This window comes from Williamsia phyllosphaerae, from assembly GCF_014635305.1.
GTDB classification, from domain to species: domain Bacteria; phylum Actinomycetota; class Actinomycetes; order Mycobacteriales; family Mycobacteriaceae; genus Williamsia_A; species Williamsia_A phyllosphaerae.
The window spans coordinates 2160939-2218609 of the sequence record NZ_BMCS01000001.1 but is presented as its reverse complement, the minus strand read 5'-3'; the positions used below and the strand labels follow the sequence as shown (position 1 = coordinate 2218609).

Annotated in this window: 23 protein-coding genes (2 of these 23 cut by a window edge); 9 read left to right on the top strand and 14 right to left on the bottom strand. The window is 70.3% G+C overall.

The window, feature by feature from the left end; genetic code table 11:
- The 13 genes from IEV93_RS10350 to rpsJ form a co-directional block, all read right to left on the bottom strand.
- Nucleotides 1–13141 carry the start of a non-ribosomal peptide synthase/polyketide synthase gene (locus IEV93_RS10350; protein WP_188489380.1) on the bottom strand. 28190 nt of this gene lie to the left of the window's left edge, so only the first 13141 of its 41331 coding nucleotides appear in the window; it begins with the start codon at nucleotides 13139–13141; its stop codon lies off the left edge, out of view.
- The gene (locus tag IEV93_RS10345) at nucleotides 13090–21213 is read right to left on the bottom strand and encodes a non-ribosomal peptide synthetase (protein WP_188489378.1); all 8124 of its coding nucleotides are present in this window, start codon (nucleotides 21211–21213) and stop codon (nucleotides 13090–13092) included. The genes IEV93_RS10350 and IEV93_RS10345 overlap by 52 nt, the downstream gene beginning before the upstream one ends.
- A gap of 368 nt (nucleotides 21214–21581) precedes the next feature.
- Complete coding sequence (gene rpsQ / locus IEV93_RS10340; RefSeq protein WP_188489376.1) at nucleotides 21582–21878, bottom strand: 30S ribosomal protein S17; 297 nt, start codon at nucleotides 21876–21878, stop codon at nucleotides 21582–21584.
- Nucleotides 21875–22123, bottom strand: coding sequence for a 50S ribosomal protein L29 (gene rpmC / locus IEV93_RS10335; protein ID WP_301301292.1), 249 nt, complete (start codon nucleotides 22121–22123; stop codon nucleotides 21875–21877). The genes rpsQ and rpmC overlap by 4 nt, the downstream gene beginning before the upstream one ends.
- Complete coding sequence (gene rplP / locus IEV93_RS10330; RefSeq protein ID WP_188489374.1) at nucleotides 22123–22539, bottom strand: 50S ribosomal protein L16; 417 nt, start codon at nucleotides 22537–22539, stop codon at nucleotides 22123–22125. Before rplP ends, rpmC begins: the two co-directional genes overlap by 1 nt.
- A gap of 3 nt (nucleotides 22540–22542) precedes the next feature.
- Nucleotides 22543–23385: a 30S ribosomal protein S3 gene (gene rpsC / locus IEV93_RS10325; RefSeq protein ID WP_188489372.1), complete on the bottom strand. Its 843-nt coding sequence runs from the start codon at nucleotides 23383–23385 to the stop codon at nucleotides 22543–22545.
- Entirely contained in the window at nucleotides 23385–23822 is a 438-nt protein-coding gene (gene rplV, locus IEV93_RS10320; protein ID WP_188489369.1) for a 50S ribosomal protein L22, read from the bottom strand. Before rplV ends, rpsC begins: the two co-directional genes overlap by 1 nt.
- Nucleotides 23819–24100, bottom strand: a complete 282-nt coding sequence (rpsS, locus tag IEV93_RS10315) for a 30S ribosomal protein S19 (protein ID WP_003940820.1) — start codon at nucleotides 24098–24100, stop codon at nucleotides 23819–23821. The genes rplV and rpsS overlap by 4 nt, the downstream gene beginning before the upstream one ends.
- Before the next feature lie 17 nt (nucleotides 24101–24117).
- Complete coding sequence (rplB, locus tag IEV93_RS10310) at nucleotides 24118–24954, bottom strand: 50S ribosomal protein L2 (RefSeq protein WP_188489367.1); 837 nt, start codon at nucleotides 24952–24954, stop codon at nucleotides 24118–24120.
- A gap of 40 nt (nucleotides 24955–24994) precedes the next feature.
- On the bottom strand, nucleotides 24995–25303 hold the full coding sequence (rplW, locus tag IEV93_RS10305; RefSeq protein WP_188489365.1) for a 50S ribosomal protein L23: 309 nt from the start codon (nucleotides 25301–25303) through the stop codon (nucleotides 24995–24997).
- A 2-nt stretch (nucleotides 25304–25305) separates the two neighbouring features.
- The gene (gene rplD, locus IEV93_RS10300) at nucleotides 25306–25986 is read right to left on the bottom strand and encodes a 50S ribosomal protein L4 (protein WP_188489363.1); all 681 of its coding nucleotides are present in this window, start codon (nucleotides 25984–25986) and stop codon (nucleotides 25306–25308) included.
- Nucleotides 25983–26639: a 50S ribosomal protein L3 gene (rplC, locus tag IEV93_RS10295; protein ID WP_188489361.1), complete on the bottom strand. Its 657-nt coding sequence runs from the start codon at nucleotides 26637–26639 to the stop codon at nucleotides 25983–25985. The genes rplD and rplC overlap by 4 nt, the downstream gene beginning before the upstream one ends.
- Before the next feature lie 25 nt (nucleotides 26640–26664).
- On the bottom strand, nucleotides 26665–26970 hold the full coding sequence (rpsJ, locus tag IEV93_RS10290) for a 30S ribosomal protein S10 (RefSeq protein WP_003938093.1): 306 nt from the start codon (nucleotides 26968–26970) through the stop codon (nucleotides 26665–26667).
- A 611-nt stretch (nucleotides 26971–27581) separates the two neighbouring features.
- Here rpsJ and IEV93_RS10285 point away from each other — a divergent pair.
- The 9 genes from IEV93_RS10285 to IEV93_RS10245 all read left to right on the top strand — a co-directional run bounded on the left by IEV93_RS10285 (nucleotide 27582) and on the right by IEV93_RS10245 (nucleotide 36871).
- The gene (locus IEV93_RS10285; RefSeq protein WP_229705152.1) at nucleotides 27582–28283 is read left to right on the top strand and encodes a response regulator transcription factor; all 702 of its coding nucleotides are present in this window, start codon (nucleotides 27582–27584) and stop codon (nucleotides 28281–28283) included.
- 50 nt (nucleotides 28284–28333) lie between these two features.
- Complete coding sequence (locus IEV93_RS10280) at nucleotides 28334–29344, top strand: HAMP domain-containing sensor histidine kinase (protein WP_188490502.1); 1011 nt, start codon at nucleotides 28334–28336, stop codon at nucleotides 29342–29344.
- Nucleotides 29345–29415: 71 nt separating this feature from the next.
- Nucleotides 29416–30990, top strand: a complete 1575-nt coding sequence (locus tag IEV93_RS10275) for a DUF4153 domain-containing protein (protein WP_188489357.1) — start codon at nucleotides 29416–29418, stop codon at nucleotides 30988–30990.
- 26 nt (nucleotides 30991–31016) lie between these two features.
- On the top strand, nucleotides 31017–31529 hold the full coding sequence (locus IEV93_RS10270; protein ID WP_188489355.1) for a hotdog fold domain-containing protein: 513 nt from the start codon (nucleotides 31017–31019) through the stop codon (nucleotides 31527–31529).
- A gap of 156 nt (nucleotides 31530–31685) precedes the next feature.
- Complete coding sequence (locus IEV93_RS10265) at nucleotides 31686–32564, top strand: alpha/beta fold hydrolase (RefSeq protein ID WP_229705016.1); 879 nt, start codon at nucleotides 31686–31688, stop codon at nucleotides 32562–32564.
- Between the two features lie 78 nt (nucleotides 32565–32642).
- The gene (locus IEV93_RS10260) at nucleotides 32643–33353 is read left to right on the top strand and encodes a GntR family transcriptional regulator (protein WP_188489353.1); all 711 of its coding nucleotides are present in this window, start codon (nucleotides 32643–32645) and stop codon (nucleotides 33351–33353) included.
- Between the two features lie 99 nt (nucleotides 33354–33452).
- A complete protein-coding gene (locus tag IEV93_RS10255) occupies nucleotides 33453–35009 on the top strand; it encodes an NCS1 family nucleobase:cation symporter-1 (RefSeq protein ID WP_188489351.1) in 1557 nt (518 codons plus the stop codon).
- A 17-nt stretch (nucleotides 35010–35026) separates the two neighbouring features.
- Complete coding sequence (locus IEV93_RS10250; RefSeq protein ID WP_188489349.1) at nucleotides 35027–35767, top strand: aspartate/glutamate racemase family protein; 741 nt, start codon at nucleotides 35027–35029, stop codon at nucleotides 35765–35767.
- Nucleotides 35768–35923: 156 nt separating this feature from the next.
- Nucleotides 35924–36871: an esterase/lipase family protein gene (locus IEV93_RS10245; protein WP_229705015.1), complete on the top strand. Its 948-nt coding sequence runs from the start codon at nucleotides 35924–35926 to the stop codon at nucleotides 36869–36871.
- 88 nt (nucleotides 36872–36959) lie between these two features.
- On the opposite strand, the gene IEV93_RS10240 is transcribed toward IEV93_RS10245, so the two are convergent.
- A protein-coding gene (locus IEV93_RS10240) for a non-ribosomal peptide synthase/polyketide synthase (protein WP_229705014.1) crosses the window boundary here: on the bottom strand, nucleotides 36960–57671 show its 3' portion. The gene runs 13116 nt beyond the window's last position; the window shows 20712 of its 33828 coding nt (coding positions 13117–33828); its start codon lies off the right edge, out of view; it ends in the stop codon at nucleotides 36960–36962.

Sequence of the window (57671 nt, the reverse complement as noted above, 5' to 3'; positions counted from 1 at the left end):
CGAGGACCTCGGCCATGACCGCACTGATCCGCTCCTCGACGACGCCGACGGGCTCGACGAACTCGGTCCCCGCGACCGCGCCGTCGAAGACCGGCTCGGGCAGGGCCCGTCGATCGACCTTGCCCGCCGAGTTGATCGGCATCTCGTCGAGGACCGACCACACGCTCGGGCGCATGAAAGCGGGCAGCGACCGCGCCACCGCGTCCGACACCGCCTGCAGGTCGACGTCACCGGTGACGTGGGCGACGAGCTGCGCCCCGCCGTCGGGCGCGGTCGCGACCGTGACCGCGGCCAGCACCACGCCCGGGGCACCCGCCACGACGGCCTCGATCTCGCCGAGTTCGATCCGTTGCCCGCGCAGCTTGACCTGGAAGTCGACGCGGCCGAGGTAGTCGATGTCCCCGGCGGAGGTCCACCGGACGAGGTCGCCGGTGCGGTAGAGCCGTACGCCCGGATCGCCCAGTGGATCGGCGACGAACCGGTCGGCGGTGAGATCCGGCCGGGATGCGTAGCCGCGGGCGACCTGGACGCCACCGAGGTACAGCTCGCCGATGACCCCCGGGGGAACCGGCTGCAGGCGCGCGTCGAGGATCCGGGTGACGGTCCCCGCGATCGGGCGGCCGATGGGCACCGTGGCGGCCCCGGCGGTCACCTCGTGCCAGGTGACGTCGACGGCGGCCTCGGTGGGGCCGTAGAGGTTGTGCAGCCGCGCGCCGGGCAGACCGCGCGTAGTGGTGGCGGCCAGCGCCGGGGTCAGGGCCTCACCGGATGTGAAGACCTGTCGGACCGACCCGCAGGCGACGGCGAGGTCGGTGCCGAGCACCTCGGTGAAGGCCGACAGCATGGACGGCACGAAGTGCAGGGTGCTGACCCGCTGCGCCGCGATCAGGTCGGCGAGGTACGCCGGGTCCCGATGGCCGCCCGGGCGCGCGATCGCCATCGACGCGCCGGTCATCAACGGCCAGAACAGCTCCCACACCGACACGTCGAACGTGACCGGGGTCTTGTGCAGGACCACATCGGAGGCGTCGAGGGCGAACTCCGCCTGCATCCAGCGCAGACGGTTGACGATCGCGGCGTGCGACACGGTGACGCCCTTGGGGCGTCCGGTCGAGCCGGAGGTGAACAACGTGTAGGCCGCGTCGTCGGCGTGCAGCAGCCGACGGGGGCGAGCAGGTGCGGTGGTCCCGTTCGGGGTGATCGCGAGGCCACCGTCGGCTGCGGGATCGGCGTGGATCACGGCGCGCACCCGCGCGGTGGTCAGCATGTGGTCGGTGCGCTCGGCCGGGGCGTCGACGTCGAGCGGTACGTACTGCCCGCCGGCGGTGACGACGGCGTGGACGGCCACCACCATCTCGATCGATCGCGGGATCGACACGGCGACCGCGACATCCGGCCCGACACCGGCCTCGACGAGGCGTTCGGCCAGGGCGTGCACGCGCGCACCGAACTCCCGGTACGTCAGCGACCCGTCGTCGGAGGTGAGCGCGGTGGCGTCGGGTGTCCGCGTGATCTGTGCGGCGATCAGGTCGGGCAGCAGCGTCTGCGCGCCGGTGTCCGATGGCAGCGCGGGCCCGACCGACCATGCCGCGATCCGGTCGGCGACGACGTCGGAGACCAGCTCGACCTCGCCGACGGCTGCGGTCGGGCGGTCGACGACGGCGCGCAGGATCGCGATCACCGCGTCCCCGAACACATCGATCTGCGCGTCGTCGAACGCCGACGGCAGGTACTTCAGCGTCAGCTGCAACCGGTCGCCGACCGGGGCGGCGATCAGGTTCAGCGGATAGTGCGTCGCGTCGGTGGCCGACACGTCGCGGATGGTCGGTCCGTCGGCGTCGCGGGCGGCAGCGGTGAGGGCGGCCGAGTCGATCGGGTACGACTCGTAGACCGTCAGGGTGTCGAACAGCACCGACGCCTCGACCGCGGAGGTGATGTCCCCCAGACCGACGTACTGGTGGTCGAGCACGGCGGTCTTGCGGCGGTGCAGGTCGTCGACGAGTGAGGCGAGCGTCTGATCAGGATCGACGGTGGCGGCGACCGGCAGCGTGTTGATGAACAGACCGATCATCTGTGCGACACCGTCGATCTCGGGCGGACGGCCCGACACGGTCTCGCCGAAGACCACGGTGCGCTGCCCGGTGATCCGGGCCAGCAGGATCGCCCAGGCCGCCTGCACCACGGTGCTGGTGGTCACCTCCAGCGCGCGGACCGTCGTCGTCAGTGCGGCCGTGAGGTCGGCGTCGAGCATCAACACGCGATCACGCGGCGGCGACTGCGTGGTCGCGACATGGCCGGGGGCGACCAGCGTAGGTCCGTCGATCCCGTCGAGTGCAGCACGCCAGACCGACAGCGCCGCACCCTGATCGCGGCCCTCCAACCATTCCAGGTAGGTCCCGAAGTCCGGCTCCTCGGCCGGGCGGGCCTCACCGGGCATGCCGTACGCCGACGCCAGCAGTTCGGTCAGGACGATCGGCGCCGACCACCCGTCGAGGATGAGGTGGTGCGCCGAGATGATCAGCGACACCAGGGTTTCGCCGTCGGGGCCGCGATGGCGGACGTGGACGAACCGGATCAGGCCCGCCCGACCGAGGTCGAAGCCCGCGGTGCGTTCACGTCGGGCGATGTCGGTGACCTGTGCCGTAGCCGCGGTCGGCTCGTCGGCGATCAGGTCGATGCTCTGCCAGTCGGGGTCGACGTGCGGCGCGACCGCCACCGCGGCACGTCCGAACTCGGTGCGGACGAACGCCGATCGCAGCACCCGGTGTCGGGCGAGCAGGGCGTGCGCGGCGGCACGCATCGACGACGCCGACGGATCGCCGGTGAACGTGATGGTCGACTGCGTGACGTAGACGTCGATCTCGTCGCGCCCGGCACCGAGGCGGGATCCGGCGGCGAGTTCGGCCTGGAAGAACAGACCCTGCTGCAACGGGGTCAGCGGCCACAGATGGGCGCCGGGACGCTCGCGCAGGATCGTGTCGATCTCGGCCTGCACCAGACCGGTGGATGCGAGGTCGGTCTCACTCGGACCGGGGTCGGCCGCCGCGGTCCTACGCACGATCTCGGCGAGGTTCTCCCCCCACCGGCGTGCGATCTCGCCGACCTCATCGGCGGTGAGAGCACCCGCGGCATAGGCGAACTCGGCCCGTAGTTCGCGTCCCCCGCGACCGTCGACCGAGCCACCGTCGACCGCACCGACGGTGACGGTCAGCACCGAGAGGGCCTGCAGTCGACCATGGATCGATGCCGGTAGCGAGGGGGCGTCGGGTGCGGGGGCGAAGGCGGCGGGCACGGCGTCGTCGGCCCGCGAGGCGTCGCCCAGCACGCCGAGGTAGTTGAAACTCACCGGCGGCAGCGGACGGTCCCGCAGTGGGGAGTCGGGGCGCAGGTATCGCAGCGGCCCGAAGGCGACACCGCGGTCGGGCATCCGGGCCACCGCATCCTTCACCGTCTTGACCACGGTGACGATCGGCGTCCCCGCGGGGGTCGCGACGGTCACCGGCACGAAGGCGGTGAACCACCCGACCGTCTCCGACAGATCCGCACCGGCGGCGATGTGCTCCTCGCGTCCGTGGTTCTCCACCAGGATCGACACCTGATCATCCGCGTCGTCGGTCAGCGCCGCGGCCAGTGCGGCCAGCAGGGTGGTGTCCACCCGGGTCCCGAAGGCCGTCGGCACCGAGGCCAGGATTGCGTCGGCGATCTCTGCCGGGACCACGGTGCGGACCGTGCGCACCGCCGACATGCGGTCGCGGGCGGGGTCGAGCGAGAACCGGGGCGCGTGGTCGGCCCCGGACATGGGCAGGGGCGCGGGCAGGTGCGCATCCCACAGCGCGAGTTGCTCCTCACGGGTGGACAACTCGCTCAGCACACCGGCCCAGCGACGGAACGACGTACCGGTCGACGTGACCGTGATCGGCCGGCCGGTGGTGTGCTGCCACCACGCCGAGGCGATCCCGGTGACGATGGTCTGCCACGACACCGCGTCGACACCGATGTGGTGGGCCGCGACCACGAGCCGACCGCCACCGGCCGGGTCGCGTACCCCGACGGCGGCGACCAGGCGGCCCGACGCAGGATCCAGACTCGCCAGTGCGCTCGCGTGTGCCGCGCGCACCCGGGCGTCGAGGTCGTCCGTGGGGTCCGCATCACCGGTCGGATCGTCGCCGTCCGGGTCGTCGACGCGGACGAGGACGTCGTCGGGGTCGCCCGCGCCCGCGGTCAGCGACCACGCGCCGTCGACGGATCGCAGGGACGCGGTCAGCATCGGGTGCGCGGCCACGACCGCGGTGATCACCGCACGTACGGCGCTCGTGTCGGCGTCGTCCGGCAGTGCGAGGACGGTCGACTGGGAGAAGTCGGCGACGGCCTCGGCGACATCGTCGGCGCCCTCGGCGAGGTCGAGCATCCACGCCACGGCCGGGGTCATGGTCACCGGTCCGACTGCACCGCCGTCGTATTCGTCGAGCGGGGTGTGGCCGTGTGTGCCTGCCACCCGGGCCAGAGCCCGCACCGTGCGCGCGGTGAAGATGTCGCGCGGGGTCACCGCGTACCCGGCCGCGCGGAGCAGCGACGTGAGACGGATCGACATGATCGAGTCGCCACCGAGCGCGAAGAACGAGGCGGTCACCGAGACGCGGTCGGCGCCGAGCACCCCGGCGAACACCTGGGCGATGACCCGTTCGTCGTCGGTGGCCGGCTCCACGATCGACTCGTCGGCACCGACACCGCGACCGAAGTCGGGGGCGGGCAGGGCGCGCCGGTCGAGTTTGCCCGCCGCACTGAGCGGTACGTCCTCGAGCACGGTCCACACCGTCGGCCGCATGTACTCCGGCAGCGCGGAATCCACCGCGGCACGGGCACGGGTGACGAGGTCGTCGGCACCGGTCCCCGCGAGGTCGCCGCCCGAGCGGCCTGCGAGGTAGGCGACGAGATGATCGGTCCCGCCCGGTCCGGGCACCACCGCGGCCGCTGCGTGCACGACACCGTCCGCCCCGGCGAGCACCGCCTCGATCTCGCCGAGTTCGATGCGCTGGCCGCGCAGCTTGACCTGGAAATCGGAGCGGCCGAGGTACTCGAGTTCCCCGGAGGCGTTGCGCCGCACCAGGTCGCCGGTGCGATAGAGGCGTTGACCGCCGGCCGCACCGCCGGGGAACGGGTTGGCCACGAATCGCTCGGCGGAGAGATCGGGCCGGGCCGCGTAGCCGCGCGCGAGCTGCGGGCCACCGAGGTACAGCTCACCGACCACACCGGCGGGCACGATCTGCAGGCGCTGGTCGAGGACGAGGGTCTGCGTGTTCCACACCGGCCGGCCGATCGGCACGGTCTCCCCCACCGACCCGAGCGGTTGGTGGGCGACCTCGACGGCGGCCTCGGTGGGACCGAACAGGTCGTGCAGTGCGGCCCACGGCAGGACCCGTCGTGCCGCACGTGCCACCGACACCGACAGCGCCTCACCCGAACAGAACAGGTACCGCAGGGAGGTGAGACGGGCGAGACGGGCGGGGGTGACGACGTCGAGGAACACCGACAGCATCGACGGGACGAAGTGGACCGAGGTGACACGCTCCCGATCGAGCAGGTCGACGAGATAGTCGGGGTCGGTGTGGCCGTCCGGGCGGGCGATGACGAGTCGCGCGCCTGCCATCAGCGGCGCGAACAGCTCCGGCACCGAGACGTCGAACGTGTACGGGGTCTTGAGGACGACGGCGTCGGAGTCGTCGATCGGGAAGGTCGCCAGCCCCCAACGCAGGCGGTTGGCCACCGCGCGGTGCGACACCGTCACGCCCTTGGGCCGCCCCGTCGAGCCGGAGGTGAACAGCGTGTAGGCCGGGTGGTCGGGACGCAACGGTGCGGTCCGGTCGGCGTCGGTGAGCGCGAGCCCACGATCCGATCCGGTGTCGAATCCGGCGGCGGCGTCGACGACGATGCGGCGCAACCCGGTCGTCCGGACGGCCTGCGGCAGCGCCCCCGGACCGGTCAGCACGACCTGCGCGGCCGCCGTGTGCAGCATGTGCTCGGCCCGGTCGGCCGGTGCCTCCGGGTCGACGGGGACGTACTGGCCGCCGGCGGCGAGCACGGCGTGCACCGCGATCAGCATCTCGATCGACCGCGGGATGCACACCGCCACCGCGACCTCGGGCCCGATCCCGACGTCGACGAGGTCGCGGGCGAGGTGTGCGACTCGCATCCAGAACTCGCCGTGGGTGACAGTCCTGTCGTCGGTCACGAGCGCGACGTGGTCGGGGTGGGCCGAGCCGAATTCCCGCGAAGCATCCGGGAGGGTGGTCGCGGGCAGATCGACGACGGGGCCGGTCGCGGCCGCGGTCTGCTCGGTGATCGTCTCGGGCGGCAGGATCGCGATGTCCCCGATCGCGCGGACGGGTTCTCCCATGCCGTTCTGGGTGCGGCCGAACGCGGTGAGGATGCGGATGAACGCGTCGACGAACGCCTGCACGGTCGAGCGGTCGAACAGATCTGCCGCGTAGATCATCACGCCGGTCATGTCCGCGTCGACGGTGAGGCCGTCGGTGACGCCGACGGTCAGGTCGAACTTGGCCGCGTCGTCGCCGGGGGCCTCGAGTTCGATCTCGATCTCGCCGATGCGGGCCGCGAGCGGCGCCGCGGCGTCGTAGACGAACAACACCTGCGCGAGCGGCTCGAAGGATTCCGAGCGCACCGGGTCGACGGCGTCGACGACCCGCTCGAACGGTGCCTCGGCGTGGGCGAACGCGTCGAGGTCGACGCGGCGGGCCTGCGTGATCAGCTCGTCGATCCCCGCGGACGGGTCCACCTCGGTCCGCAGCACCAGGGTGTTGACGAACATCCCGATGAGCGAATCGAGCTCGGCCGCACCACGTCCGGCGACCGGGGTGGCCACGGCGATGTCGCCGGTCGACGACACCCGCGCCAGCAGGGCGGCGAGCGCGGCGTGGGTGACCATGAACAGTGACGCGTCGTGTGCCTGCGCGAGTCGGCGCAGCGCGGCGCGGGTGGCCGCGGGCACCGTGAACTCGACGGATCCGCTGCGCATGGTGGGGACGGCCGGACGTGGGTGGTCGAACGGCAGGCGCAGCATGTCCGGCAGGTGCGCGAGATGGGAGGTCCAGTGGGCCAGGGCGCGCGACATCTCCGAATCGGGGTCGCCGGCGTCACCCAACAGATCTCGTTGCCACAGTGCGTAATCGGCGTATTGCACACGCGGCGGGACCCATTCCGGCGCCGCACCCTCGACCCGCGCCGCGTAGGCGACGGCCAGGTCACGGGCCAACACGGGCGCGGACTCGCCGTCGAACGCGATGTGGTGCGCGACGATGACCAGCAGGTGGTCGTCGTCGCCGATCCGGGCCAGTCGGGCCCGGATGGGCAGGTCGAGGCTGACGTCGAAGCCCTGGTTGCGGTGATCGCGGGCCTCGTCGGCGCCGACGGTGGCCCAGTCGAGCGCCGCGCGCGCGGTCATCGGGTCCAGGATGCGCTGCGCGGGTTCGGAATCTGAGGTCGGTTCGGCGGTCTGGGTCGCGGCGGTCTGGGCCGGATAGATCGTGCGCAGGACCTCGTGGCGTTCGACGACATCGGCGAGCGCGCGGGCCATCGCGTCGGCGTCGAGCGGTCCGCGCAGGCGCACCGTCACCGGGATGTTGTACCCGGCCGAGGAGGTGTCGAACTGGTTGATGAACCACATGCGTCGCTGCGCGAACGACAGCGGGATCGTCTCGGGGCGAGGGCGGCGGCGGAGTTCGGCACGTTCGATGCCCTGCTCCCGCGTGTCCAGGCGCGCCGCCAGGGCGCGGACCGACGGTGCGTCGAACAGGTCGCGGACCCGCACTGTGACACCGAGCGCCGAGCCGACGCGCGCGGTCACCCGGGTGGCCGACAGCGAGTTGCCGCCCAGGTCGAAGTAGTCCTCGACGACCGACACACTGTCGACGCCGAGGACGTCGGCGAACACGTCGGCGACGACGCGTTCCGAGTCGGTGGCGGGTGGGACGTGGTCGCCGTGTCCGGTCGGTGTGGGTTCGCCGACGATGGCGCGCAAGGCGTCACGGTCGAGCGTGCCCGCCGACGTCAGCGGCACCGTGTCGAGCACGGTGATCGACGCGGGGATCATCCGCGCGGGGAGACGATTCGCCAGTCCGGCGCGCAGCGTGCGGGCGTCGAGGGTGTGCCCGGCCCGCGGATATACGTAGGACGCCACCGTGGTCGTACCGGAGGCCGGGTCGTCGACCCCGAGGGTGGCGGCGAACTCGACTCCGGGCTCCTCGCCCAGGGCGATGTCGATCTCGGCGGGTTCGACCCGAAACCCGCGGATCGTGAGCTGGAGGTCGGTGCGGCCGGTGAACTCGAGTTCCCACCCGGCGTCGGTCGACCGGTCTCCGGCACGGCGCCACCGGACGAGGTCACCGGTCCGGTACATCCGCTCGCCCGGTGCACCCGACGGGTCGGCGACGAAACGGCCCGCGGTCTGCCCTGGCGCGGCGAGATAGCCACTCGCCAGCGAGGATCCGGAGAGGTAGAGCTCGCCGGTGACGCCGGCGGGTACCGGACGCAGACGGTCGTCGAGGACGGCGACCCGTACCCCGGTGATCGGCGCACCGATGCCGACGGGCCCGTCCGCGGTCATCGGTGGTGTCGACGTGCTCCAGATCGTGGCCTCGGACGGGCCGTACATGGCGAACATCCGCCGGCCACGGCTCCACCGGCGCACCGACTCCGGCGCGCAGATCTCGCCCGCCACACACAGGACCCGCAGGTCGGACAGGTCGTCGGAGGGAACGGTGGCCAGGGCGGCAGGGGTCACGAACGCGTGGGTGACGTGCTGCTCGGCGAGCAGGCCAGCGAGCTCGGCACCGCCGCGGATCGACGGCGGCGCGATCACCTGCGTCGAGGCCGACGCGGTGGCGAGCAGCACCTCGAAGACCCACGCGTCGACACCCGGGGACGCGGACTGCAGCACCCGCGAGGCGGGGGTCACGTCGAAGCGGTCGGCGATCTCGGCGACCACGTCGGCGAGTCCGCGGTGGGTGACGGCGACGCCCGTGGGCCGACCGGCCGACCCGGACGTGACGACGACGTACGCGATGTCGTCCAGACGCGGCTCGTCCCCACCGGTCTGGTGGTCGGCGTCGGGCGTCGGGAGCGCATCGAGGTCGAACCAGTCGATCGACGACGGCAGACCGTCGCGCGCTCCCGCGGTGGTCAGTCCGACGCGCAGACCGGCGTCGGAGATCATCGAGGCGATGCGGTCGGACGGTGCGGCGGTGTCGACGGGGACCACCGCGGCACCCGCCACCGCGATGCCCCAGAACCCGACCAACGCCTCGACGGATCGACCGACGGCCAGGCCCACCGGCGTACCGGCGGCCACCCCGGCCGAACGCAGCACGGCGGCAACCGCATCGGCTCGGGTCGCGAGTTCGGAGAAGGTGAGCTCGACGCCGGCGGCACTGATCGCGATCCCGTCGGGATGCGCGGCGACCGCGTCGGCGAGGATCGCAGGCAGCGTGCGCGGGGTGACCGAGGCCGGGCCCGCCACGGTCGTGAGCGCCAGGGACTCCTCGGGCGAGAGGACGTCGATGTCACCGACCGGACGGCTCGGATCGGCTCCGACCGCCGCGATCACCGCGGTCAGCCGCCGGGCGAGTTCGGCGATCGTCGACTCGTCGAACAGCGCGGTGGCGTAGGTGAACACCGCGGACAGGGCGCCGCCGTGCCCGGTGTCGTGCGGCTGGGCACCCTCGGAGACGGTGAGCTGGAGATCGAACTTGGTCGTGGTGACGTCGGTGTCGACGCCGGCGACGGTCAGGCCGGGCAGCTCGAAACGGACCTGCCCGGTGTCCTGGAACGCCAGCGCCACCTGGAACAGGGGGGCGTGCGCCGTGGAGCGTTCGGGGTCGAGGTGGTCGACCAGCCGCTCGAAGGTGACCTCGGTCGCGTCCAGCGCGGCGATGTCGGTGGTGCGCACCCGGTTCAGGAGCTCGACGAAGCCCGCGCCACGGTCGACGGGCGTCCGCAGGACGAGCGTGTTGACGAACATCCCGATCAGGTCGTCGAGTTCGGCCGAGCCGCGTCCGTGGATGGCGGTGCCGATCACCACGTCGTCGGTTCTTCCCGACCGCGCGAGCAGCACCGCGAACACCGCGTGGACGGCCATGAACATCGTTGCGCCGCAGTCGTCGGCGACGCGCCGGAGACCGGCCACGGTCGTCGCGTCGACGACGAACGCGTACTCGGCCCCCGCACTCGAGGCCACCGCGGGTCGGGGTCGGTCGAGCGGCAGGTCGATCAGATCGGGGATGCCGTCGAGTTGCTCGGTCCAGAAGCGCAGCTGTTGCGCCGCCAGGGAGGTGGGGTCGGAGTCGTCGCCGAGCACCGCGCGCTGCCAGAGCGTGTAGTCGACGTACTGCACCGGCAGCGGCGCGAAATCGGGTTCCGTCCCGTTCCAGCGCGCCCGGTAGGCGGTCATCAGGTCCCGCGCGAGCGGGCCGAAGGAGCCGCCGTCGCTGATGACGTGGTGGGCCACGACGACGAACACGAACTCCAGATCGGCGACGCGGACGAGCCGTGCCCGCAACGGCGGCGCGACCGCTAGGTCGAACTCGGCGTCCACGATCGCCCGGATCGCCTCGGTCCGTGACGCGGTGTCGTTGTGGCGCAGATCGATCGGCGGGTCGATGGCGACATCGGGGTGGTGGTCGCCCACCGGCAGCACCACCTGTTCGGGCACACCGTCGGTCGTCGCGAACCGGGTGCGCAACACGCCGTGGCGATCGATGACGTCACGCAACGCGCGGTCGAGTGCGGCGACGTCGAGGTCACCGCGGAACCGCAGCACCAGCGGGATGTTGTACCCCACGCTGTGCGGGTCGAGTTCGGCCAGGAACCAGATGCGGCGCTGCGCATCCGACAGCGGCACCGGACCCTCGTGGGAGATGGGGACCAGCGGCGGTCGTCCGACGGTCGATCGCGCCGAGAGTCGTTGTGCGAGCGCCCGGACACTGGGGGCCTCGAAGATGTCGCGGACGGTGACGGCGACGTCGAGGGCGTCGGCGCTGCGTGCGGCGATCCGCGCAGCCACCAGCGAATTGCCCCCGAGGTCGAACAGGGAGGTGGTGACACCCACCCGGTCGGTCTCGAGGACCTCGGCGAACAGGTGCGCCAACGCGCTCTCGGCCTCGGTCGCGGCCGGCTCCGCGTCGTCGTGGGTGACCGCCTGCGGCACGGGCAGAGCACCGCGGTCGAGTTTTCCATTGACGTTCAACGGGAGTCGGTCGAGCACCATGACGACGTCGGGGACCATGTAGTCCGGGACGCGGGTGGCCACCTCCGCACGCACGGCCGCGACGTCGAGGTCGCCACCGGTCGTCGGCGCGGCCACGACGTAGCCCACGAGCTGTTCGGGGAGGTCGCCACGCTGCCGGATCGCCGCGGCGGCGGAGCCGACGCCGTCGGCGGCCAGCAGTGCCGCCTCGACCTCACCCAACTCGATCCGGTAGCCACGCAGTTTCACCTGATCGTCGCTGCGACCGAGGAATTCGTACGAGTCGCCGCGCACCAGGACGACGTCGCCGGTGCGGTACATCCGCTCGCCGGTGTCGGTGAACGGGTTGGCGACGAACCGACCCGCGGTGAGGTCGGTGCGCGCGAGGTACCCACGGACGACCTGCGGGCCCGCGACGTAGATCTCGCCGGGCACGCCGTCGGGGACCGGGCGCAGACGCGCGTCGAGGACGTGGACCTCACTGCCCGGGGTCGCGATGCCGATGTCGGACGCGGTTGCCGCCGAAGCGAACTCGGCGGTCATCTCGCGACGCGTCATGTAGACGGTGGTCTCGGTGGGGCCGTACATGTTGTTCAGCTGCGGTCCGGGCTCGCCGTCGATGCGCAGGCGGTCGGAGTGCCACCGACGGACCTGCTCGACGTCGAGGACCTCACCGGCGAAGATCATCCGGCGTACCGAGCGCGGCATCCGGCCGACCGGCCGGTCGCGCAGCGCCGCGCCGAGCTGATAGAACGCCGACGGTGTCAGGTTGACGATCGTGACGTGCTCGCGCTCGAGCGCGGCCACGAAATCGTCCGGCGAGCGCGTCGTCACGTGGTCGAGGACCACCAGTCGCCCACCGGTCGTCAGCGCGGTCCAGATCTCACCGACGGAGACGTCGAAGGCGAAGGACGCGAACATCGACCACACGTCGTCGGCGGACGCGTCGTAGATGTCGTCGAGCCCCTCGAGCAGGGTGACGACCGCGTCGTGGGTGACGACGACGCCCTTCGGGTTGCCGGTGGAACCCGAGGTGTACATGACGTAGGCCGGATGTCGTCCGTCGATCCGAAGCGGCAGCGCGGTGTCCGAGGCGCCGGGAGCGGTCGGGCCGTCGAGATCGCCGACCGTCGTCAGCGGCACCCCCAGCCGCTCCCACGACGCCGTCGTCTCGGTGTCGGTCACGATGAGCAGTGGCTCGGCGTCGGTGACGATGCCGTGCAGACGGGCCAGCGGATGCGAGCGGTCCAACGGGAGGTACGCCGCGCCCGTCTTCAGCACCGCGACGAGGGTGACGATCAACTCCGCCGTCCGGGGCAGCGCGACGCCGACGAGGATCTCCGGACCGGCTCCGGCCGCGACGAGTCCGGCCGCCACCCGGTCCGACCGTTCGTCGAGCTCGCGGTAGGTCAGCGCCGTGCCGTCGAGGTCGGTGACCGCGGTCCGTGCGGGATGGCGGTGGACCGCCGACCGGAACCGACCCGACACCGACTCCCAGTCGTTCGTCCCGGCGATCTCGTTCGCGCTCGACCGGATCAGCGCGACGGTGGCGGTGGTCGCGGCGGCGACCTCCGCGGGCGCGAGACCGGTACGGGGGAGCAGCCCGGTGACCGCCACCCCGACCCCGGCCTCGGCGTCGATGCCGCGAGGGGCCAACATCGCCACCGTCGCGTCGATCTTGGCCCGTAGGTCGGCGAAGGTGACGGGCTTGCGCGCGCCGTGGAACGCCACCTGTGTCGGGGCGAGAGACGCCGCGAGCGCGACGAGCCACTGGGTGGACGGACGGGCGCGGTGCCTCGGTGGCGCCTGGGGCGGTTCGGAACCGATCGCGGTCACGCCCGGTCGGCCGTTTCCGGCGCCGTCGCGGCGCCGGCGATCCGACACGCATTGACCTGCAGTTGCCCCAGCGCGGCGTCGAGGACCTCGACACCGCCGTCGGCGATCTCGGGAACCACTGCGGTCAGGGCCATGGTGAGAGCACCATACGCGTCGCCGTCGGGCAGCGTCATCATCAGTGCCGTTGCCATCGAATCGATCTCGGCGAAGCTGACCTCGACACCGCCGTACTCCACGGCGGTCGCGTCGGGGTCGATCTCGGTGGCCTGCGCCACCAGGTGCGCGAGATCGGCCGGATCGCTGCCCGCACCCGCCGCCGACTCCTCGATGGCGCCGAGGAGGACCGCGGGATCGGCCGGGCGGTCGAGCGCGATGTCGATGTCACCGACGATGTGGGTCGGATCCGCGGCCACCGCCCGCAGCACCTGGCCGTAGCGGGCGACGATGCGTTCCACCGTCGTCGCGTCGTACAGGTCGGTCGCGAAGATGACCCGACCGGCCATGGCCCCGGCGCGGTCGGCACCACTCGGGTCGACCGGGAACAGCATGAACTCGAGGTCGACCTTGGCCGCCACCGAGGAGAGCGGTTCCGGGGTGATCCGCAGACCGTCGAGTTCGACGGTCGGGAAGACGATGTTCTGGAACGCGAACATCACCTGGAACACCGGGTTGTGCGAGCCGGAGGGCGAGGCGACCACCCGCGAAACGATCTCGTCGAACGCGACGTCGGCGTGCGCGGTGTCGGCGAGGTCCTCCCCGCGCACCCGGTGCAGCAGCTCGTCGAACCCCTCCCCCGACCGCACCCGGGTACGCAACGCCAGGGTGTTGACGAACATCCCGACCATGTCGTCGAGGGTCTCGTCGTCGCGACCGGCGTACGGCGTCCCGATGACGACGTCGTCGTGCCCCGACAACCGCGACATCAACACCGCGAACGCGGCGTGGACGACCATGAACAGGGTGCTGTTGTGTTCGCGAGCAATGGATTCGAGTGCGTCGACCACCTGCGCCGGGATCTCGAAGTCCAGCACGTCGCCCCGCGAACTCGGCGACGTCGGCCGCGGCCGGTCGGTGGGCAGGGCGATGCGGTCGGGCGCCCCGGCCAGGCGACGCGTCCAGTAGGCCAACTGCCGGTCGGCGTGCGTCACCCCGTCGTCTCCGACCGCGGCGAGCCGCTCGCGCTGCCACACGACCCAGTCCGCGTAGTGCAGCGGGAGGCGCTGGGGCGGCGGCGTACGGCCGTCGAGGTGGGCGGTGTAGCCGTCGACGAGGTCGCGGGCCAGCGGCATCAACGAGGCCCCGTCTGCGCTGATGTGGTGTACCACGAACACCAGCAGGTGGTCGTCGGGGCCGACGCGTACCACCGCGGCCCGGACCGGGATACCCGTGGTGAGGTCGAAGCCGCGGTCGGTGACGGCCGCGATCGCGGCTGGGATCTCCTCGGGGGCGGCGACCGAACGCCGGGCGGTGAGGTCGACGAGCGGGACCACGAAATCGTCGGCCACCGCGGCGGCCGGGCGGATCACCTGAACCGGTTCGCCCCCCAGCAGCGGGTACGTCGTCCGCAGCGTCTCGCGGCGCATCACCAGCTCGGTGATCGCGGCGCGCAGCGCGGGCACGTCGAGGCCGCCGCTCAGTCGCAGCGCCAGGGAGACGTTGTAGGACGACGAGTCCGGATCGGCACGGTTGACCAGCCACATGCTGCGCTGCACACCGGACACCGGGACGACCTCGGACCGCGGACGCACCGTCAGCGGCGGTGCGACGGGTCCGCGGACGTCGGCGGTGGTGACCGCACCCACCAGCGTGGCGACGGTCGGGTTCTCCAGCAACGTCCGCACCGAGATCCGCCGGTCCAGGAGGGTCTCGAGCCGCGCGACCACCTTGGTGGCCGACAACGAGTTGCCGCCCGCGGCGAAGAAGTTCTCGTAGACGCCGACCGAGTCGACCCCGAGCACCTGCGCGAAGACGCCCGCGACGACGGACTCGAGCTGGCTGCGCGGGGCCACCGAGTCCGGTGACGCCGTCAGGGTCACCGGCGGTAACGCCGACCGGTCGATCTTGCCGACGGTGGTCAACGGGAACTCGTCGAGGACGGCGACGGTGCGGGGGACGAGGTACGCGGGCAGCGCGCGCGCAGCCGCGTCGACGACGTGGTGCGGCACCAGGACCCGACCCGGTGCGGGCGTCACGTAGGCGACGAGCACCTCTTCCCCGCCCGGGGTGGTGGTGGCGACGGTGAGCGCGGCCTCGACGCCGTCGATCGACGTCAGGACGTCGTCGATCTCACCCGGCTCGACGCGCACACCACGGATCTTGATCTGGAAGTCGGTGCGCCCGTGATAGACGAGATCGCCTGCGACGGTGCGGGTCACGCGGTCACCCGACCGGTACATCCGGGTGGCACCGGAGTCGAACGGGTTGGCCACGAAGCGCGTCGCGGTGAGGCCGGGTCGGTCGTGGTAGCCGCGACCGAGGGCCGGCCCGGCCAGGTACAGCTCACCGGCGACCCCCGCGGGGACCGGGCGCAGCCAGTCGTCGAGGACCAGCGTGGTCATGCCGTCGATGGCGCGACCGATCGTGACCAGTTCACCGACCCGCATCGCCGACGAGGTGGTCGCGGTGATCGTGGCCTCGGTGGGGCCGTAGAAGTTGTGTAGGTGGCGACCGGCGCCGGCCCATCGGGTGACGACCTCCGGCGGACACTGCTCGCCCGCGCTCGCCAGGATCCGCAGGGTCGGGACCTCCGACGGCTCGATGGTCGCCAACGCCGAAGGCGTCATGACCGCGTGCGTCACGCCCCGCTCGGCGATGAGCGCGGCGAGTTCGGGTCCGGCGAACACGTCCGGCGGGCTGATCACGAGTTCCGCGCCCGCGCAGAGTCCCATGATCATCTCGAACAGCGACACGTCGAAGCTCGGCGACGCCACGTGCAGCACGCGGCACGTGCGGTCGCAGCCGAGCACCGTTGCCTGGGTGGCGACGAGGTCGGCGAGGCCGGCGTGGGTCACCGCGGCGGCCTTGGGTCGTCCGGTCGAGCCCGACGTGAACAGCAGGTACGCGAGATCGGCGATGTGTACGGGCCGACGCAGCTCGGACGGGTGGATGCGCGACCCGCTGTGCCCGGCGAGACCGAGTTCGAACGACACCTCGTCGATGGCCAGCCAGGTGATGGCCCGCCCGTCCGACGGCGGCGTGCCGAGCTCGGAGATGGTGAGTCCGAGCACCGCGGTGCTGTCGGCGATCAGGGCGGCACGACGGGAATCGGGCTGACGGGGATCGATGGTGACGAAGGCCGCGCCGGTCTTGGCGACCGCGACGACGGCCATGACCGAGTGGTGCGACCGTCCGATCGAGATCGCGACGATCGAACCGGGACCGACGCCTCTCGAGATGAGTTCGCGGGCCAACTCGTTGGTCCGCGCCTCGAAGACCGCCCAGGTGATCGACACCGCGCCCGACACGGCCGGGGCGTGCGGATCGGCCGCGGCGGCGCCCGCCGCCAGCAGCTCGGACAGCGTGCGCCGGGGGTTCGACGACACCGACGACGTGGCGGTGATCGCGTGCCGGTCGTCGAGGAGTCCGATGCGACCCACCGGCGCCGACGGTGCGGCGACCATTGCGCCCAGCACGCGGCGCAGGTGATCGCCGAGCGTCCGGATAGTCGGCTCGTCGAACAGCGAGGTGGCGTAGTTGATCTCGACCGCGTAGCCGCGCGACGACGTCCGGTCGGCCGGCTCGGTGACCGTGATGGTCAGGTCGTACTTCGCGGCCGGGACCCGCGCCTCGAGCCCGGCGTCGACGTCGGAGCGGTCCGCGAGGCCGGCCCACGGATCCGACTGCATCGTCAGCGCCACCTGGAACAGCGGGGCGTACCCGGATGAACGCTGTGGCGCCAAAGCGTCCACGACCCGCTCGAACGGGACCTCCGCGTGGGCCATCGCGCCGGCGATTCCCCGGTGCGAGGAGGTCACGAGGTCGGCGACGGACTGCGCGGGACGGATCCGGGACCGCAGCACGACGGTGTTGACGAACATGCCGACCATGTCGGCGGTCGCCGGGTCGTCCCGACCGGCGATCGCGCTGCCGATGCTGACGTCGTCGGTGCCCGCGAGTCGGCTGAGCACCACGGCCAGCCCGGTGTGCAGGACCGCGAACGGGGTGACCGCGAGATCGGTGGCCAGGCGCCGGATCCCGGTGGACAGATCGGCGTCGAGCATGGTGTCGACGTACGCGCCGCGGCCGTCGGCGACCTGCGGGCGGGGTCGGTCGGTGGGCAGGGTGAGCAGACCGGGGGCACCGTGGAGCTCCCGCCGCCAGAACTCGAGGCCGTCGGTCAGCACCGGGGTGGGGTCGGCCAGGCCACCGAGACGGGCCTGTTGGCGCAGCGCCACCTCGGCGAAGTCGATGGGCAGAGGCGTGAACTCGGGCGGGAGTCCGGCCCGACGGCGATCGTAGGCGTGGCGCAGGTCGCCGATCAGCGGACGCAGCGACTGCCCGTCGGCGGCGATGTGGTGGACCACCAGGACCGCGACCGACTCGGCCGACGTCGCGCCGTGACCGGACGTGGCCAGCAGGTGTGCGCGGAACCCGATCTCGTGCTCGAGGTCGAACCCGGTCCCGACCAGGTCGGCGACGGCACGCCCGACGTCGACGGTCGACGCGGGGCGCTCACCGATGCCCCGCGCACCGAGACTCTGGGCATCGAGAACGTGAGCGTCGACACCGGGGGCGACCGTGGCCATGTCGAGGACCTGCTGCACCGGCTCGCCGTCGACCGACGGGAACACGGTGCGCAGGATCGCGTGCCGCTCGAGGACGTCGCGCACCGCCGCGGCGAACGCCGCGACGTCGACGTCGGCACCCAGGCGAACCGCTCCGGACATGTTGTAGGTCGGGGCCGACGGGTCCATCCGGTTGATGAACCACAACCGGGTCTGCGCGTGCGACAGCGGGATCGACGCGGGACGCGGGAGCGATGGTGACGCGGCGGCGCCGTCGGCGACCGGCTGGGTGCGGGCGGCGAGCTCACCGATCGAGGGACTGTCGAAGACGTCGGCCAGGTCGATCGCGAGCCGGTGTTCGGTGCGCGCCACCGACACCAGCCGGGCCGCGATCAGCGAATCGCCGCCGAGTGCGAAGAGGTTGTCGCGCATACCGACCCGCTCGACCCGCAGCAGGCCGCGAACGAGCTCGGCGAGCGCGATCTCGACCGCCGACTCCGCCTCCCGATGGGGGGTGTCGGAGCGCAGGACGGGCGCGGGCAGCGCGCGGCGGTCCAGCTTTCCCGATGAGGTGACGGGGAGTTCGTCGAGCACGACGATCGCCGCGGGCACCATGTGCGAGGGCAGACGACGACGGCAGCGGTCGGCGATCGCGTCGACGTCCAGCACGTCGGCGGCACCGCGGACGTAGGCCACCAGGGTGACCGCGGGCCCGAGGTCGGAGCGGGCGAGCACGGCGGCGGCCTCGACGCCGGGGATCATCGTGAGCACCGACTCGATCTCGCCGAGTTCGACGCGACGTCCGCGGATCTTGACCTGGAGGTCGGTGCGACCGAGGTATTCGATCTCCCCGACCGCGTTCCAGCGCACCAGGTCACCGGTCCGGTACATCCGCGTGCCCGTGCCGTCGAACGGGTTCGCGACGAATCGGTCGGCCGTGATCCCGGGGGCGCCCACGTAGCCGGTGGCGAGCTGTCGGCCGGCGAGGTAGAGCTCCCCGGCGACCCCGGCGGGCACCGGTCGGAGCGATGCGTCGAGCACATAGACCTCGGTCTCGGCGACGGGGCGCCCGATCGGCACGGGGTCGGCACCCGCCGCGACGCGGTGAGCGGTGACGTCGACCGCCGCCTCGGTCGGGCCGTAGAGGTTGACCAGGTGCGCCGTCGACGACGTCAGCAGCCGCTGCGCGGTGGCCGCACCGAGGGCTTCTCCGGAGGTGAACACCACGCGCACCGACGGCGGCAGGGACACCGCCCGACCGTCGGCCGACACGACGTCGAGGTAGACGTCGAGCATGGACGGCACGAAGTGCGCGACGGTCACGCCGCGCTCGGCCATCAGGTCGTGCAGGTGGTCGGGGTCGCGGTGTCCGCCCGGACGGGCGATGACCATGCGCGCCCCGGTGCGCAACGGCCAGAACAGTTCCCAGACCGACACGTCGAAGGTGGTGGGCGTCTTGTGCAGGACGGCGTCGGAACCGTCGATCCGGTGGTCGTCCTGCATCCAGTCGAGCCGGTTGAGCACCGCACGGTGTCCGACCTCGACGCCCTTGGGTGTGCCGGTGGAACCGGAGGTGAAGATGACGTAGGCCGCACCGCCGGGTGCGATCGCGAGTTCTGCGACATCGGCCGTGTCGGGGGCCGGGCGGGTGGGATCGAAGTCGATCGACGTCAGGTACGCCGCATCCACCACCAGCCGCGCATCGACGGTGGTCTCGATCCTCTCGCGGCGTTCCCGTGGGTCGGTCGGGTCGACCGGGACGTAGACCGCACCGAGGGTCAGCACGGCGTAGACCGCGGCGACCTGGGCGACACCCCGGTCGAGGGCGACGACGACGCGATCACCGGCCACGACGCCGTCACGGCGCAACCGCTGCGCGAGGTCGGTGCGCAGGTCGGCGAACGCGCGGTAGGTCAGCGTCACCCCCGTCGCCTCGATCGCGACGGCCTCGGGCGTGGCGGCGGCCTGCGCCTCGAATCCCGCGAGCAGATGTTCACCGGGGGTGTCGGCACGGCGGGGTCCGCGGCCTCGGGCGATCAGGGCGTCGTGCTCGTCGTCGAGCAGCACCGAGAGGGCGGCGACCGGCGTCTCCGGTGACGACATCAGGCGGTCGGCGAAGAGCAGGAAGCGCTCGAGGTGGGTGTCGAGTTCGGCCTGGTCGTACAGGTTGGGGTTGCCGTGGAGGTCGACGACCAGGCACTCGCCCGGACTCGCCTGGTAGAGGTTGATCCGCAGGTCGTCCAGGGTTCCCGAGGACAGGATGTGGTAGTCGGCCCGGGCCCCGTCGATCTCGATACGGCGGTCGAAGAAGACCAGGTTGACGATCGGACCGAACGACGCCGCGGTGGCGTCGGCCATCCCCGCGGCGAGTCGGATGTCCTCGTAGCGGAACCGCTGGTGCCGGAGGGCACCGGTCAGTTCGAGTTGCACCTGGGAGATCAGCTCGCGCCCCGTCGCGCCGACGACACCGTCGATCCGGACCGGCAGCATGTTGGCGACCATGCCGCTCCCGCGCTTCACCCGGGCGCTGGCCCGGCCGGTGACGGGCAGGCTGAGCACGACGTCGTCGACGTTCGTCATCCGCGACAGGTACGCCGCGAACGCGGCGATCAGCAGAGCCGCCGCCGAGGTGTTCCCCGCCGCGGCCGTCGAGTCGACCAGGTCCTGTCGATCGCGATCGACCCGCCTGCTGGCCATGACGTTCGCGGGTGACAGGGCTGCGGTGGTGGCCCTGCGCGACAGGGTCGGCCCCTCGGGCAGATCGGCGACGCGGGCGACCCAGTGCTCGCGGTCGGTCTGTCGGCGGGTGCTCTGCGCGTACTTGTCGTCGTCGGCCGAGATCTCGGCCAGGGAGGCCCGGGCGGGCGGGACGTGTTCGGCGCCGGCCAGCATCGCGTTGTAGCGGTGTACGCCCTCGTGCAGGCTGGTCAGCGCCGAGAAACCGTCGAAGGCGATGTGGTGGCCCCGCAGGTACCAGAAGCAACGGTCGTCGGCGACGCGGATGAGCGCCGAGATCGCCACACGATCGGTGTCGAGGTTCATCGGCCGCCGGTGATCGGCGTCCATCCACGCACGCGCGGCCGCGACCGGGTCCGGCTCGGAACGCAGATCGAGGGGCTCGACACGGAAATCGACGCTCGGGTCCACCCATTGCATCGGGACGTCGTCGACGACCACGATGCGGGTGAAGGCGGACTCCAGGGACCGAGCCGCCTCGACGACGGCGGCACAGAACAGATCACGGTCGAGGGGTCGGTCCTCGTCACGGATGTCCAGGTAGTGCGCGACGGTGACCGAGTAGTCGGCGTGCAGTCGCTCGGCGAACCACATGCCCCTCTGGGCAGCGGTCAGCGGGATGGGATCGGTCGTCGGACCGGCGACGCGCTCGCCGTCCATCGATCGTCCCCCATTGCTTGGCGCAACCATGATCCGCTCACCGATTCTCCCGACCCATAGATCTCGGCCCGCTTGTATCTCGTTGCACACCCCCCCGAGCGGGCAACCGGACCGACCGGGCCATCATAGCGACCCCAGCTGTGAATACCTCCAAGATTCGGACGTTCGGACGACCCGGATCGAAGGCGTCCCTGGCGAACGAACATGGTCGTTCACCTGGCGAATCATGTTCCGTCCCACGCGTAACACACGATGGTGAAACGTCCACCCGGGTTCACACCACATTGGTAGGAAACACAAAAACCCGCCACCGCGAACGGGTGACGGGTCGTTGTGATCTGCGTGATCAGTTCACGCAGCGGTGTCGGCTACTTGGCCTTCTCGAGGACCTCGACCAGACGCCAGCGCTTGGTGGCGCTCAGCGGGCGGGTCTCCATCAGGCGAACGCGGTCGCCGATGCCGGCGGTCTCGTTCTCGTCATGCGCCTTCACCTTCGAGGTGGTGCGGATGATCTTGCCGTAGAGGGGATGCTTCACGCGGTCCTCGAGCTCGACCACGATCGTCTTCTGCATCTTGTCGCTCACGACATAGCCCACGCGGACCTTGCGCTGTGCGCGCTCCGTGGTGGCGGGTTGTGTCACTGTCACGTCCTTCTCGTCGCTCATGCGTCGTCACCGACCTTCGCATCAGCATCGGGGCCGGCCGAGAGTCCGAGTTCACGTTCACGCAGCACGGTGTAGACGCGTGCGATCTCGCGGCGGACCAACCGCAGCCGGCGGTTGTTGTCGAGCTGTCCGGTGGCCATCTGGAAGCGCAGGTTGAACAGCTCTTCCTTCGACTCGCGGAGACGCTCGAGGAGATCTTCGTCGTTGAGCTCACGGAGCTCGGCGGCAACAATTCCCAGTGCCATCAGAACGTCTCCTCTCGCGTCACGATGCGGGTCTTGATGGGCAGCTTGTGCTGCGCGCGGCGCAGGGCCTCGCGAGCGGTGTGCTCATCGGGGTAGCTCATCTCGAACAGCACGCGACCCGGCTTGACCGGGGCGACCCACCACTCGGGCGAACCCTTACCGGAACCCATGCGGGTCTCGGCGGGCTTCTTCGTCAACGGGCGGTCGGGGAAGATGTTGATCCACACCTTGCCGCCACGCTTGATGTGCCGGTTGATGGCGATACGAGCGGACTCGATCTGCCGGTTGGTGATGTAGGCACTCTCCAGAGCCTGGATGCCGAAATCACCGAACGTCACCTTGGTGCCGCCCTTGGCCTGCCCCTTGAGACTGGGGTGGTGCTGCTTGCGGTGCTTGACCCGGCGAGGGATCAGCATGGGTCAGCCCTCCTGATTCGCGGTGGGGGTCGCACCTGCGTCGACCGTGGCCGGAGCCTCGGTGACCGGTGCGGCGGAAGCGGTCTCAGCCGCGGCGCGGCCCGCATCGGTGCTGGTCGCGGTGGTTCCCGAGGAACCGCTACGACGCGGACGCTGCGGACGCTCACGACGCGGGCGATCGCCGGCCGGAGCCGCGACGGCGGTGAGCTCACGCTTGCCGCCGACGATGTCGCCCTTGTAGATCCAGACCTTCACGCCGATGCGACCGAAGGTGGTCTTCGCCTCGTAGAGGCCGTAGTCGATGTCGGCGCGCAGCGTGTGCAGCGGCACCCGACCCTCGCGGTAGAACTCGCTACGGCTCATCTCGGCGCCGCCCAGACGACCCGAGCACTGCACCCGGATCCCCTTGACGTTCGGCTGACGCATGGCCGACTGGATGGCCTTGCGCATGGCGCGACGGAACGCGACACGGTTCGACAGCTGCTCGGCGACACCCTGTGCCACGAGCTGAGCCTCGGACTCGGCGTTCTTGACCTCGAGGATGTTGAGCTGCACCTGCTTGCCGGTCAGCTTCTCCAACTCGCCACGGATGCGATCGGCCTCGGCGCCGCGGCGACCGATGACGATGCCCGGACGGGCGGTGTGGATGTCGACGCGAACCCGGTCACGGGTGCGCTCGATCTCCACCTTGGCGATGCCGGCACGCTCGAGGCCGGTGGCCAGGAGCTTGCGGATGGCGACATCCTCTTTCACGTAGTCCGCGTACTGCTTGTCGGCGTACCACCGCGACTTCCAGTCGGTGGTGATACCCAGACGGAAGCCGTGCGGGTTGATCTTCTGGCCCACTACTGAGCTCCCTTACTGGTCGACTTCTGTGCGACCGACTTCTTGGGCGTGCGCGACCGCTTGGGTGCGCCTGCGCCGGTGGCGGTGATGCTCTCCACCACGACCGTGATGTGGCTGGTGCGCTTGCGGATCCGGAACGCGCGGCCCTGGGCCCGCGGACGGAAACGCTTCATCGTCGGACCCTCGTCGGCGAAAGCCTGCGAGACGACCAGCGTGCGCCGGTCGAGTCCGAGGTTGTTCTCCGCGTTGGCCGCCGCGCTGGCGACGACCTTGGCAACCGGCTCGCTCGCGGCCTGAGGCGCGAACAGCAGGATGTCGAGGGCCTCGTCCACGCTCTTACCGCGGACCAGGTCGATCACACGACGGGCCTTCATGGGCGTGACGCGAACGAACTTCGCGGTGGCCTTGGCCGTCGGGTTCAGAGTTTCTGCGCTCATCGCCGCTTCGCCTTCCGGTCGTCCTTGATGTGTCCCTTGAAGGTGCGCGTCGGCGCGAACTCACCGAGCTTGTGTCCGACCATCGAGTCCGAGACGAACACCGGCACGTGCTTGCGTCCGTCGTGGACGGCGAACGTGTGCCCGATGAAGTCGGGGATGATGGTCGAGCGACGCGACCAGGTCTTGATGACCTGCTTGGTGCCCTTCTCGTTCTGGACGTCCACCTTCGCAAGGAGGTGGTCGTCGACGAACGGGCCTTTCTTCAGACTGCGTGGCATCTGCTACTCCCTCCTGCTTATCGCTTGTTCTTGCCGGTGCGCCGGCGGCGGACGATCAGCTGATCGCTGGACTTGTTCTTGCGGGTGCGGCCTTCCGGCTGTCCCCACGGGCTGACCGGGTGGCGACCACCGGAGGTCTTGCCCTCGCCACCACCGTGCGGGTGGTCGACCGGGTTCATCACGACACCACGGACGGTCGGGCGCTTGCCCTTCCAGCGCATGCGGCCGGCCTTGCCCCAGTTGATGTTGCTCTGCTCGGCGTTACCGACCTCGCCGACGGTGGCGCGGCAGCGCACGTCGACGCGACGGATCTCACCGGAGGGCATACGCAGGGTGGCGTAGGCGCCTTCCTTGCCCAGCAACTGGATCGAGGCGCCGGCACTACGTGCCATCTTCGCCCCGCCGCCCGGACGCAGCTCCACGGCGTGGATCTGGGTACCGGTCGGGATGTTGCGCATCGGCAGGTTGTTGCCCGGCTTGATGTCGGCGGTCGCGCCCGACTCCACCACGTCGCCCTGGTTCAGGCCCTTCGGCGCGATGATGTAGCGCTTCTCGCCGTCGATGTAGTGCAGCAGCGCGATACGCGCGGTGCGGTTGGGGTCGTACTCGATGTGAGCGACCTTGGCGTTGATGCCGTCCTTGTCGTTGCGACGGAAGTCGATCAACCGGTAGGCGCGCTTGTGGCCGCCACCCTTGTGACGAGTGGTGATGCGGCCGTGTGCGTTGCGACCACCCCGACCGTGCAGCGGGCGGACGAGCGACTTCTCCGGGTGGTCACGGGTGACCTCGGCGAAGTCGGCGCCACTGGCGCCACGGCGGCCCGGTGTCGTCGGCTTGTACTTACGAATAGCCATGAGTCTTCTTGTCCTCTACTTCTTCTCGATCCGCCCGGCGTCAGCCGACCGGACCTCCGAAGATCTCGATGGGCTTGCTGTCAGGGCTGAGGGTGACGATGGCGCGCTTGGTGTCCTTGCGCTTTCCGTACCCGGCGCGGGTGCGCTTGCGCTTGCCCTTGCGGTTGGCCGTGTTCACGCTCTCGACCGTGACATCGAAGATCTTCTCGATCGCGATCTTGATCTGCGTCTTGTTCGACTCCGGGTGCACGAAGAACGTGTACACGTTGTCCTCGATGAGTCCGTAGGACTTCTCCGAGATCACCGGTGCGAGGATGATGTCGCGCGGATCTGCCTGGATGACAGTCATTCTCAGGCCTCCTTCTCGTCGGTCTTCAGCGCCCGGGAGACGAACGCGTTGAGGGCCTCGACGCTGAACACGACCTCGTCGGAATCGAGCACGTCGTAGGTGTTGAGCTGATCGGGAGTGATCGGCAGGACGTACTCCAGGTTCGCGACGCTCTTCCACGCGGCGACGTCTTCGCGACCGACGACGACGAGGAACTTGCGACGGTCGGAGAGGGCCTCCAGGAAGGCGCGAGCCGCCTTGGTGGACGGGGACTGCCCGGCCACCAGTTCGGTGATCACGTGGATGCGCTCGTTGCGGGCGCGGTCCGAGAGGGCTCCGCGCAGCGCGGCGGCCTTCATCTTCTTGGGGGTCCGCTGGCTGTAGTCACGCGGCTTCGGGCCGTGCACCACGCCACCACCGGTGAACTGCGGAGCACGGGTCGAACCCTGACGGGCGCGACCGGTTCCCTTCTGGCGGTACGGCTTCGCGCCGCCACCGCTGACCTCGGCGCGGGTCTTGGCCGAGTGGGTACCCTGCCGAGCCGCGGCCTGCTGTGCGATGACGACCTGGTGCATCAGCGCGATGTTGGCGGGCGCGTCGAAGAGCTCGGCGGGCAGCTCGACGGTTCCGTCGGTCTTCCCGTCCGCGGTCTTGACGTCCAGCGTCAACTTCGTGGCTTCGGTCTTCGTGGTGTCGACGCTCATGCGCTCACACCGCCTTTCACTGCATCGCGGACGATCACGATGCCGCCCCTGCGACCCGGGATCGCTCCCTTGATCAGCAGCAGGCCGGCCTCGGCGTCCACCTTGTGCACGGTCAGGTTCTGGGTGGTGACGCGGTCGTTACCCATACGTCCGGCCATCCGCATGCCCTTGAACACGCGACCCGGGGTGGCGCAGCCACCGATGGATCCCGGCGCACGGTGCACGCGGTGCACGCCGTGGCTGGCGCCCAGGCCCTTGAACCCGTGGCGCTTCATGACGCCCGCGAATCCCTTGCCCTTGGAGGTGCCGGTCACGTCGACGAACGAGCCGTCGGCGAAGATCTCGGCGGTCAGCTCCTGGCCCACGGAGTACTCGGAGATGTCGTTCATGCGGATCTCGGCCAGGTGACGACGCGGCGTGACGCCGGTCTTCGTGTACTGACCGGTGACCGGCTTGGTCACCTTGCGCGGATCGATCGCACCGTAGGCGAGCTGAACGGCGGTGTACCCGTCGGTCTCCTGCGTACGGATCTGGGTGATCACATTCGGTCCGGCCTTGACGACGGTCACCGGGACAACCCGGTTGTTCTCGTCGAAGACCTGGGTCATCCCGAGCTTCGTGCCCAGGATTCCCTTCACGTTCTTCTGAGTCATATCTGCTTTCCGTCCCTATCCGCGTCTACTGGATGTTGACGTCGACGCTGGCCGGCAGGTCGATGCGCATGAGCGCGTCCACCGTCTTCGGCGTGGGGTCGAGGATGTCGATCAATCGCTTGTGCGTCCGCATCTCGAAGTGCTCACGAGAATCCTTGTACTTGTGCGGTGAACGAATCACGCAGTACACGTTCTTCTCGGTGGGCAGCGGCACCGGGCCGACCACACGTGCCCCGGTACGGGTCACGGTCTCCACGATCTTGCGCGCCGAAGCGTCGATCGCCTCATGGTCATAGGCCTTGAGCCTGATGCGGATCTTTTGTCCCGCCACGCTGTGTCCTCTTCCGTCGGTAACTAGTCGGCAGACGCGCCGCTGGTGAGCGGCTCACAGATGACCACTGCTCCTCATGAGACGGTGATCGACGCTGTTCATCTGTCGTTGTGCGTTCGCCCGCATGACGCGGGCCGGTCGTGCAGACCCGGCTGTCGGATTCCTCCGACACCCGAGGTCGGGCGTGTCGGGCGGCCGGGACATATCTCTGCAGACACATCCGGGCTCCGCCGAACATCGGTAGATCTTGGTTGCGATCCCTGATCAGGGGGATCGCGGTGGTGCTGGTCGTACTGGTCGATCGCTGTGACGGTTGCCGGGCCAGTTCGTCTCCGCTTGACCCGCCGTGGCGATCGCACCTGATCGAGGCCGCGAAAACACCGCGTTCCCGATCAAGGCAACCCGAACAGTATGCAACAGATGGGGCGCAGGGCCAAATTGCGCCGAGACGGGTCCGCGACCGGCCCCCACCTGGGCGGCGAGCACCTTCACAGACTCTTCACACCATCTCGGCAGCGCACCGACAATCGGCCACTAGCGTCGCTGCCATGACCGCACATCCGTCCGCGTCGCCCGGGACCTCCTCGTCAGCGTCGTCAGCACTGCCCGCGGTGTTGGTCGTCGATGACGAGCCGCTCATCCGCGAGTCCATCGCCGAACGGTTTCGGGCAGAGGGCTTCGACGTCACCACCGCCGACACCGGGCCCGCCGCCGTCGCCATCCACCGCAAGGGCGGCTGCGACGTGGTCATCCTCGATCTGATGCTGCCCGGGATGGACGGGCTCGAGGTGTGCCGACGCATGCAGGCGCACTCCCCCACCCCGGTCCTGATGCTGACCGCGCGATCCGCCGAGACCGACCTCGTCATCGGGCTCGGGGTCGGCGCCGACGACTACCTGTCCAAGCCGTTCTCCATGCGCGAGCTCGTCGCCAGGACCCGCGCCCTGCTGCGACGGGCCGAGCGCTACGGACCGGCCGACAGCGCGCCGACCGACACCGGGCCGGCCGAGTCGGCGTCGGAGGTGCAGATGCTCGGCGACCTGCACATCGACCACTCCGGACGACGGGTCGTGGTCGAGGGCGAGTCGGTGCACCTGACCCGCACCGAGTTCGACCTGCTGGTGTCGCTGGCGCGCCACCCGGGTGCGGTGCTCAGCCGCGGGCAGCTGCTCGAGACGGTCTGGCAGTGGCCGGGCGCCGGCGAGACCCGCACGGTCGACTCACACGTCCGGTCCCTGCGACGCAAGGTCGGCCACGGCCGCATCCGCACGGTGCACGGCGTCGGGTACGCGCTGGCGAGTGAACCGTCGTGAGTGTCCGTGAGCGGGTGTCGCAGGCGCCGGTGCGTCGGCCGGGACGACGGCTGCACTTCCCGCGTCCGCTCGATGCGGTGGCGTCGTTCAAGTTCAAGACCGCCGTGGTGGTGGGCGGTGCGCTGCTCACCTCCAGCGTGTCGTTCTGGATCACCGCGCAGCTGGCGTTCCGATACGCCCTGCTGGTCGCGCTGGTGGTCGCCCTCGTCGTCACGTGGGTTCTCGCGCACGGGATGACCTCACCGCTGCGGGAGATGACCGGCGCCGTCCGTCGGATGTCCGACGGCGACTACACCACCCGGGTGCGCGCGACGTCGAAGGACGAGATCGGCACGCTGGCGACGGCGTTCAACCAGATGGCCGAGGACCTGTCGCACGAGGATCGGTACCGACGCGAGGTCGTCGGCAACGTCGCCCACGAGCTGCGGACGCCGGTCGCCGCGCTGCACGCGGTGTTGGAGAACCTCGTCGACGGGGTCCGCACCCCCGATCAGGACACCCTGGAGTCGGCGTTGACGCAGACCGACCGGCTCGGTCGGTTGATCACCGACCTCCTCGACCTGTCCCGGGTGGAGGGTGGCGCAGTGCGACTCGACCACGACCCGATCGAGGTGCAGCGCTTCGCCGCCGACGCGGTGGCGCAGTGCCGGCTGCGGCTGCGCCGGCAGAACGGTCGGGCCACCGACGTCGGTTTCTCGATCGGCATCCCGGCCGCGCTGGTGGTCGAGGCCGACGAGGACCGCCTCCATCAGGTGCTGGCCAATCTCCTCGACAACGCGGCCCGGCACTCGCCACCGGGCGGCGTGGTCCATGTCCACGCCCACGCCGACGGCGATTCGGTCGTGCTCGAGGTGGCCGACCAGGGCCCCGGTGTCGAACCCGCTGAGCGACAACGCATCTTCGAACGCTTCACCCGCGGTGGTTCCCGTGACGGCGGGACCGGACTGGGCCTGGCCATCGCACAGTGGGTCGTCCACCTGCACCGCGGCGAGATCGCCGTGGTCGACGACCCACAGGGGTGTCGGATCCGGGTCCGGTTGCCCGCGTACGCCGCCCACTGACCCGACCCACCCTCCGCGCCGATCGGCGCATCACTCCGCATCACACCCGCACCACGAGAGGCGATACCCCCATGCCCGAAACACCCTCGATGCCCGGCATCCCCATCCCGGGGATGGTCTTCGGGAACGACCCCCGGCCGTCGGCGCCACCGCTGCCCCCGCTGCCGCCCCGGCGACCGCGCTACGACGTGGCGGCCGAACTCCCCCGCGCCGCACCACGTCGGGTGCTCGCCGCGGTCGCGGTCGCCGGTGTCGCCGCGGCGCTCCTGCTCCCCGGCGACCTGTCGGGCATCGGCATCGCGCTGACCGGCATCACGGTCCTCGGCGCGGTGTTCGTGGGTTCGCCCGAGCGGCCCGGCCGGGGGCAACTGCTCACCGCCGCGGGCATCGTGGCGCTGCTGGCCGTGCCCGGTTGGCGCAGCGCGGAATGGTTGACCGTCTGGTACGTCCTGCTCGCCGTCGCGGCCACCACGGTGCTCGTCGTCGGCGGACGGACCCTGCGCGACATGGGGTTCGCCGTGGTGGCGCCACTGATGGTGTCGCTGCACACGTCGGTCTGGCTGACACGCGCCGCCGGCGAGGCCTACGCCGGCTCGAAGGTCCAGAACCCACGGGCGGTGCTGGGGGTGGGCGCGGTGACCGTCGCACTCGTCGGGGTGTTCGGCGCGCTGTTCGCCGGTGCCGACGCCGTGTTCGCGGGGTTGCTGTCCGCGCTCACCCCGGACGTCGACGACCCCACCGTCACCGCGAACGTCGCGGTGGGCGTCGTGGTCGGCCTGTTCACGGCGTTGGGCTGCTACCTGCGGTACGCCCGACCGCGCCTGATCGACCGGGACCCGGACCGTGCGCCCACACGCGACACGTGGGCCTGGGCAGTGCCGACCGGCACGGTGCTCGTGGTGTTCGTCGCCTTCCTCGGGACGCAGGCCGGCGCCATGATCGGCGGGCAGGACTACGTGCGTGAGACCGCGAACCTGACCTCCGCCGAGTACGCCCGATCAGGGTTCTGGCAGCTGTTCGCCGTCACCGCCCTGACCATCCTGGTGGTGACGGTGGCCTGGCAGCGCGCGGACCGGACCACCACGCGCGACCGCATGACCGTGCGCGGCATCCTCGGCGGGCTGTGTCTGGCGACGCTGCTCGTGGTCGCGTCCGCGCTGCACCGTATGTACCTCTACATCGACGCCTACGGAGCGACCCGGCTGCGGATCAGTGTGATGGCGGTGGAGTTGTGCCTCGGCGCGATCGTCGTCGCGTTGATGGTGGCCGGCGCCGGACTCGGCACCCGACACCTCGCCCGCGCCGTCGGTGCTCTGGTCATCGGTGCGGCGCTGGCGTTCGCCGTCTACAACCCGGACGCGCAGATCGCCCGCATCAACGTCGACCGGTACGAGGCGTCGGTGGCCCGCGACGAGGCCCCCCGGATCGACACCTCGTACCTGTCCGGGCTCTCGCCGGACGCGACCGGTCAGCTGCTGCGCCTCCCCACCGGGCTCCGACCGTGCGTGCTCCTGCTCATCGCCGAGACAGCACGGGACAAGCGGGGGTGGACCGGGTTCACCGTCGGACGTGCGCAGGCGAAGTCCGACCTGCGTGACGTCGAACTGCCGACTGCGGGCGCTTCCGGCGCGTGCCCACAGCCCTAACTGACCGACGAGTAAGGTCGTGACCCATGACGGATGAGATCACCACCCTCCCCACCGCCCGGACCGAGTCGGTCACCCCGACGTATGCCCTGTGGCGTCGCCTTCCCCAGAACGCGGTGGGCGCGGCGCTGTTCTCGATCGGCATGGTCGCCCGGGTCCCCTACTTCGGCACCATCCTGCCGTCGGTGAAGGAGCTGCGACCCGGGTACTGCGAGGTCACGGCACCGAAGTGGTTCGGGGTCCACAACCACATCGGCACCTTCCACGCGATCGCCGCCTGCAACCTGGCCGAGACCGCGATGGGGATGCTGATGGAGGCGTCGACGCCCACCGCGCTGCGCTGGCTGCCCAAGGGCATGTCATCGCAGTACCTCGCCAAGGCCACCACCGGCCTGCGTGCGGTGGCCACCCTGTCCGATCCCATCGACGCCGTCGCGATCGGCGACGGGGCGGAGGTCGTCGTCGACATCGCGATCACCGACAAGGCCGGGATCGAGGTCGTGCACTGCGCGATCACGTGCTGGGTGACGCCGAAGTGAGCACATTCGTACGAATTTTTTTCGCCACGTCGGACAATGAATGAAATCTATTCTCGATTAACTGGGCAAGCCTGGTTGCGCGGCCTTTCGTATTCATATTAATCTCGGCTAAGTATTTGGTCGGGGCAATGCGGGGTGGTGAATCGAGGTCGTCGGGTGCCTGCGTTGGGAACGTCGGGAGTGGTGTCGATCGGCGATCGCGAGGTGCACTACTGTGCCGACGGGCAGGGGCCGGTCACGGTCTTCTTCGAGAGCGGCCTCGGGCGCTCGCGCAACACGTGGGCGGCCGTGCAACCGCTGGTCGCACGGTTCGCCCGGACGATCACCTACGACCGAGCGGGCCACGGACGCAGCGACTCTCGCGACGAGCCCTGCACCCTGGAGGAACTCACCGCCGATCACCTCGCGGTCCGCGCGGCGGTCGTCGACGGTCCGTGCGTCGTGGTCGGGCACAGCTACGGAGGGCCGATCGTCCGCGGGGGAGCCCTGACCCAGCCCTCGGATGTGACCGGCGTGGTGCTCGTCGACGAGGTGTCCGAACTGTGCGATCGCCTGGTGTACGGAAACGGGATGATGGGATCCGGCGCCTTTTATCGTGCGCAGGTGATCCTGGCCCGGCTGCGATTGTTACCGAATTTTCTGACGCACACCCATTACCGATCATTGATGTCGGACAACCCCGTGGAACGGTCCGATGAAGTGATGCGGGAGATCCGTTCCGAGGAGGGCAGCGGCCGCGGCGCCCGCACCGCGCTGCGGGAATGGCAGTCGTTCACCGCGAGCATGCGACGCTTCCGTGCGAGCGGTCCGTGGATCCCCCGCGTACCGATGACCACCATCTCGCCGACGCGGGTGCCCGAGGACAAACTCCACCTCGACTACATCGCGCAGTCACACGACGAGACGGCCCGGCTGGCCCGCGACTGCCGCCACGTGTTCGCACACACCTCGGGCCACTACATCCAGTTGTCCGAGCCCGACACCGTCGTGAACGAGATCCGCGCCCTGGTCGACGCCTCCTGCGATGTCGGCTGATCGCTGCGATACTCACATCACGTGATGTCGTCTCGGCCAGATCGGGCAGATGCGGATCGCGCGGATCGGGGGCGCGGGATGGCGATGAGGGGTCGCAACCTCGGGCTCCTCGCGGCGCTGTCGGCGATCCCCACCGGTCCGTCCCAGGCGAGTGTGCTCGACGGGTTGCGTCGGGTCATCCTGGACGGGGGCGCGACGCCCGGATCGGCCATCCCGGTCGGCGAGATCGCGACCCTCTTCGGCGTCAGCCCGATCCCGGTGCGCGAGGCGCTCAAGACCCTCGTGGGCGAGGGACTCGTCGGCCATCAGACCAACAACGGCTATTTCGTCGCCCAGCTCACCGTCGCCGAGCTCCGCGAGATCTACTTCGTACGCGGCATCCTCGAACAGGCCGCGCTGACCCGCGCCGTCGATCTGGCCGCACCCGACGATCTCGAGGCCGCGCGTGCGGCCCACCGGGCCCTGCACGCCGCCACCGAGGCCGGCGATCTCCGTGCGTACCACCATCAGTCGCGGCGTTTCCACCAGGCGCTCATCGAGCCCTGCGGCATGCACCGTCTGGTCCACATGTTCGACGCGACGTGGAACATCACCGAGCCGTTCCAGCTGATGCAGGCCGCGACGCCGGAGATGCAGACCCGCCTGCACGCCGACCACGAGGCGATGATCGACGCCGTGGCCGGGCGCGACGTGGACGCACTGATCGCCACCGCGCGCGAGCACCACTCACGCCTGGAGACGATGATCATCGACACCGCAGCACAATTGAACGTCGCCGACGAATCCTGACACGTCTGGTCCCGTCGGCCGGCGAGAATATACTTTCGCGGTAACGCAGCAGAAATAACCCGGTCCTAGCCTAGGCTCACTCGAACACCAGGAGAGCCCATGACCGAAACGATCAGTACCGGCGACGCCGTCGCGGAACCGACCCACGCGAGCGCGGCCGGCGAGAGCGTCATCAAGCTCGGCTACCACCAGAACCTCACCAACTCCGACCTCGCACCGCTGAAGAAACAGAGCTGGACGTCGTACAACATCTTCGCGTTCTGGATGTCCGACGTGCACAGTGTCGGTGGCTACGTGTTCGCGGGAAGCCTGTTCGCACTGGGCATCTCGGCCTGGCAGGTGCTCATCGCCCTGCTCGTCGGCATCTTCATGGTGTATTTCCTGTGCAACCTCGTCGCACGTCCGTCGCAGCAGGCGGGCGTCCCGTACCCGGTGACGACGCGGGTGGCGTTCGGCGTCCGCGGTGCGAACCTCCCCGCCATCCTGCGCGGCCTGATCGCCGTGGCCTGGTACGGGATCCAGACCTACCTCGCGTCCGTCGCGTTCGGTCTGCTGGCGATCAAGTTCTGGCCCTCGATCGCGAAGTTCGACTCCGTCGACGACTACGGGTTCCTCGGGCTGTCGCTGCTCGGCTGGGGTGGCTTCATCCTGATGTGGGTGTTGCAGGCCATCGTCTTCTGGAACGGCATGGAGACCATCCGCAAGTTCATCGACTTCTGTGGTCCCGCGGTCTATGTCGTCATGGTCATCCTCGCCGGTTACCTGATCTACAAGGCCGGCTGGAGCAACGTCCACTTCGACCTGTCGGCCGGACCGAACAAGACCGGGTGGGCCTCGTTCACCGCCCTGCTGAGCGCCATCGCCCTGGTCGTGTCGTACTTCTCCGGACCGATGCTGAACTTCGGCGACTTCTCCCGCTACGGCAAGTCGTTCTCCGCGGTGAAGAAGGGCAACTTCCTCGGCCTGCCGGTGAACTTCCTGTTCTTCTCGATCCTGGTGGTGTGCACGGTGTCCGCGGGCGCCACGGTCATCGGTCGCGACTCCGACGGCAACATCATCACCGACCCGGTGCACATCGTCGACCGCATCGACAACACCACCGCGGCGGTCCTGGGTGTGCTCACCTTCGCCATCGCGACCATCGGCATCAACATCGTCGCCAACTTCGTCTCCCCCGCCTTCGACTTCTCCAACGTGGCCCCGACCAAGATCACCTGGCGCATGGGCGGGATGATCGCCGCGGTCGGATCGGTGCTGATCACCCCGTGGAACCTGTTCAACAACCCGTCGGCGATCCACTACACACTCGACACCCTCGGCGCGGTGATCGGGCCGCTGTTCGGCGTGCTCATCGCAGACTTCTACCTCGTCAAGAAGAAGAAGATCGTCGTCGACGACCTGTTCAGCATGTCGCCCACCGCGACGTACTGGTTCCGCAAGGGCGTCAACCCGGTGGCCGTGATCGCCACCGTCATCGCGGCGATCGCGGGCATCGCGATCGTCATCGAGGGCACCACGTACATGGCCAGCTACACCTGGTTCGTCGGAGCCGGTCTCGGTTTCGCGATCTACTGGCTGGGCATGCGGTTCCTCCCACCGACGTTCATCTACGAGAACCCACCCACCGTCGAGGCGACCGAGAAGGTCGTCGCCTGACACGACAGACTGGCGTCATGCGAATCTGCATCATCAACCCGAACACCACCTCCGCCATGACCGACCTCATGGCGGAGGTGGCACGTTCGGCGGCCGGCCCCGACACCGACATCGTGGCGGTCACGTCGTCGATGGGGCCCGCCTCCATCGAGAGCCACTACGACGAGGCGATGTCGGTGCCCGGACTACTGGCCGCGATCGTCGCCGACCGGGAGTCGGAGCACCCGTCCGACGCCTATCTGATCGCCTGTTTCGGCGATCCCGGCCTCGACGCGGCACGCGAGATCGCCGGCGCCCCGGTCCTCGGTATCGCCCAGGCGGCAATGCATCTCGCGGCGCTCTCCGGCGGCGGGTTCTCGGTCGTGACCACGTTGGGGCGCACCATCGGACGCGCCGAGGAACTGACCCACCGCTACGGGGTGGCCGGCCTCTGCCGCGGACTGCACGCCTGCGAGATCCCCGTGCTCGAACTCGAGTCGAACCCGGACACCGAGGTCATCCTCACCGACGCCTGCGCCCGGGCACTGACCGGCGACGGCTCGGAGTCGGTCGTGCTCGGCTGCGGTGGGATGGCCGACCTGGCCGCCCGCATCTCGGACAAGATCGGCGCCCCGGTGATCGACGGTGTCGCCGCCGGAGTCCGCCTCCTGCAGGCGCTCGTCCCGGTCGGCGGTTTCCCCGGCCCCGCCAGCGGCGAGTTCTCCCGCCCGCCCGCCAAGGAGTACACCGGCCTCCTCAGTGGGTTCGCCCTGCGCTGATCGCCCCCTCCGGTCGCCCACGGCGTCCGAGGTCTCGAATCGGCATCCATCCGGTCGCGATCGGATGCGTGACGCGGACGCGTCACGGCACCTTCTGGCACGCTTCGCTACCCTCGCGAAGGTCGTGTGCTGTTACTGGAGGTGTTGATGAGGCCCGTGAGGTTTCGTTTCGGGTGGTTCGTCGTCGCGTTGATCGCTGCACTCCTCCTGCCTGCGACGGCGTGGTCCTCCCCCGCGTCGGCGGCACCCGCACCCGGCTCACCCGCCCCGGCTGCCCCGTCGGATCCGGCCGTCCTCGCAGGCGCCAACGACTTCTCGTGCCGCCCGTCGGCCGCCCATCCCCGACCGGTCGTGCTGGTGCACGGCACGTGGTCGACGATGACCGGCACCTGGAAGGTGCTCGCCCCGGCCCTGAAGAAGGAGGGCTACTGCGTGTTCGCCCTCGACTACGGCAAGCGTGAGCCGAACAGCCTGGAGAACCTGCTGAACCTCGCGGGCGGCGATGCCATCGCGCGATCGGCGGGCACCCTGGCGCAGTTCGTCACGAAGGTGCGCACCACGACGCGGGCAGCCCAGGTCGACATCGTCGGACACTCGCAAGGTGCACTCGTCGCTCGGCAGTACCTCAAGTTCAACGGGGGCACCGACGCAAAGGACCCGTCGCGCAACGCCGTACACACACTCGTCAGCCTCGCGGGCACCAATCACGGGACGACGTTCAACTTCAACCAGTTGATCGGGTTGGCCGGGCAGGCACTGGGCATCCCGGTGGTGACGCTGGCCGCGACCGCCGTCGGACCGTCCTACATCGAGCAGATGATCGGCTCACCGTTCCTGCGCCGACTCAACGACGGCGGCGACACCCGCGCCGGAGTCGACTACGTCGCGGTCGGTTCGCGGGGCGACAACGTCGTCACCCCGACCGCCGGCACCTTCCTCACCGCGGGTCCGGGTGCGACGGTTCGCAATGTCTGGGTGCAGGACGGGTGCCCGGATGCGCTCGTCGACCACATGACGATCACCTCGGCGCCGCGCGCGACGTGGATCGTCCTCGACGCACTCGACCCGAAGTACGGTCGGACGCACCGGGCTCCCTGCGCCTGAGACCGGTCGGCGCCCAGTCGGCGTCCGCAACCGCCCAGTCGGCGTCCGCAACCGCCCAGTCGGCGTCCGCAACCGCCCACTCGACGGGTCAGTCGGTGCGGCTGTCAGCGATCGACTGCAGCGCCACCAGCCAGTGCTGGAACAGCTCGTCGAGGTCCTCGTGGTCGATGGCGTCGTCGAGGTAGGTCACCAGCGCTCGCACCATGAGTCCGTCGGGTCCCGTCGTCGACAACGACTGGATGTCGATCTCGGCCTGTGCGGGCATCCGGTTGCCGCGGGCCAGCATCTCCGGGTCGTCGATGTCGACGAACTCGGGTCCGCGTACGTCCGGGAACCACGGCGTCTGCTCGATCTCCGGGCCGACCTCGGCGCCGGGGATGGTGCCGACGTAGTTGAAGACCACCTGCGGCTCGGCGAATCGGCTCAGTGCCGCGCGACCGACCGGATCGAGATAGCGCAGCACTCCGTAGCCCACGCCGCGATCGGGGTGGGCGGCCATGGCCGCGCGCGTACGCGAGACGATGTCGCGCGCCACGTCGCCCCGGAGCACCAGCTCGGCGGTGTCCACGCCGCTCAGGTCGATGTGGGTCGGGTACATCGAGGTGAACCACCCGACCGCGCGGGACAGGTCGGCTCCGTCGACGAGCGCCTCCTGGCGCCCGTGGCCCTCCAGCGTCAGGAGCGCACCGGGCACGTCGAGTCCACGATCACTGCGCCATCCGACGAGCGCGGCGGCGAGTCCGGCCACCAGCAGGTCGGCCAACGTGGTCTCGGCGTCGACGGTCGCGGCCAGCGGGGCGATCACGTCGGAGCCGATCACCAGTTCGGTGCGCGCCAGCCGGTCGATGCGGTCGGAGTCCAGGTCCAGACGTCGGGTCCCCAACGGCGGATCGTCGACGTCGAGCGTCGCCGTCCAGTGTTCGAGCTCGCCGCGGCGGCTCTCCGCGCGGGCTGCGAGCCCCCGGCTCCAGCTGATCCACGACGTGCCCGCGTCGGGCAGGACCGGTTCGGTCCCGGCCGACACCTGGGTGCCCGCGACCGCGAGGTCGGCGGTCAGGGTCTGCCACGAGACCGCGTCGACGACGAGGTGGTGCAGGACGACGACGAGTCGGCCGAGTACCGAACGCTCCGCGGCGTCGGCAGGCGGGACCAGCCACACCAGACGGATCATGTCGCCGGCCGCGGGATCGAGGAGGTCGATCGCGTCGGCGACCGCGCTGCGCAGCACCGGCGTGTACCCCGGCAGGTCCGGGGCCTCGTCGGCACCCAGTTCGATCCGGGTGATCAGAGCGCTCGGGTCCACCGTGCCCGGGGTGGTGACCTCGAGGGTGTGCGCGTCGGCGTCGAGCCGTGACCGCAACGCGTCGTGGCGGTCGATGACGCTGCGCATCACCTCGACGATGTCGGACTCGGCCGCGTCGGCGGGCACCGTGATCGCCATCGGCATCACGAACCGTCGGTGGTCGCCACCGCGCTCGAGCATCTTCTCGATGACCGGCGTCAGCGGCGCCGATCCCTCGTGGACCTCAGGCCCCGCATCCAGGACGGCACGGCTGTCGGCGGTCTGGGCCAGCGCGGCGATCGTACGCTGCTCCAGCACGTCTCGCGCGGTGAAGGTCAGTCCGGCGGCGCGGGCGCGGGTGACGAGCTGCATCGCCCCGATGCTGTCGCCGCCGAGTTCGAAGAACGAGTCGTCCGCGCCGGCCTGGGTACCGACGACCTCACCGACGATGCGGCACAGCAGTTCCTCGCTCGGGGTCGCCGGGGCGCGCATCTGCGCGCGGTCGACGGTCGGTAGCGGCAGTTCGCGTCGGGCGATCTTGCCCGAGCGACTGCGGGGGAACTCGTCGAGCCGCACGACGACGTCGGGGACCATGTAGGACGGCAGGACACGACCGGCGTGCTCGCGGACGGCGAGCGGATCGACGTCGCCGCCGGACCGGCCGGTGATGTAGCCGATGATCCGGGCGCGGCCCTCGGCGGTGTCGGTGATGACCGCCGCCTGCGCGACCGCCTCGTGCGCGGCGAGCGCGGCCTCGATCTCCTCGAGCTCGATGCGCAGACCGCGCACCTTGACCTGGAAGTCCGAACGGCCCACGTACTCAAGGGATCCGTCGAGGAGTCGGCGCACGAGGTCGCCGGTGCGGTACATGACCGCACCCGCCGGACCGAACGTGCTGGGCACGAAGCGTTCCGCGGTGAGATCCGGACGTCCGAGATAGCCACGTGCCAGCTGGGTCCCACCGAGGTACAACTCGCCGACGGCACCGGTGACGACCGGACGCAGCCAGTGGTCGAGGACCCAACCGCTGGTGTTCCAGACCGGCTTGCCGATCGGGACCGCGTCGGAGGCGGCGCGATTCGCGGCGGGCAGGACGGCCGACTGGTCGTCGGTCTCCGAGCTGTACACGACACCGTTGGAGGCGACGTAGGAGGTGGCGTCGACGGTGACCTCGGTGGGCCCGTACAGGTTGACCACCTGCGCACCGCCGACCGAGGACACGGCCTGCGCCAGTGACCGCGGCAGCGCCTCGCCACCGCTGAACACCAGACGCAGCGACGAGACCGACTGGGGCGCCGCGGCTTCGGCGAACACCGCGAGGACCGACGGGACGAACTGCGCGACGGTCACCCGATGCTGTTCGACGAGCGTCACCAGTTCCACCGGATCGCGGTGGGCCTGCGGCCCGGCCACCACGGTCCGGGCACCCACCAGCGCGGGGGCGAACATCTCCCACACCGAGGCGTCGAACGTGAACGGCGTCTTGAGCAGGACGACGTCGTCGCCGCCGATCTCGTATTCGGTGGCCAGCCAGCGCAACTGGTTGATCAGGGCCCGCTGCGTGATCTGCACACCCTTGGGTCGTCCGGTGGACCCGGAGGTGTAGAGCACGTACGCCAGCGACGCGGGTCGGACCGTCCCGACGAGTTCGGTCGGGCGCAGCGCGGTGTCGGCCGTCGACTGCAGATCCGGTGAGGAGGCGTCGAAACACGGGACGGTGGGGTCGATCCCGCGGATCCGGCTCAGCTGCGCGGCGTCGGTGACGATGCACGCGAGGTCGGCGTCGGAGATCACGGAGGCCAGTCGGTCGTCGGGTGCGTCGACGTCGAGCGGCAGGTAGGCGCCGCCCGCCTTCAGGATCCCGTAGACCGCGGCGACCTGCTCGAGGGAGCGCGCCATCGCGACACCGACGATGCTGTCGGGTCCCACCCCGCGCGCCGCGAGTGCCCGCGCCCGGCGGTTGGTCAGGGCGTCGAACTCGGCGAACGTCAGTTCCCGCTCGCCGTCGGAGTAGGCGACGGCGTACGGGGTCGTGGCGGCCTGCGCCGAGAACACGTCCATGACCCCTGCGTCGGCGACCTCGCGACGGGTCGCGTTCCAGTCGTCGAGTTGCGCCGCGAGTTCGGCATCGTCGAGCAGGTCGAGGTCACCGACCGAGCCCGTGCTCGACCCCGCGAAGGCCTCCAGCACTCGCTGCATGCGTGCGGCGAGGACGGCGGCGCGCTCGTCCGGGATCAACACCGGCACGTACTTGAGGTTGACCGTCAGACCGGGGTCGGACTGCGCCAGGACGGTGACCGGGTAGTGCGAGGCGTCGTTGATGGCGACGCCGCCGACCGACATGCCGTCGATGGAGGTCTGCGCCTCCAGCGTCGACCGGTCCACCGGGTAGGACTCGAACACGGTCAGGCTGTCGAAGAGCTGCGGGAGTCCGGTGGCGCGCTGTACCGCGGGCAGCCCCACGTGGTGGGCGTCGAGCAACCCGGCCTGCTCGGACTGCACGCGCTCGAGGAAGCTCACGATCGATTCGCGCTCGTCGAGCCGCACCCGCACCGCGATGGTGTTGATGAACAGTCCGAGAATGCTCTCCACGCCCTCGATCTCGGGCGGGCGGCCCGACACCGTGGCACCGAAGACCACGTCGTCGCTGCCCAGCGATCGGGCGAGGACGAGGCCCCACGCCGCCTGCACCATCGTGTTCAGCGTCAGGCCGCGATCGCGCGACAACTCGGCGAGTCCCTCGGTGGTGTGGGCGTCGAGATCGATCGCCATCTCCACCGGGACGCCGATGTCGGTCAGATCGGCGGGAACCCGTTCCACCAACATCGTCGGGGACTCGAGGCCGTCGAGGGCGCGCTGCCAGGCCGCCACCGCCGCATCGGCGTCACGACGGGCGAGCCATGCGAGGAAGTCCCGGTAGGAGCGGGCACGCGGCAGGTGCGAGTCGTCGCCGCGGGTCGCGTACAGGACGAACAGCTGCTGGATCAGCAGCGGTCCCGACCATCCGTCGAGCAGGATGTGGTGGTTCGTGACCGACATGCGGTGTCGATCGGGTCCGACCCGCAGCAGCAGGACCCGCATCAGCGGCGGGGCCGACATGTCGAAGTGGTCGGTGCGATGCGCGCGCAGCAGCCTGTCGACGACCGCGTCACGGTCGGGCTCGTCGGTGAGGTCGAGGAACTTCCACGGCACGTCGACCGACTTCGCGATGACCTGGACGGCGGTGCCGTCGGCGGTGTGACCGAAGCCGGCACGCAGGTTCTCGTTACGCGCCACAAGCGCCTCGAAAGCAGTCCGCATCCGATCCTGGTCCACCGGGCCGTCGAGCTCGAACACCAGCTGTGCGGTGTAGATGTCGGTCGCCTGCTCGGCCAGTGCGGCGTGGAACAGCATGCCGCTCTGCAGCGGCGACAGCGACCAGATGTCCTCGACCCCACCGGGTCCGGCCTCGAGGACGTCGATGGCGGCCTGGTCGACCGCGACCAGCGGCACGTCCGACGGGGTGAGACCACCGGCGTCACCGCTGCGGTCGTGCGCGGCCAGCGCGGCGGCGGCGTCGACCCACAGGTCGGCCAGTTCGGTGACCTCGTCGCGGTCGAGGATCCCCAAGGCGAACGCGAACGACGCGGACACCTCCGGACCGCGCGCGGTGTCGGTGGTGATGGCGTTGATGGTCAGGACCTGCGGCGCGACCATGTCGTCGTCGAGGGCGCCGCCCAGTTCGCCTCCGTCGGAAGCGGTCTGCCACCCGAACGCGGCCTGCGCCTCGTCGACGTCGGCGGCACCGGCGACCCGTCCGAGGTAGTTGAAGCCGATCTGCGCCTCGCCGAGGCCGGCGAGCCGTCCGGCCGCGGTCGGGTTGCGGTGACGGAGCAGCCCGAAGCCGATGCCGTTATCCGGCACGGTCAGCAGTTGTTCCTTGACGGCCTTGAACGCCGCACCCGCGGCCGGGCCGCCCGCGAACGCATCGTCGTCGTCGACGCCGGTGAGGTCGAGGCGGATCGGGTACAGCGAGGTGAACCAGCCGACGGTGCGCGACAGGTCGGCACCGCCCACCGCGGACTCCTCGCGACCGTGGCCCTCGAGGTCGAGCAGGAGCGAGGATGCCGTCTCGCCGCGACGGATCCGCCAGCGTCGCACCGCCAGTGCCAACGCGGCCAGCAACGCGTCGTTGACGCCACCGCGGTAGGTCGAGGTGATGCCGGTGAGGATCGACGTGCCCACGTCGACCGGCAGCGACACCGTCAGGCGCTCGATCGTCGACGCGACGTCGACCTCCGGGTCGATCCGACGTCGACCCAGTACCGGATCCGGCCCGTCCAGGACACGCACCCAGTGGTCGAGTTCTGAGGAGCGCCGTGCCGCGGCGTCGGTCAGTGCGTGTGCCCAGGCACGCAGAGACGTGCCGACGGGCTCGAGGACCTGATCGGGATCGATCGGTCCCTCCGCCGATCCGGTCGCCTTCGACCAGGCAACGGCGAGGTCGGGCAACAGGATCCGCCACGACACGCCGTCGACCACCAGGTGGTGCGCGACGACGTAGAGGCGTCCGGTGCCGCCGGCCGGAGCGGTGTCGGACGGGTCGAACCACACCATCTCGACGACCCGGCCCTGGGTGGGGTCGAGGCGGTCGTTGGCGGCGTCGGTCTCGCGGGCCACCATCGCGACGAACTCGTCGGAGCCCGGTTCGGAATCGAACTCGACGCGGGTCAGCACCGATGCCGCCGCAATAGAGCCGCGCGGGGAGATCATCAGGTGCGCAGGTGAATCCGTCGCCTCGACGAGAGTCGAGCGCAGTGCGTCGTGGCGGTCGAGCAGAACCGCGACCGCGTCGAGCAGACGCTGGTGGCCGGGATCGGCGGGCAACGTCAGGAACGCGGCCTGGGAGAACACCCGGTAGTTCCTGCGGGTGTCGACCAGCCAGTCCATGATCGGCGTGAGCGGCACCTCACCGACACCGCCGCCGGGCAGCTCGTCGATGACGGTGATCACCGCGTCGGCCTCGAACTGTGCGACCTCGGCGAGTTCGGCCACCGTGCGACGGTCGAACACGTCACGCGGGGTGAACACGATGCCGCGGGCGCGGGCGCGGGACACGAGCTGGATGGACACGATGCTGTCGCCGCCGAGTGCGAAGAACGAGTCGTCGATCGAGACCCGCTCGGCGCCGAGGGTCTCGGCGAACAGCGCGCTCAACGCCTCCTGCATCGGCGAGACCGGCGCACGGTACGAGTCGACGTCGGAGCCGAGGACCGGTGCGGGCAGCGCCTTCAGATCGACCTTGCCCGCAGGCGTCAGCGGGACCGCGTCGAGGACGGTGATCGACGAGGGGACCATGTGGCCGGGTAGCCGGGATCCGAGGAGCGAGGTGACGTCGTTGACCGAGACCGTGCGGCCGGCGGCCGGGAAGACATACGACGCCAGCATGGTCTGACCCGAGGTCGGGTGCGGCAGACCGACGGTCAGACCGAAGTCGACGTCGGGGTGTGCCGCGAGGACGGCGTCGATCTCGCCGAGTTCGATCCGGAAGCCGCGGACCTTCACCTGGTGATCCGACCGACCGCCGAACTCGAGCTCCCACCCGGTGCCGTCGGGGGTGCGCTTCCAGCGCACCACATCACCGGTGCGGTACATGCGATCGCCGGGTGCGCCATAGGGGTCGGCGACGAAACGGTCGGCCGTCAGCGCGCTGCGGTTGAGGTACCCACGGGCCAGAGCGGGCCCGGACAGGTACAGCTCGCCCGCGACGCCCGGCGGGACCGGCCGCAGACGCGAGTCGGCCACCAGTGCGTTCATCCCGGTGATCGGTCCGCCGATGCGGACCGGTTGACCCGGGACCAGGGCATCGCTGCACGAGCCCCAGATCGTGGTCTCGGACGGGCCGTACAGGTTGAACATCCGCCGTCCCGGAGCCCACCGGCGTACGAGGTCGGGTGGGCAGACGTCGCCACCCACACAGACGACCTCGAGGGCGTCGAGCCCCGCCGTCGGCACGGTGGTGAGCGCGGCCGGCGTCACGAACGCGACGGTGACGCGGTGTTCGTGCAGCTGACGCGCGAGGTCGTCACCTCCGTAGACGCTCGTCGGGACGATGACCTGGGTGGAGGCCGCCGCGACGGCGAGCACGGCCTCGAACACCGAGGCGTCGAAGCTCGGGGACGCGAAGTGCAGAACCCGCGAGTCGGGGGTGAGTCCGAACCTCTCGACCGCCTCATGGGCGACACCGGTCAGACCGCGATGCGGCACCGCGACGCCCTTGGGCCGACCGGTCGACCCCGAGGTGAAGATGACGTAGGCGAGGTCGTCGAGATGGGGCTCGGCGGGGACCACCGACGTCGACGGCTCGTGCGGCACGTCCTCGATCGGGATCCATTGGGCCCGACCGGGCAGCGCCGCCACGGTCTCACCGAGGGCGAGGCCCAGCGTCACACCCGAATCGCTGACCATGTGCTCGATCCGGTCGGCCGGGTAGTTCGGATCGATCGGCAGCACGGCCGCACCGGATCGCACGATGCCCCAGAACCCGACGACCGACTCGACCGACCGTCCGATGGCCAGCGCGACCGGCTCACCGACGCGGGATCCGGACGCGCGCAGCATCTCCGCGACCGCATCTGCCCTGGCGGCGAGCTCGGCGTAGGTCAGCACGGTGTCGCCGCACACCACCGCATCCGCGCTCGGATCGAGCGCCACGGCGTCGGCGAAGATCGCACCGAAGGTCCGTGGCGCGACCGGCGCCGCACCCCGCACCGGCGAGAGTTCGGCCCGCTCGACCTCGCCGAGCAGCTCGATGTCGCCGACCCGTACGTCCGGGTCGGCGGCGACCGACCGCATGATGGCGGTCAGGCGATCGGCGAACGCCGCGATGGTCGACGCGTCGAACAGCGCGGTGGAGTAGGTGAACAGCGCGAGCATGTCCCCGGCGCCACCCGCGGCGTCGGCCAGGGTCAGCTGCAGGTCGAACTTGGTCGTCCAGGTCGAGCTCTCCATGCCCGAGACCCGCAGGCCGGGCAGTTCGAGTTCGGCGGTCTCGTTGTTCTGGAACGCCAGGACGACCTGGAACAGCGGTGAATACGAGGTCTCGCGGTCGGGCGCGAGTTCCTCGACGAGGCGCTCGAACGGGATCTCGGTGTGGGTGAACGCGGCGACGTCGGTGTCGCGCGCGGTGCGCAGCAGGTCGGTGAACGGCTGGTCCGGGCTCACCGTCGTCCGCAGCACCAGTGTGTTGACGAACATGCCGATGAGATCGTCGATCTCCTCGGCACCACGGCCGGCGATGGCCGTGCCCACGGCGATGTCGTCGGTGGTACTCGACCGGGCGAGCAGTACCGCGAGGATCGCGTGGAACGTCATGAACATGGTGGCGCCGTTGGCGTTCGCGACGCGCTGCAGGGCGTCGCGCAGCTCGCGGTCGACGGTGAACTCGTGGCTCGCGCCCGCCATCGACTGCACCGGCGGCCGCGGCCGGTCGAAGGGCAGGTCGATCGCGTCGGGCAGGCCGGCGAGTCGCTCGGTCCAATAGGCGAGCTGGGAGTTGACCAGCGAGTCCGGATCGGACGTCTCCCCCAGCACCTCGCGCTGCCACAGCGCGTAGTCGGCGTACTGCACCGGCAGCGGCGTCCAGGTCGGGACCTCACCGGCGGCGCGGGCGGTGTAGGCCACCATCACGTCGCGGGCGAGCGGGGCGATCGACGAACCGTCGCCGCTGATGTGGTGGATGACGACCACGAGGACGTGTTCGGTCGGCGACAGCTCGAGCACCGAGATCCGCACCGGGACCGCGGCGGCCACGTCGAACCCGCCGAGGACGAGTTCGCCGAGGGCGCGCTCCACCTCGTCGTCGCCGGAGACGGTGCGCAGGGCCATGGCCGTGCCGTCGGCCAACGGGTCGTCGGCGTCCAGGATCACCTGGCTCGGACCACGCATCGCCGGCGTCTGGTCGTCGGGGTAGTAGGTGCGCAGGACCTCGTGGCGCTCGACGACGTCGGCGACCGCGGCGCGCAGGGCGTCGAGATCGAGGTCGCCGGACAACCGGATGACCGCCGGGATGTTGTACGCCGGTGAGGCCGTGTCGAACTGGTTGATGAACCACATGCGCGACTGCGCGGGCGACAGCGGCAGTCGTTCCGGTCGGACACCGGCGACCAGCGGCGGACGGGCGCGTCGTTCGTCGCCGCGCTCGGCCAGCGCGGCCAGACCGGCGACGGTGGGCTCGGTGAACAGGTCGCGGACCGAGAGTTCGGTCCCCAGCGCGGCGTTCACGCGGGAGATGACCCGCGTGGCCGACAGCGAGTTGCCGCCGACCGCGAAGAAGCTGTCGGTGGTGCCGACGCGGTCGACCCCGACCATGTCGGCGAACACCGCGGCGACGATCTCCTCGACCGGTCCGCGCGGCGCCAGGTAGCCGTCGGCCCCGCCGAACACGGGCTCGGGCAACGCCTTCCGGTCGAGTTTGCCGTTGATGTTGAGCGGGAACTCCTCGACGACCATCACGACCGCGGGCACCATGTACGCGGGCAGCTCGTGGCCCGCCTCCTCCAGCAGCGCCTGCTGGTCCAGCGTCACACCCGCCGCGGGCAGCAGGTAGGCCACCAACTGCTCACCGGCGTGGTCGTCGCGGTGCACGGTGACCACCGCGGTGTCGACCTGCGCCGAGGACGCCAGGACGCGCTCGATCTCCTCCAGCTCGATCCGCAGACCGCGGATCTTGACCTGGAAGTCGGTGCGGCCCATGTACGCCAGGGTCGGCGCGCCGGTCTCGTCGGTCGTCCACTTCGCGACGTCACCGGTGCGGTACATCCGCTCCCCCGGCGCGCCGAACGGGTTGGCGACGAAGCGTTCCGAGCTGAGGTCGTACCGGCCGTGGTAGCCGCGGGCGAGCTGCACACCGGCGAGGTAGAGCTCGCCGTTGACGCCGTCGGGCACGAGCTGCAGGCGGGAGTCGAGCACGTAGACCTGGCTGTTCCACTGCGGCCGACCGATCGGGACGACGGTCTGCGCGCTCGACGCCACCAGCTGGTGGGTGATGCTGACCGCGGCCTCGGTCGGGCCGTACAGGTTGTGCAGGGCGACGTCGCCGACACGGTCGGCGGACCGGGTGACATCACGGAAGCGTCCGACCACCTCGGGCGTCAGCGCCTCACCGATCGCGAGCACCTGTCGCACCGACGCGAGCTGTCCGCTCGTCGCCTCCTGCACGAAGGCGGCCAACAGCGACGGCACGAACACGGCGGTGGTGACGCCGGTGTCGCGGATCAGGTTCGCGAGATAGGTCTGATCCCGGTGGCCCTGCGGGCTGGCGATGACCAGTCGTGCGCCGGCGATCAGCGCCCACCAGTACTCCCACACCGAGACGTCGAAGGTCGACGGGGTGCGCAGCAGCAGGGCGTCGTCACGTCCGATGCGCAGCGCGACCTGGATCCAGTTGAGCTGGTTGACGATCGCCGAGTTCGGCACCGGCACACCCTTGGGGCGTCCCGTCGAGCCAGACGTGTACATGAGGTAGGCGGTGTTGTACGGGTGCAGCGGTGCCCGTCGCTGCGCGTCGCCGATCGTCGTCGTCGGCTGCGCCGACAGGTCGAGGGTCGCGAGGTCGACGCTGGGCACGCTGTGCGGGATCGCCTCGGGACGCAGCGTCGAGTAGAGCACCACGACCGGCTGGGCGCTGTCGAGGATGTAGCCGACTCGATCGACCGGGTGGTCGGGGTCGATCGGCAGGTACGCCCCACCGGCCATCGACACCGCGTACATCGAGACGATGAGATCCACCGAGCGGTACATGGCGAGGCCGACGACGCTCTCCGGACCGACCCCGAGATCGATCAGGTGATGCGCGAGCTGCCGGACCCGCACGGCCACCTCGGCGTAGGTGAGCGTGACGCCGTCGCCGGTGTCGAACGCGACGGCCTGCGGGTCGGTGTCGAGCGAGCTGTCGAGGAACCCGGCCAGCGTCCCGGGCGCCAGGGCGACACCGGTGTTGTTGCGGTCGGAGAGCAGCACCGTGCGCTGCGTCGGGGTGAGGACGTCGAGGTCGCCGACCGGCGCACCCGGGTCGGCCAGCACGCCGTCGATCAGCGACAGCAGGTTGTCCACGATCGACGACACGGTGGATTCGTCGAACAGGTCCTGCGCGTAGGTGAACACCGCCTCGACACCGGCGGGTTCGCCGGCGTCGTCGTAGCGGTCGACCAGGATCAGCTGGAGGTCGAACTGCGCCACCAGCTCCGGCAGTTCGACCGGCTCGATCCGCAGACCGGCCAGTTCGAGGTCGGCGTGTTCGATGTTCTGGAACGACAGGCCGACCTGGAAGATCGGGTGCCGCGCGGTCGAGCGGACGGGGTTGAGCACCTCGACGAGTCGCTCGAAGGGCACGTCGGAGTGCGAGAACGCCTCGGCGTCGCGATCCCGGACGCGGGTGAGCAGTTCGAGGAATCCCTGTGCGGGGTCGACATCGGCGCGCAGGGCGAGGGTGTTGATGAACATGCCCACGACGCCGTCGAGTTCACGCTCGTGCCGACCGGCGATGGGCGAGCCCACGGTGACGTCGCGGTTGCCGCTCAGACGCGCGAGCAGCAGGGCGTAGACGGCGTGGAACGCCATGAACGTGCTGGCGCGCTGCGACCGCGCGAGGTCGGCGAGCCCGCGGTGACGGGCGGCGTCGATGTCGAAGCGGTGCTGGTGTCCGCGCAGCGACTGCACCGGCGGACGGGGGTGGTCGGTGGGCAGCTCGAGCTGATCGGGGATGCCCGCCAACTCGGTGCGCCAGAACTCGATCTGCTCGTGCAGGACGCTGGTGGGATCGGCCTCGTCACCGAGCAGTTCGCGCTGCCAGATCGCGTAGTCGGCGTACTGCACGGGCATCGGCCGGAACAGGGCACGCTCGCCGTGCACCCGCGCGGCATAGGCCACCGCGAGGTCGGCGACGAACGGCGCCATCGACTGACCGTCGGCGACGACGTGGTGGACCACGAGCGCCAGCAGGTGCTCGGTCGGCCCGAGCTCGATCAGGCGGATGCGCACCGGAACCGCGGCGGTGACATCGAAAGTGCGGCCGAGGAACTCACCCACCAGCGCAGGCGCCTCGGCGGGGGTGGACGCGATGATCTCGAGCTCCGGGATCGCCTGATCGGCGGGCAGGATCACCTGGTGCGGGCCGGACGGCGAGTCCGGGTACACCGTGCGCAACGACTCGTGCCGCTCGATGACGTCGCCGATCGCCGCGCGCAGCGCCGCGATGTCGAGGTCGCCGGTCAGGGTGACCGCGGCCGGGATGTTGTAGGCCGCCGAGTCGGGGTCGAAGCGGTTGAGGAACCACATGCGGGTCTGGGCCAGCGACAACGGGATCTGGTCCGGACGCGGACGGGCGACGAGCCGCGGGCGCGCGGTGGTGGCCACACCGTCGGCCGAGAGTCGTTGCGCGAGTTCGGCGACCGACGGTGCGGCGAACAGTTCCCGGACGGCGACCTTGCGGCCGATCTCCGAGCCCACGCGGCTGGCCACACGGGTGGCCGACAGCGAGTTGCCGCCGAGGTCGAAGAAGTCGTCGTCGACACCGACCGCCGTGACCCCGAGGACCTCGGCGTACACCGCGGCGATGGTGATCTCCAGCGTGCTGCGCGGCGCACGGTAGACGCGCTCGGCGACCACGAACTCCGGCGCGGGCAGCGCCCTGCGGTCCAGCTTGCCGACCGGGGTCAGCGGGATCTCGTCGAGCACGGTGACGACCGACGGGACCATGTGACCCGGCAACTGGCCGGCGACCGAGGTGCGCAGGTGCTCGACGTCGAGGGTGCGACCGGGCTTGGCGAGCACGTAGGCGACCAGCGCGGTGTCCCCGTCGGGGCCGGGCAGGCCCATGGTGACGGCGAAGTCGACGTCTCCGGACGCGACCAGGGCGCGGTCGACCTCGCCGAGCTCGACGCGGAAGCCGCGCACCTTGACCTGGAAGTCGCTGCGGCCCACGTACTCCAGCGAGTCGGCGGCCACCATCGGGTCGAGGCTGCGGCGGACCAGGTCACCGGTGCGGTACATGCGCTCGCCGGGTGCACCGAACGGATCGGGGACGAAACGTTCGGCGGTGATCTGCGGACGACCGTGGTAGCCGCGGGCCACACCCGGTCCCGCGAGGTAGAGGTCGCCGACCATGCCGCGCGGCACCAGCCGCAGTCGGGAGTCGAGGATCCGCGCCGACACCCCACGCAGCGGGGCGCCGATGGTGACGCGGTCGCCGTCGGTCAGAGCCGGGGTGATGGTCACGATGACCGTGGCCTCGGTGGGGCCGTAGGCGTTGCGCAGGCGTCCGGACCACCGTGCGGTCAGCTCCGGCGGGCACACGTCGCCGCCGACGACGACCGAGCGGACCGAGTCGAGTCCCTCGGGGTCGACGGTCATCAGCGCGGTCGGGGTCATGACGACGTTGGTGACGCGCTGTTCGACGATCAGCTCGGCGAGTTCGGATCCACCGAAGGTGTCCTGCGGTGCGACGATGACCGCCGCGCCCGCCGTGAACCCGGCCAGCAGCTCGCCGACCGAGGTGTCGAAGCTCGGCGACGCGACGTGCAGGAAGCGTGACGTCGCGGAGACGTCGTAGTGCTCACGCACGTCGGTGGCGAGATTGGCCAGACCGCGGTGGGTGACCACGACGGCCTTCGGCTTGCCGGTCGAGCCGGAGGTGTAGATCAGGTACGCGGCCTGGTCGAGATGGATCGGTGAACGACGGTCGGCGTCGGTGACGGGGTCGCTGGACAGGTCGTCGGTCAGCATCGCGAGCTCGTCGATGTCGTGCCAGCCGAGCTGCGCGGGCAGATCGGCGAGGTCACCGGGGGCGGTGAGTCCGAAGACCGCCTGCGAGTCGGTCAGCATGTCGCCGATGCGCTCGTTCGGGTACTCGGGGTTGATCGGCAGGTAGGCCGCACCGGTCTTGGCGATGGCCCAGATGCCCAACACCGATTCCATCGACCGGCGCACTCCGAGTGCGACGACGGTCTCCGGTCCGGCGCCCAGCTCGATCAGCCTGCGCGCCATCCGGTTCGTCACCCGGTCGACCTCGGTGTAGGTGAAGTCGTGGCCGGCGAACACGACCGCGGTGCCGATCGGGTTGGTCACGACGCCCCGGGTCAGCAGGTCCGGCAGTGACTGCGGCGCGACCGGCGCGGGGCCGTTGGCCCCGAGCAACTCGGCGCGCTCGGCACCGCTGAGGATGTCGACGCTGTTGACCGCGGCACCCGGATCGTCGGCGATCGCGCCGAGGATCCGCAGGAAGCGATCGGCGAAGCTGCGCACCGTCTTCTCGTCGAAGAGGTCGGTGGCGTAGGTGAACGAGGCCGGCGCGGGTGCGTCCGGGGCGACGTTGTCGCCGATGGACAGCTGCAGATCGAACTTGGCGACCTCGAACTCCGCCTCGAGCGCACGCACCCGCAGGTCGGCGAGCTCGAGATCGGGGGCCTCGTTGTTGTCGAACGAGAGCGCGACCTGGAACAGCGGGTGGTGGGCGGTCGAGCGGGGCACGTCGAGGACCTCGACGAGACGCTCGAACGGCACGTCGCCGTGGGCCATCGCGTCGACGTCGGCGACGCGGACGGTGGCGAACAGCTCGGTGAAACTCGCCTCCGGGTCGATCTCGGTCCGCAGCACGACGGTGTTGACGAACATGCCGACGAGGTCGTCGAGTGCCTCTTCGCCGCGACCGGCGATCGGGGTGCCGACGGCGACGTCGGTCGAGCCGGACAACCGCTCCAGCAGCACTGCCAGGGCGGTGTGCAACACCATGAACAGGCTGACGTCGTGGTTGCGCGCCACCGCCGCGAGACGGGTGCGCAGACCGGCGTCGATGGTGAAGCGGGCGATGTCACCGCGCAGCGACTGGACCGCGGGCCGCGGTCGGTCGGTGGGCAGGTCGATCGACTCCGGCAGCTGCGCCAGCGTCGTGCGCCAGTACTCGATCTGCTGCGCGGCGATCGAGTCCGGGTCGGATTCCTCGCCGAGGAGCGCGAGCTGCCACAGCGAGAAGTCGGCGTACTGCACCGCCAGCGGGGGTTGCTGCGGTTCGTGGCCCGATCGGCGCGCGTCGTAGGCGATGACGAGGTCGCGGAACAGCGGCGCCATCGACGAACCGTCGGCGGCGATGTGGTGGATGACGAGCATCAGGATGTGCTCGCCGGTGTCGTCGGCGTCGCGGCCCACCTGCATCAGGGTGATCCGCGCCGGGAACCCGGTGGTGACGTCGAACCCGGCCACCGCGGCCTTGCGGACCTCCTCGACGACGTCGTCGGCGCGGACCGTGACCTCGCGGTAGATCTCACCCAGCGACTCGTCGGCGTCGTGCACGACCTGGTGCGGGCCGTCGGCGGAGTCGGGGTAGATCGTGCGCAGCGACTCGTGCCTGCGTGCCACATCGGCGATCGCCGCCCGGAGGGCCTCGACGTCGAGGGATCCGGTCAGGCGCAACGGCAGCGGCAGGTTGTAGGCAGGCGAGCTGGTGTCGAACTGGTTGATGAACCACATGCGCGCCTGGGCGGGCGACAGCGGGACGCGGTCGGGGCGTGGGCCGGCGACGAGACGCGGGCGAGTGGGCCCGTCCTCCCTGGCGGCGAGCAGCTGCGCGAGTTCGGCGACCGACGGGTGGTCGAACACGTCGCGGACGCTGACGTCGACGCCCAGTGCCGCGGCCACGCGGGCGGCCACCCGGGTGGCACCCAGTGAGGTGCCGCCGATGTCGAAGAACGAGTCGGTCGCACCCACCCGATCGCTCTTGGCGATCTCGGCGAACACCGCGGCGACGGCACGCTCGGCGTCGGTGCTCGGCTCGACGTATTCGGCTGCCTCGGAGGCGAAGTCGGGTGTCGGCAGCGCGCGGCGGTCGAGTTTGCCGTTCGCCGTCAGCGGCAGCTCGGCCAGCACCATGATCGCGGCGGGGACCATGTAGGCGGGCAGCCGTGACCGCAGATGGGCTTCGATGTCGGCCACCTGCGGGCTCGCCCCGGCGGCCGCGACGACGTAACCGACGAGCTGCTGATCGCCCGCGGCGTCGACGACCGTGACGACGGCGTCGGACACGTCGTCGAGGTCGGTGAGCGCGGTCTCGATCTCGGAGAGCTCGATGCGCAGGCCGCGCAGCTTGACCTGGAAGTCCGAGCGCCCGATGTACTCCAGCTCGCCGTCGGCGCGCCGGCGCACGAGGTCACCGGTCCGATACATCCGCTCGCCCGTGGTCGAGGTGACGTCGGCGACGAACCGGTCGGCGGTGAGGTCGGGGCGACCCACGTAGGCGCGGGCCAACTGCACACCGGTCAGGTACAGCTCGCCGGCGACGGTCGGGGGCACCGGGCGCAGACGTTCGTCGAGGACGTGCAGGCCGGTGTTGGCCACGGCGCGTCCGATCGGCACGGTGTCGGTGTCGGCGGCGACGTAGCGGTGATAGGTGACGTCGACGGCGGCCTCGGTCGGGCCGTAGAGGTTGTGGAGCTCGACGTCGGCGAGCGCGGTCAGGCGCGCGGCCACCGACGGCGGCAGGGCCTCACCGCTGGCGAACACCCGACGCAGTGACGTCAGGCTCGACGCGGTCGCCGTCGCGACGAACACCGACAGCATCGACGGCACGAAATGCAGCGTGGTGACGCCGGTCCGGTCGATCAGCTCCGACAGGTACGCCGGGTCGCGGTGTCCGTCGGGCACGGCGATCGACAGCTGGGCACCGACCTGCAGCGGCCAGAAGAACTCCCACACCGACACGTCAAAGGTGGCAGGGGTCTTCTGCATGACGACGTCGGTGGCGTCCATCGGGTACTCCGCCTGCATCCACAGCAGTCGGTTGACGATGGCGCGGTGGGTGACGGCGACGCCCTTGGGCCGGCCGGTCGAACCCGACGTGTAGATCACGTAGGCGGTGTTGTCCGCCCGCAGCGGGGTCGAGCGATCGGCGTCGGTGATCTGCGCGCCGGACCGACCGGAGACGTCGAGGGTGTCGATGGTCAGGACGTCGCGCGGCGACCCGTCGTCGCGGGCAGGCGCGGTGAACGCGTCGCGGGTCGTGCTGAGGATCAGCGCCGGGCGGGCACTGTCGAGCACGTAGGCGATGCGGTCGGCCGGGTGGTCGAGATCGATGGGCACGTAGGCGCCACCCGCCTCGACGACCGCGTACATGCCGACGAGCAGGTCGATCGAACGACGCATGGCCAGCGCGACGTGGGTGTCGGGCCCGACGCCCACCGAGATCATGTGGCGGGCGAGGCGGTTCACGCGCTCGGCGAAGTCGCCGTAGGTGACCCGCTGGTCGGCGAACATCAGGGCCGTGGCGTCCGGGGTGCGGCGGACCTGCTCGTCGAACATGACCGCGAGGGTCAGGTCCTCGGCGGCGGGCGCCTCACCCGACTCGGCGATGACCGCGGCGAGCATGCCGGAGAAGCGCTCGGCGAACGCGCCGCCGGAGGCGTCGTCGAGCAGACCGGGCAGCAGCGTCGACAGGGCGACGGTGACCGCGGCCTCCGGGCCGATGCCGACGGCGGCCAGGGTGGTCTGCAGTTCCCGCGACTTCGCCTGCAGCGCTGCGTAGGTGACGTCGACCCCACCGTGCGAGAGGGCGATGCCGTCGCCGTTGATGCGGGCCGCGGTGGCCAGCAACTCGTCGAGCGAGGTGCCCTCGAGTCCGACGGGTCCCGAGCCGGTGTTCGCGCGGTCGCCTTCGTCGGACTCCTCGAGTGAGGCCCACTCGGCCTCGGTGAGGATGTCGATGTCACCGACGACCGCGTCGGGGTCGTCGGCCACGGCGGTCAGGATCGCCACGAAGCGCTCCGCCATCCCCGCCACGGTGGACTCGTCGAAGATGTCCTGCGCGTAGTCGAGGCTGGCGTCGATGCCGCGCCCGCGACCGTCGGCGCCGAACGTCTCCGAGACCGTCAGTCCCACATCGGACTTGGCGAACCGGATGGGCCAGTCGAGCTGACTGACCGACATCCCCGGCAGCTGGACCACCGGGATGTCGATGTTCTGCATCGTCAGGTTGGCCTGCACCAGCGGCGCGTACTTGCGGGTGCGGACCGGTGCCACGACCTCCACGACCTGCTCCAGCGGGAGGTCGGCGTTGTTGAACGCGGCGAGGTCGGCGTCCTTGGTCGCGGCGAGCGCCTCACGGAACGTCTGCGAGCCGGCGATCCTGGTGCGCATCACCAGCGTGTTGACGAACATCCCGACCAGGCCGTCGACCGCGGATGCGGTGCGGCCCGCGGTCGGTGTCCCGACCGCGACGTCGGGGGTGCCGGCCAGGCGCGACAGCAGCGTGGCGAACGCGGTGTGGATGACCATGAACATCGTGGTCTCGGCGTCGGTGGCCAGTGCGTGCAGTCGCTCCTGGAGCGCGGCCGGGATCTCGAAAGCGACCTCGCCGCCGGCGATCGACCGCTTGTCGGTACGCGGCCGGTCGGTCGGGATGGCCAGCAGTTCCGGCATGCCTGCGAGGTGCTCGCGCCAGAACGCGATCTGCTGGGACGACAGCGATTCCGGATCGTCCGGCGAACCCATCACGGTCTGCTGCCACACCGAGAAGTCGGCGTACTGCACGGCCAGCGGACGGAACCGCGGCTCCTCCCCCAGCACCCGCGCGCTGTAGGCGGTCATCAGGTCGGTGGCCAACGGGACCAGCGACGAACCGTCCGCGGCGATGTGGTGGATGACCAGGAGCAGGGCGTGGTCGTCGGGGGCGAGCTCGAACAGCCGGGCCCGCAACGGCGGTCGCGCCGTCACGTCGAAACCGTCCGCGGCGAGATCCATGCAGATCGCGTGCAGTTCGGACTCCGAGGACACCGTCGTGCGTTCCAGCGTCACCGTGAACTCGTCGAGCGAGAGAACCTTCTGGTACGGACCCTCGAGCGAGTCCGGGTAGACCGTCCGCAGGATCTCCTGGCGCGCGACGACATCGGTCAACGCGGTGGTCAGTGCGGCGACGTCGACCGTTCCGCGCAGTCGGAGACCGAGCGGGATGTTGTAGTCGGCGTCATCGGGGTTGAGCCGGTTGAAGAACCACATCCGCTGCTGCGCCAGCGAGAGCGGGATGCGCTCGGGGCGCGGACCCGCGGTCAGCGGCTGCACCGACATCTGACCGAGCTCGGGGGACTGCTCGATCGCGGCGGCCAGATCGGCGACCGTCGGCGTCTCGAACAACATCCGCACGCCGAGCCGGACCCCGAGGGTCTCGCCGATGCGCGCGATCACGCGGGTCGCCGCCAGCGAGTTGCCGCCGAGGTCGAAGAACGAGTCGTCGGCACCGACGCGCTCGAGGTCGAGCACCTCCGCGTACGCACCGGCGATGGCGCGTTCGAGCGGGGTCGAGGGTTCGCGCTCGCTCACCGTGACGGCGAGGAACTCCGGGTCGGGCAGGGCTCGGCGGTCGAGCTTGCCCGTCGGGGTCAGAGGGACGTCGTCGATGAACATGACCGAACTCGGGACCATGTGCTGCGGCAGGAATCCCGCGGCGTAGGTGGTGAGGTCGCGGGCGTCGACCGACGAATCCGCGACGAGGAGAACGTAACTCGCGAGTGCGGTGTCGCCGCCGGGGCCGGCGACACCGAGCGTCGCCGAGAACTCCACGGCCGGATGACCGGTGAGCACCGAGTCGATCTCGTCGAGTTCGATGCGGAAGCCGCGGACCTTCACCTGGTGGTCGGAGCGCCCCATGTAGGCGACCTCGAGCGAGGAGGTGCTGTCGTCGTGCGCCACACGCGTCCACCGCACGATGTCGCCGGTGCGGTACATGCGGACGCCGCCGGGCAGGTACGGGTTGGCCACGAACCGCTCGGCGGTCAGCCCGGGACGGTCATGGTAAGCCCGCGACACCCCGGGTCCGCTGATGTAGAGCTCGCCGGGGACCCCGATCGGGACCGGGCGCAGCCGGACGTCGAGCACGAGCGCCTCGACACCGGTGATCGGTCCGCCGATGGTCATCGGGACACCCGGGACCAGCGGGCGGCCGATGTTGGTCATGATCGTGGTCTCGGTGGGGCCGTAGCCGTTGTAGAGGTTGCGGCCCGGGGCCCAGCGTGCGACCAGATCGACCGGAACCGTCTCGCCGCCGACCGCGACCTCGGCGAAGTCCGGCAACCCCTCGGGGTCGACCGACGCCAGCGCGGCGGGGGTGATGAACGCGTGCGACACACGCTCGCGGGCCAGGACGTCGTGCAGTTCCTCGCCGCCGTAGACCGAGGGTTCGACGATGATCATCGTCGAGCCCGCGCCGGTCGCCAGCAGCAGCTCGAGCACCGACGCGTCGAAGCTGGGCGAGGCGAAATGCAGTGTGCGCGAATCGGTCGTCAGACCGTATCGGTGCACGACCTCCGCCGCGTACGCGGCGAGACCGCCGTGGGTGACCTCGACGCCCTTGGGCTTACCGGTGGTTCCCGAGGTGTAGATGATGTAGGCGCAGTTGGCGATCCGCTCACCACGGACGCGTTCGTCCGGGGAGATCGGTGCGGCGCTGTGCCGCGCCATGACCGGGTCGTCGATGGACAGCCACTCGACGGTGTCGGGCAG

What these genes read in the sequence shown, in the direction of transcription:
- IEV93_RS10345 (WP_188489378.1), bottom strand. Translation starts at nt 21,213, where the DNA reads ATGGACGGCGAGCGCGTCGCCGGTCCGACGACCGATCCCATCCCGCTG.
- rpsQ (WP_188489376.1), bottom strand. Translation starts at nt 21,878, where the DNA reads ATGAGCGACGAGAAGGACGTGACAGTGACACAACCCGCCACCACGGAG.
- rpmC (WP_301301292.1), bottom strand. Translation starts at nt 22,123, where the DNA reads ATGGCACTGGGAATTGTTGCCGCCGAGCTCCGTGAGCTCAACGACGAA.
- rplP (WP_188489374.1), bottom strand. Translation starts at nt 22,539, where the DNA reads ATGCTGATCCCTCGCCGGGTCAAGCACCGCAAGCAGCACCACCCCAGT.
- rplV (WP_188489369.1), bottom strand. Translation starts at nt 23,822, where the DNA reads ATGAGCGCAGAAACTCTGAACCCGACGGCCAAGGCCACCGCGAAGTTC.
- rpsS (WP_003940820.1), bottom strand. Translation starts at nt 24,100, where the DNA reads ATGCCACGCAGTCTGAAGAAAGGCCCGTTCGTCGACGACCACCTCCTT.
- rplB (WP_188489367.1), bottom strand. Translation starts at nt 24,954, where the DNA reads ATGGCTATTCGTAAGTACAAGCCGACGACACCGGGCCGCCGTGGCGCC.
- rplW (WP_188489365.1), bottom strand. Translation starts at nt 25,303, where the DNA reads ATGACTGTCATCCAGGCAGATCCGCGCGACATCATCCTCGCACCGGTG.
- rplD (WP_188489363.1), bottom strand. Translation starts at nt 25,986, where the DNA reads ATGAGCGTCGACACCACGAAGACCGAAGCCACGAAGTTGACGCTGGAC.
- rplC (WP_188489361.1), bottom strand. Translation starts at nt 26,639, where the DNA reads ATGACTCAGAAGAACGTGAAGGGAATCCTGGGCACGAAGCTCGGGATG.
- IEV93_RS10275 (WP_188489357.1), top strand. Translation starts at nt 29,416, where the DNA reads ATGCCCGAAACACCCTCGATGCCCGGCATCCCCATCCCGGGGATGGTC.
- IEV93_RS10270 (WP_188489355.1), top strand. Translation starts at nt 31,017, where the DNA reads ATGACGGATGAGATCACCACCCTCCCCACCGCCCGGACCGAGTCGGTC.
- IEV93_RS10260 (WP_188489353.1), top strand. Translation starts at nt 32,643, where the DNA reads ATGGCGATGAGGGGTCGCAACCTCGGGCTCCTCGCGGCGCTGTCGGCG.
- IEV93_RS10255 (WP_188489351.1), top strand. Translation starts at nt 33,453, where the DNA reads ATGACCGAAACGATCAGTACCGGCGACGCCGTCGCGGAACCGACCCAC.
- IEV93_RS10250 (WP_188489349.1), top strand. Translation starts at nt 35,027, where the DNA reads ATGCGAATCTGCATCATCAACCCGAACACCACCTCCGCCATGACCGAC.